The organism is Vibrio sp. 10N.261.54.A5, from assembly GCF_041471145.1.
In the GTDB taxonomy this organism is placed as follows: domain Bacteria; phylum Pseudomonadota; class Gammaproteobacteria; order Enterobacterales; family Vibrionaceae; genus Vibrio; species Vibrio crassostreae_C.
On sequence record NZ_JBFRNU010000016.1, the window covers coordinates 1 to 57,671 of the forward strand.

Genomic DNA, 57,671 nt, shown 5'->3' on the forward strand with positions numbered 1-57,671 from the left:
CCATTAGCACCAATGGTGAGGTTGCCGTTGGTGCCAGTAATCGAATCCGGTGTGAATGCGTTATCTGGGTTATCGACGTCGATACTGGTTAGGGTGCCTGAGGTTGTCACCGCTTTGTCAGTCTCGTCGATGGCGACGGTCGCACTGCTGACAGTAGCTTTATCATTGGTGCCATTGATCGTCACTTTTATGGTCGACGGTGTGCCATCGATGGATGACACCGTGAAGGTCTCTTCGATCTTGTCGCCGATATTTAACTGATTAAACGCACTGCCGGCGGTGAACACCCAATGCCCGTTGGCATCAATGGTTAAGCCGCCGTGGGTTCCTGTGAGCGAAACCGGAGTGAATGTGTTGTCAGGGTTATCCACGTCGGTGCTGGTCAACGTTCCTGAGGTAGTTATAGCTTTGTCAGTCTCATCGATGGCGACGGTCGCACTGCTGACAGTAGCGGTGTCGTTAGTACCGTTAATTGTCACCTTGATAGTGGACGGTGTGCCATCAACAGACGACACTGTGAAGGTTTCTTCGACCTTATCGCCAACGTTTAGTTGATTAAACGCACTGTTCGCGGTGAACACCCAATGACCATTAGCATCAATAGTCAGGTCACCGTTGGTGCCTGAAATAGAATCCGGCGTAAACGCATTATCTGGATTATCAACATCGGTGCTGGTTAGGGTTCCTGAGGTAGTTACTGCTTTGTCAGTCTCATCGATGGCGACGGTCGCACTGCTGACAGTAGCGGCGTCGTTAGTGCCATTAATCGTGACGTTGATGGTCGACGGTGTGCCATCAATAGACGAGACAGTGAAAGTCTCTTCGACTTTATCGCCGACGTTTAATTGGTTAAATGCGTTGTTCGCGGTGAACACCCAATGCCCATTAGCATCAATAGTCAGGTCGCCGTTAGATCCAACAATGGAGTCTGGCGTAAACGTGTTGTCTGGGTTGTCTACATCGGTACTAGTCAATGTTCCTGATGTCGTTACTGCTTTGTCAGTTTCATCGATGGCAACGGTCGCACTGCTGACAGTAGCGGTGTCATTAGTGCCGTTAATCGTGACTTTGATGGTCGACGGTGTGCCATCAATAGACGATACAGTGAAGGTCTCTTCGACCTTGTCGCCGACGTTTAGTTGATTAAACGCGCTGTTGGCGGTGAAGGTCCATTGGCCATTAGCACCAATGGTGAGGTTGCCGTTGGTGCCAGTAATGGAATCTGGAGTGAACGCATTATCCGGATTATCGACATCGGTGCTGGTTAATGTTCCTGAAGTCGTGACTGCTTTGTCGGTTTCATAGATGGCAACGGTTGCACTGCTGACAGTAGCTTTATCATTAGTGCCATTTACTGTGATAGTCACTTGGTGCGGTGTACCGTCAGCAGAATGAATAGTAATGGTGTCGGTAGCGGTTGCTCCTTTGCCCAACGCTTGAACGTTAGGATTTGAATTATCAAGATCGTACGTCCAAGAACCAGTATCGGTCAGATGAAGCGTACCAAACGAGCCTACGATATCGGTGTTGGAGAAGTGTGCTTCGCCAGTATCTACATCCGTTACCGCAAGTGTGCCCGAGGTCTGAAGTTGGGACTCTTCGGTTACCGCGCCGGCACTGGTTCCACTTATCACGGCTTTATCATTGGTGCCGTTAACGGTAATTGCAATTTGATGAGGAGTGCCGTCGGCGGAGTGGATGGTTATGATGTCTGTTGTTGCAGAGCCTTGACCAAGAGCCTGAACTTGTGGATTTTTATTATCTAGATCGTAGGTCCAATCGCCATTGTCTTTAAGGTGTAAAGTACCCAGTGTCCCCTTGAGGTCGGAATTAGAAAAATGCGCCTCTTTTGAGTCGATATCGGTGATGTTGAGTTGGCCTGAAACCGTTAGGTCTTTATCTTCAGTAACTTGGCTTGAGCCATTACTTGTCCCGATAGCGAAAAACGAACTTGGTGAATTTGCTGTACTACTCGTGATTACTGCATGGTCGTTGGTGCCATTGATCGTAACCATAACTTGATGCGCTGTACCATCAGCTGAGTGAACAGTGACGATGTCTGTCGCAGTGGAACCTTGGCCAAGTCTTTGAACTACTGGGTTATTGTTGTCTAAACTGTATGTCCACGCACCGTCTTTGGTGATGCTTAGCGTACCGAAATTACTAGTCACTTGTGAGGCTTGAAAGTGGTCCTCTCCAAGATCAGAGTCCGTTACCGAAAGCTGCCCTTGAACTTGTCTCGTTAAATCTTCAGTTAACGTGCCAGCATCCACACCCGTAATTACGGCATTGTCGTCGTTTCCGCCAATCGTCATATCGATCGTTTGCGGTGTGCCATCTTTGGTGTGAATTGTGAAACTTTCATGCAGTGAAGTGGCTGCGGTTAAAGCTTGAACATTAGAGAGCGAGTTATCAACTTGATACTGCCAATGTCCATCAGCATCGATAGTTAATGAACCATATTTACCTGAGATAACTTCCGGCGTAACCGAACTTTCATTTTGGTCAGGGTCTATGACATCGATTTTGCCGTTCGCATGTAACAAGCCTTGTGAATCAATATTGTGATCTTCTGTTACCACACCTGTTAAGTCTCCAGAAATATTTGGCGTGTCTTGCTTACCTGTTACCGGTATCTGAACAATGATGCTCGAGCCATTAGATAGATGTAACGCAAAATGATCAGTACCTGGTTGGTGCTGGTTTAACAGGATGTATTGAGGAGAATTTGGATTCAATACGAATGTGTATTGACCATTTGCATCAACATGAAGCTCTCCGTACGTACCTTTTATGACTTCTGGCATAAAGGTGACGGGTAAAGCGGGCGTCGTAGGCGCATTCGAATGAGTCGGCTGACCGTTACTCCCTGAGGAGATAGTCGGCATCGATACCGAAGGAATGTAATGGACTTGCGGGTGAGAAAGCGTCGACAAATGATGAGAAGGAACCAAGTGAGAGCTCGAACCATGGGCGGAATGACTTGCACTTAAGGTGGAGTTTACGTCGCTGTCACTCGTCTGAGCTTCTTGGAGAGCAACCGCTGATGAGTCCGCCTTGCTATGGTCATCGGTGACATCTTTTTCGGTCACGTTATTTGCGGTTACTTGATCTGCAGCGTCGCTGGAATTGTCTATACTTTCCGCAGCAGCGTGTTTAGCCAATGATGGCAAAATCATCATGAGTGACTGAAAAAGTGGGATATTCACTTTTAGATGTGAATGCAGTCTGCGCTTCTTTTTTCGTGTTGGTTTCTTTTGTTCTAGCTCGTTACTTTTCTTATTTTTGATTTCTGTATTTTTCTTGTTTGCTTTGACGTTCTTTTTGTTAGCCATTTTTATCATCCGTGAATCGTGGTTGCACTGTCTTAAGTAAAATACACAGATAGAGGTTTCGCTAGCTAATTGGATAATTTTTAAAGAAAAAACTGCAAAGTCGAAGAATTATCTCATTTTGATGAAAGAGAGGATGAATACTTTTTCAACGGTCAGGTAAATATCGGCGCAATGGCATTGACCTTACCCTAAGGGGAACGTTTATAGTTGCGATGTAAATTCAAAGGTAAACTATGACAAACACATTCCGAAAAACTTGGATTATTGTTTTCAGCATCATTGCGATGTTGATGTCTAGCTATGCCTCAAGCTCCTCAGCCTTGATGACTGAAGTAATGATGATGGAAATGGGGTCGAGCAAGTCGGCTTGTTACCACAGCGATACTTCGGTTAATGATTCAATGGCAGGGTGTCATGTGATGAGTGAAGAAGTACACGCTGAAGACTCTAACATGAGTGCCCATGCTTTGATGGCTCAATTCGATATGTCTTCAATGAGCGAAGACGGCAGTCCGATGATGGGTAACCATTGTTCGAGTGCCGATTGCTGTGCCTCAATGTGTTCTGCAAGTCCCTATCCAATTCAGGCTGTTCAAGCCGTTGATCAACTTTCCTTTTCATTAGCTCGTTTTCAATCGGTCACTATTGGCCAGAAAGTCGCACGCGCTCAATCTTTGCTACGCCCACCTTCCGCATAAATCTATATCTAAAAATACAGCTCTATCAGTTAGATAAACCTGATAAGCCATTCTTTTTTATGCGCTAATTAGCGCTAGATATGGACATTCATTGTGAATATGAAACCAACAACCTCTGTGTTTGTCACGAACACGAGCTTAATGGTTGCTGCTGCCTTGCCTATAGCCTTGTTTTCAAGTGCTACGCTCGCGGCTACCACGGCGTCAGCTTCAAATGCTCAACACATTTCAGCACATAACCAAGCAAGCTCGACGCAGCAACTCAATACACTGATTGAGATTGCTTTAAGCGAAGATGGAAATCGCAAGCAGTACTTTGCTCAGTCTCAAGCGATGCGAGAAACGGGCATTGCCAGCTCGACCTTAATGGACCCGAAATTGAAAGTTGGATTTGGCGGTTTGCCTGTCGATAGCTTTCAATTCGACGAAGACCCGATGACTAATATATCGGTAGGGTTGATTCAGCAGTTTGAGCGTGGCGATACGCTTAACCTTCAACAGAAAAAGGCAGGCCAACAGGCAGATGCTTTAGCTTTGCAGGTGCAAGCAAGAGAATTGACGGTTGCGAATAGCATGACGCAGCTTTGGCTTGAGTTAGGTTATCAGCAAAAGGCTGAGTCGGTGATTCGTCAAAATCGTCGCTTGTTGGTTGAACTTGAAAACTATGTACAAACCAATTACTCAATTGGTAAAAGTGAAGCGCAAGATCTGCTTAATGCTCAGCTTCAAGTGAGCAAGCTTGATGAGAAACTTCAGGCAAACCAGCAAGTTCAGCGCCGCTTAATCTCTCAGCTTTCTGAATGGTTGGGTTCTGATTGGCTAGGCTCTCAGGTTCTTGATTCTCAGGGCACACTGAATGCAACTAACCAAATCGATTGGTCGTTGTTGGAAAGCAAATTAGCGACCAATATCAATTCAACCAAGCACTATCAGCTACTGACTGACCATCCTTTGGTTAAGATCTCCGATGTCAGTATTTCCTCCAATCAAACTCAGGTTGAGTTAGCCGAGCAAGCTTATACCCCGCAGTTTGGGGTGGAAGTGATGTATGCACACCGTCAAGCCAATAACATGGCGGGTGAACCAGCTTCTGATCTGGTGAGTGCTTATCTGACAGTCGACATCCCGCTGTTTACGGGGAATCGACAAGATAAAAACTTATCGGCTGCTCAGTATCAAGTTGGTGCGGCTAAATCTCAAAAAGACACCTTACTTTCCCAAATGAACGCGCAAGTGAACGCATTGCTGGTGGACAGATCAAATCTGATCCAGCGATTAGATCGCTATCAAACGTCCTTGCTTCCTCAAACTGCAGCTCGAATCAGCGCGGTTGAAAGGGGCTATCAAAACAATACCGCTCAGTTCAACGATGTCATTTTAGCAACGACAGACGAGCTGGCGCTTAAGTTAGAGCAACAACGTTTGATCACCGATCTCAACATCGTTAACAGCAAACTGGCGGCGTTAGTCAGTGGCTTTGAATACCAAGTAAACCAACCACAACTCAGCTCAAGCGCAACTAAACACACAGCCAATCAATAAGGGAATAGACAATGAATACAGTAAAAGTAGCAACAATCGCTTTATTGGTCGGTGGTGCATTGGGTTTTGGTGTGAACCATTTTCTAATTAATCCAGCACACGACATGTCAGCAATGGCAACGAGTACAGACGCCGAAGTAAGTAAACAAACCAAGGATGAACCTCTGTATTGGGTTGCTCCGATGGACCCAAATTATCAGCGTGATAAGCCGGGCCAGTCACCAATGGGGATGGATCTTATCCCTGTGTATGCTGACGATGTGAACGGCGGAGCCAAAGATAAGCCCGGAACCGTGTTTATTGATTCGTCGGTAGAACATAATCTGGGTGTCAAAACAGCGAAAGTTAAGTTCGAAGCGCTGTCTCCTCGGATTGAAACCGTGGGTTATGTGGCGTTCGATGAAAGTACATTGTGGCAAACCAACGTAAGAGCAGCTGGTTGGGTTGAGAAGCTCTACATCAACTCAGTGGGTGAGAAGGTAAACAAAGGTGATGTGCTTTTCACACTCTATTCTCCAGAGCTTGTTAAAGCACAAGAAGAGTTGATCAGTGCTTATAAAACGGGTCGTAAAGGTTTGATCAAGGGCTCGACTGAACGCCTAATTACCTTGGGTGTTGATAAGACTCAAATCCGCGCTATTACGCGCAAAGGCAAAGCCTCGCAAACCATTGAAGTCAAAGCGCCAGCCGATGGTGTCATCGCAAGCCTGAATATCCGAGAAGGTGGTTATCTTTCACCTGCACAAGCGGTGATCAGTGCTGGCCCATTAGGCGAAGTATGGGTTGATGCTGAGGTGTTTGAGCGCCAAGCGCATTGGATCTCGTCAGGCAGCAATGCGGTGATGACGCTAGATGCCATTCCCGGCAAAGAGTGGTTGGGTAATGTCGATTACGTGTACCCAATCCTTGACCCAAAAACTCGAACCTTGCGCGTTCGTTTGAAGTTCTCCAATCCCCATGGCGAGCTTAAGCCAAATATGTTTGCCAATATTGCGCTGAAACCCATTAGTGATGAAGCGGTTCTTACTATCCCAAGATCTTCGGTGATTCACTCCGGTGGTATGACTCGAGTGGTGATGTCAGAAGGTTCTGGCAAGTATCGCTCTGCTCGTATTGAGGTTGGTCGTGAAGCTGGCGAAAAAATAGAGGTGCTTCAAGGGCTAGAGCAAGGTGAGAACATTGTCACTTCTGCGCACTTCATGTTGGATTCTGAATCGAGCCAATCTGCTGATCTGTCACGCATAAATGGTGTTGAGGAAGAAGCTGAAACCGTGTGGGCAAACGGTGAAATTTCCGACGTTATGCAAGGCAGCCGTATGGTGACGATTAACCATCAGCCTGTTCCTGAATGGGATTGGCCGGGTATGGTGATGAATTTCACCTTTGCGGAAGGCTTAGACATGAGTGACGTGAAACGTGGTAAGGCGATTGATTTTGAGATGAGAAAGACAGAGTCAGGGCAGTACGAGGTTGTTGATTACAAGGTCAACAAACACAAGATCGCCGGCGAAGTTTGGGTAACGGGTGACATCACCATGTTGATGGCAGATTTTGGCATGATCACTGTAAAACATCAGCCAGTCCCTGAGTGGAATTGGAAAGCGGGTGAAATGAATTTCCAAGCCAGTGATGACCTTGATTTATCTGAGTTTGCCGAGGGTCAAACCATTCGGTTTCTAGTGGCGAAGCAAGGTTCTGATTATGTGCTCAAATCTCTCGAACCGACGAATAGCACGGGTGAGGGCGAACTATGATCAATGCAATTATTCGCTGGTCTATTAGCAACCGTTTCTTAGTGCTGGTTGCCACTGTCGCCATCGTATTTGGCGGTTTATACAGCGTTAAAAATACACCTGTCGATGCCATTCCTGATTTGTCAGATGTTCAGGTAATCATCAAAACCAGTTATCCGGGTCAAGCCCCACAGGTGGTCGAGGATCAGGTGACTTATCCATTAACCACCGCCATGTTAGCTGTACCGGGTGCTGAAACGGTTCGTGGCTACTCGTTCTTTGGTGATTCCTATGTCTATATCATCTTCAATGACGATACTGATATGTACTGGGCACGTTCACGAGTGTTGGAGTACTTAAGCCAAGTTGCACCTAACTTGCCATCGAGTGCCAAGCCAACACTAGGGCCAGATGCAACCGGTGTGGGCTGGGTTTACAGCTACGTGTTGCAAGATAAAACTGGTCAGCATGACTTAGCGGAACTTCGCAGTTTGCAAGATTGGTTCTTGAAGTATGAATTGCAAACCGTAGAAGGCGTGTCTGAAGTTGCGACCGTTGGCGGCATGGTGAAGCAGTACCAAGTACAGATTGATCCTGCCAAGTTACGTGCATATGACCTGACGCTTCAGCAAGTCAACAAGGCAATCCAAGATGGTAATCAAGAAACAGGAGCGTCTGTTGTTGAGATTGCCGAAGCCGAACACATGGTTCGTACGACCGGTTACCTGACAAGCATTGAAGACATTCAATCTTTGCCGCTAAAAGTGACTGACAAAGGTACTCCTTTGTTATTGGGCGACATTGCCGATATTAACCTTGGCCCACAAATGCGTCGTGGTATCTCGGAACTCAATGGTGAGGGTGAGGCGGTTGGCGGCGTTATCGTGATGCGCTTTGGTGAAAATGCCAGTGAAGTGATCGACTCAGTGAAATCCAAGCTCGCTGAACTGCAAGCAGGCTTACCTGATGGTGTCGAGATTGTCGCGACTTATGACCGTTCTACTTTGATTGATTCAGCCGTTGAAAACCTTTGGAAGAAGCTGGCTGAAGAGTTCATCGTGGTCGCCGTCGTGTGTGCGCTGTTCTTGTTCCATATCCGATCATCACTGGTTATCGCGCTAAGTCTGCCTGTCGGTATCTTAGGCGCATTCATCGTTATGCATTGGCAGGGTATTAACGCCAACATTATGTCTCTTGGCGGGATCGCGATTGCGATTGGCGCCATGGTGGATGGTGCCATAGTGATGATTGAGAACGTTCATAAACACATTGAACGGACTCCGCTCACTGACAAAAACCGTTGGCAAGTGATTGGTAAGGCAGCAGAAGAAGTTGGCGCGCCGCTGTTCTTCTCTCTGATTATCATTACCTTGAGTTTTGTGCCTGTGTTCGCGCTAGAAGGGCAAGAGGGCAAGATGTTCTCGCCACTTGCGTTTACCAAGACGTATGCGATGGCGGCAGCGGCGGGTTTAGCTATCACGCTTGTGCCTGTGCTAATGGGTTACTTCATTCGTGGCAACGTGCTACCTGAACACAAAAACCCAGTAAACCGCAGCCTAGTGGCGATGTACAAGCCGCTTCTAAATCTCAGCCTAAAATATCCAAAGGTGATGATTGTTATCGCACTTGGCTTAATGGCGTCTGCTTATTACCCAACCAGTAAGCTTGGTAGTGAATTCATCCCTCCTTTGGACGAAGGGGATTTGATGTACATGCCAACCACGTATCCGGGTATCTCAATAGGTAAGGCTCGTGAGTTGTTGCAACAAACCAACAAGCTCATTAAAACCATTCCAGAAGTCGAAACCACGTGGGGCAAAATTGGCCGAGCAGAGACAGCAACCGATCCTGCGCCACTGACCATGATTGAAACCGTGATTCAGCTTAAACCGCGAGATGAGTGGCGTGACGGTGTCACTACTGAGTCTCTGCGTAAAGAGTTTGATGAACTGATTCAATTCCCCGGTTTGACTAACGCTTGGGTCATGCCAATCAAAACGCGTATTGACATGTTAGCGACCGGTATTAAAACGCCAATTGGTATCAAAATCGCAGGCCCAGATCTGAGCGTGATTGAGGATATTGGCTCTCAACTTGAACCCATCCTCAATAGCGTGAGTGGTACGGCTTCTGTCTACGCTGAGCGTGTTGCGGGTGGTCGTTATGTGACGATAGACATCAAACGTCGTTCTGCTGCGCGATATGGCTTGAGCATTAAAGAAGTGCAACAGGTTATTTCGACTGCGGTTGGTGGCATGAACGTGGGCGAAACCGTTGAGGGGCTAGAGCGTTACCCAATCAATGTCCGTTACCCACAAAGCTATCGTGATTCTGTCGTTAAGTTGCAGAACCTGCCGTTAGTGACACCAAATGGAGCGCGAATTGCTTTGTCTGATGTTGCAGATATTCGCTATGAAGATGGACCACCAATGATTAAGACGGAGAACGCGCGTCCTAATGGTTGGGTGTTCGTTGACATCGAAGGTCGCGACCTTGGTTCTTATGTTGCAGAGGCGCAAACAGTCGTTACAGATCAAATCGTCTTACCTGCTGGTTATTCATTGGCGTGGTCTGGTCAATACGAATACATGGAGCGTGCGAAGGAGCGTTTGAGTGTCGTTGTGCCAATCACCATCGCCATCATCATGTTGTTGCTCTACCTCAGCTTCCGCCGCGTCGGTGAGGTGATGATGATCATGCTGACATTGCCACTCGCAATGGTGGGTGGTTTATGGCTGATGCATATCCTCAATTACAACTTCTCCATTGCAGTGGGGGTGGGCTTCATCGCCCTTGCCGGGGTAGCTGTTGAGATAGGTGTGATCATGTTGGTCTACCTAAACCAAGCATGGCACTACAAAAAATTGGATGCGGAGCAGAACCAGCAAGCACTTCAGAGTGAAGACTTAACGGATGCGATTCGTGAGGGTGCAGGACTGCGTGTTCGCCCAGTGATGATGACAGTACTTACGGTGATCATTGGCCTCATTCCAATTATGTATGGCGAGGGAACGGGCTCTGAAGTGATGCAGCGAATTGCCACGCCGATGATAGGCGGAATGGCGTCGGCACTGTTGCTTACCCTACTGGTTTTGCCTGCAATCTTTAAGCTCTGGAAACAGCGAGAGATTACTCAGAGCCAAAACGAGACAAGTAAATAACGCACTGACTATAAAGCCCTTACTTGCGAGACCGGAGTAGGTAAGGGCGCACCACATGAATATGTGAAACTAACATAAAACAGAATTAATCTAAGGAACGACCATGAAAAAGACACTAATTGCTATCGCTCTAACACTGACCACTGCAACGGCTTTTGCTGAAATGGATCACTCAATGATGAAAAATGGAGAGATGGATCATTCAAAAATGGATCACAGCATGATGAAGGATGGAAAGATGGACCATTCGATGATGAATATGGAAGGCATGTCTGAAGTGGGTATGCCTGCGACAGGCGCAAAGCCGGATAAAGTGGTTCATGTTCTGCTAAGTGACGATATGAAAATCACATTTAAGAACAAGGTTGATATTGAGCCGAACGACGTGGTGCAGTTCGTTGTGATGAACACAGGCAAGATTGATCACGAATTTTCGATTGGTTCTGCTTCAGAGCAGCTAGAGCACCGTGAAATGATGAAAAACATGGGTAATCACGCTCATGACTCGGGCAGCACAGTTACAGTTAAGCCGGGTAAAGCGAAGCAATTGCTGTGGCATTTCCATGGTGATAATAACGTAGAGTTAGCGTGCAATATCCCTGGTCACGCTGAAGCGGGTATGGTGAAGTCGTTAACGCTTTAGACGTTAATCAATAGCGCTTTGTTGAATTAGAAATTCAATGAGGGCTAGAAAATTAAAGATAAGTCTTAACTTATACCTAAAGCGCTTTGCTGTGAGGGATTCGCTGAGGCTTATCTGTAGTTAGAATCACTGTAGCAAGATAGAAGTTTCAAGCAGGTGGTGTGCCTCGCCGCTCAGGTGCGGTAGCTCTGCCATGATCTTTTTAAACTTGTCGTCGATTGATTCTGCTTCATTCAGCGATCGAAAAGCCAGTACAGCCTGTTCAGGCTCGCTGTTCACATAACCTTTCAATGTATCTAGCTGAATTTTATTGGCATTTTCGACTTTTGCTAAAGCGACATTAATTGCTTCGATGTTAATTGTTAACTCATTGCTTTTAAACATTTTTATTATTTATGGGTTGTTGCTAATGCGCGCACATTAACACAACTGTTTTTTCGGATATTGACCAAGATTATTAAATTGGAACAATTTTGAAAATCATTAAAAGCTGAACTGCAATGTGTGATTTGGATAGGTGTCAGAAATACGAAGCAATTTAAGGAGTTAATAGCTCTGGTTAGTCAATTAGCGTTGATTCGTCAATCCAAGCTTAAACAAAATAAGTTTAATCAGTATAGATTTAATGACTATGGATTTAGCAAACGGAGAAAGTTTTTGAATAGGGTATTGCTGGAAGAAAGCACGTCATGGAGCGTAAGGATAAGTTGGAGCGTGCAGCGGGAATCGAACCCGCATCATCAGCTTGGAAGGCTGAGGTAATAGCCATTATACGATGCACGCACACTGTCTTATGAGTAAGACTGAGGCATCAAGAAGACTGGAGCGTACAGCGGGAATCGAACCCGCATCATCAGCTTGGAAGGCTGAGGTAATAGCCATTATACGATGTACGCACATCGTCTTAACGAGAGTGATAATGCCACATCTAACTGAAAACGAAACCTTTTTCTTTCATTTTTATTCTAAGTGCTCGCATAACCACCACTCCGCTAGTTTTTCCATCATGTTCGGCGCTTTCAGAGTGAATAAAACGTGACTAAAATCTCGTTAAAAGGAGGGCGAGAAATATTAGTAGATGTCATGCTGCTTTTTGCGATAAATCCGAGTCAATTTATAAACACGCTTTGGTGGTGCTTAGTTGTCATAAATCTCATGAAAATTAAGGAATTTGGAGTGTTAACATAAACTGATTTTTATTTGTGTTTTGGCGTCCACTAATAACAATCTGAATGCATAAATTTAACTTATCAGCCTGTCAAAACATCCAGTAAACTAATCCCAAATGAGTAGAGTTATAGGCACTTATAAGCCTTTGCAGAAAAAAGTAACGAGTTCAGTTGATAATTCACGCAAAAGTCTCGTCATTCTGTCTATCGTTTGGTACATTTGCCGCACATTTTGTCTCCCCTAAAATTCCCATGCCTTCTCAGTTCCGAATTAACAAAATTGTTGAAATTGGTGACACTCTTCACCGCAGTGGCTGTGCTCCTTACAAGCTAGAGAAATACACTCAATTCTATGCAAAAAAGCATGGTGTGGATGTGATGATCCAAGCAACGCCAACTGCGATTAACTATCAATTTCCAGACGATAACAACGCCGTTATTCTTAAGCGTCTAAAGCCTGCGTCAATTAACCTGAGTTTGTTGGCCAATACGATCATTCGTATTAACCAGCCAAGCAGTGAGCCTGTACCAGAACCTGTCGGTTACTCAAAATTTGTGACTGCACTTGCCAATATGGGTATTCCGCCTGCTTATTTGATGCTGGTGGGCAGTACGTTGGAAGCGGTGGGCTTTTCTGCGTTATTGGGTTTGATGGTGTGGGTATGTCAGCAAGTTCTTCATTCACGTCGTGCTATCGCGGTTGAGTTCATCTCGGCACTGCTAACCGGTATCTTCGTGGCGTTTCTGGCGAGCACAGGGTTGCCGATTCCGGTGTGGGCGTTGTGTATCGCCTCGATTGTCTTGTTTGTCCCCGGGTTATCCATAGCTAACGCATTAGAATGTTTGGCGTTTAATGACTTGGTTTCTGGTACCAGCTTGCTAGGGCAGAGCGCCTTAACCCTGATTAAGCTGTTTGTCGGGATTATCATGGGGCTCAACATCGGTGAAGCGATATGGGGACAAGCGGTCTCCATCGACTATACCAACGCGGTACCGATGTGGATGCACATATCTGGCTTGGTGCTGATCTCTGTGTCTATCGGTGTGATGTTCAATGCTCGCCCTAAAGACATCTTACTTGGTTTGCCAGTTGCCGTTCTCGGTATGTGGGGCCCATTCTATCTAGGTTTTGATAGTGGTTGGGTTGTCGGCACTTGGGTGACGACGGTTCTTATTACTTTGTACGGAACTTGGATTGCCAAGAAGATGGAGCTCACGGGTTCTATTTATATCGTGCAAGGGATCATCATCTTGGTTCCGGGTAGCCGAGTATTAGTGAGTGCCAGCCAGTCGGTGTTTGAACAATCGATTTTGCCTATCCCGAGTATTGGTTTATCGGCGTTATTCATGTTCTCGGCAATCGTGGCAGGGCAAATTACCGCTTACTCGATTTACTCACCAAAAGTCGAACGTTAAGCCGTTCCGCTTTTCAAACCTTTAAACAAACACAGCTTAGCGGCTGTGTTTGTTCGTTTTAGGTGCTGCTCTTTTTTGAAGACAATTAGCTCTCCGTAAAACTTGTTAGATTTATGCTCGCTAAGCCTGACAAGAGCCATTAAAATGGAACAAATTCTATTTAAATTAAGTATTAACGTATGTCTCTACCTCCTTGCCCGCAATGCCAATCTGAATATGTTTACCCAGACCAAAACAACCTAATCTGCCCTGAGTGCGCCTACGAATGGAACCCAGAAGAAGAGCGTTTAGAAAGAGAAGCCGCGCGTGTTAAGGACGTGAATGGCGTTGTATTGGAAAGTGGCGATAAAGTTACCTTCATTAAAGATCTAAAAATTAAAGGCAGTTCTAGCGTATTGAAAATTGGTACTAAAGCTGTGATTCGACGCATCAATGAAGGCAAAGATCACCAACTAGATTGCAAGCTGGATGGTGGCGGTGAAATGCTGGTTACGGCGAAGTACGTTAAGAAGCAGTAGTCGATAATAGGTCAAAATTGCGAGTCGCTCCTGAACTAAATAGCGTAGAAGCCGTTGGAGAATCAACATCATATGGACATGGTTAAAGCTGCTCTTTCACATTCAACGGCCTTTCATTACTATGTGAACGCTTGCGCTGAGGATGGGGTAGATATTTACACGGGGATTTCCGATGGCAGTGATGCCTATTTAGAAAGACGAATTGCTTATTCAAAAGGCGAGGGTTTGCCAGAAGGGTGGACGCCTGCTTCTACGTATTTTTGTATCGACTCTGGTCAAATCCTTGGTGTCATAAGAGTTCGTCATGGTACCAGTCCGCACATTCACGATGTTATTGGACATATCGGATATGAGACGCTGCCACAAGCCAGAGGGCGGGGTATCGCAAGTCATATGTTGTGTTGGGTTCAACGACACGTATTGACCGAAAGCGCTATTATTACGTGTGAGAGGGGCAATATTGCTTCGCAAAAGGTGATAGAGAAGTGCGGTGGACAATTCCTGAATACCTTTTATTCAGAGCAAGATAAACACGAAGTCTTACGTTACCAACTAGAACCAAAATGAACATTTAAGCGTGGCATTTTTGGTTGTGTCTGGGGCTCTGAATTCCGGCTTAAACGAAAATGAAACCATAGCCAATTATTGTTGGAGGTATTTTGAAGTATTCAACAAGACCGGCTCAGTCATCAGATTATGAATTTCTGTTTGAGCTCAAGAAAGCCGCTGAGTTTGAACCGATCAAAGCCGTATTTGGCTGGGATGAGCAAATTCAACGAGATATACACGCCGAAGAGTGGGCAGAAGAACGACCTGAAATCATTGAATATCAAGGCAAGGCGATTGGCAGTGTGTTGTTGCAAGACAAAGGCGAACACTTCTATTTTTGCCGATTCTTCTTACTGCATGATTATCATGGAAAGGGCATTGGTAGCCAAGTACTGAAAGATTGCTTAACTAAGGCTGACAGCCTCAATAAACCCGTCGAACTTTGTTACCTAAAAGGTAATCGAGTTGGGGAGTTGTACTTGAGGTTTGGCTTTGAAATCACCTCTCAGAACGAGCAGTTTGTCTATATGTGGCGTAAATAGACACTCATTCAAAATGATCACACCGTGTCGGTAACTTGATAGGCACCTGACACTTATCTAACGTAAAACCTTGTAAAGCTCCCTATGCTTGATGACTAAGCGATTACACTTAGAAAAGATCGAGCGTAAGGGAGTGTGCAATGAATTATTACCCGACTTCAAAAATCGTAGGTGAACAAAGGTTTGGCTTTGGGCCAAAACTAGGTCAAACAACCTATTATTCTCCTGTAGAACAGTTGGATAAAAAGCCATTCGTTCACCAAGCTATACAAGACTTACCGAGTACTGAATCTACTCTGATTAAAGTAGGAGAGAATCGTGTACAACGAATGAAGGCCAAGGGTGACGAACAACAGATGCAAGCCACGAAGAAAGAAGCGCAGTCTTTTCTTCGAACGCAGTATCGACAACAAGCTCAAGCTCGCCACCTACAAAGTGTTGAAACTCCTTATGGTTTTCAAGAGCGCATCATTCAGTTTTGGGGCAATCACTTCGCCATCTCGGTCGATAATCGAAAACTGATGCCCTTGGCCGCCAGCATTGAAAACGATGTGGTTCGCCAGCATTGGAATGGTAACTTTGGCGAGATGCTGATGGCTTCTTCTAAACATCCTGCGATGCTTCTGTATCTCGATAATCAACTCTCGATTGGTCCCAATTCAAAAGTCGGAAAGCGCCGTAATAAGGGGCTCAATGAGAACCTCGCTCGTGAGATCTTAGAACTCCACACTCTTGGCGTTGACGGTTCTTATACTCAGCAAGATGTTATTGCTTTAGCGAAAGGCATTTCAGGCTGGGGCATTAAATTCAAATCTCCTGATGCTGGTTTTCGATTTGCTAATAACCTGCATGAGCCAGGAAGTATCACACTGCTTGGAAAGGCTTATTCTCAATCCGGCGTCTCGCAAGGAGAGTCGTGTTTAAAAACCTTAGCGACCCACAAAGACACTGCTGCGTACTTGGTTGGTAAGCTGTGCCAGCATTTCATTGGCGACATACCTAAAGAACTCTCAGAGCAAATGGTTGCTGAATATCTGAGAGGCGAGGGGAATTTACTGCCTGTTTATCGCTTGTTATTGAACAGCGCTGAGGCGAGTAAACCTAACCCTAATCGTTTTAGACCGCCGAAGGAGTGGCTGTTTGCCGTTCTTCGTAGTGCCGATATTTCTTTAAACGAGAAACAGGCATTCAATGCACTCAACAATTTAGGGCAGCCTCCTTTTAAACCGGGTTCACCTGCAGGCTGGTCGGATCAAGACAGAGACTACAATAGCCCTTCGGCGTTGACTCAACGTATGCAAGTTGCGAATAGGCTTGCGTCTGCTGCAATAAAATCGGCTAAAGCGTCAGGAGTTAAGCCGAAAGCGGTAGTGGATAAAGTGATCGCGGGTTTATATGGCGATGCTATTGATGAACACACCCAAATTGTATTGAACAAAGCCGACAGCGCTGCAATGCAACTTTCCCTGTTGTGGCTAAGTCCGCAGTTTCAATATCGTTAGGAGTGGGTATGAAAAAGTCAGATTGTTCTCAGAATAAAGCGCCACATAGTATTAACCGCCGCCAGTTCATGGGTATTGCGGCGGCTGTTGGCGTCAGTGCGATGCTGCCATTTCCAAGCTTTGCCAAAACAGGTTCAGACAATATCTTCATTTGGGTATCACTGCGTGGCGCGATGGATGGTTTAAATGTTGTAGTGCCGCATGCCGATCCGGATTACTCTAATTTGAGACCCAACATCGGATTAAAACCTGAACAGCTAGTGAAGTTGGATGATTTCTTTGGGCTTCACCCATCCCTAAAGCAATGCCATCAATGGTATGAGAGTAACGAACTCAGCTTTGTACACGCTTGTTCAACCGCTTATCGCGAGCGCTCACATTTTGATGGACAGAAGATATTGGAGAATGGCACTTCCGACCCGTTTAACACCGTAGGGTGGATTAACCGTTTACTCACGTTGAGCTCAGAAAAATACGATGGAATAGCGATTGATTCGGGCTTACCACTCATCATGCAGGGCGAATCGACCGTTGCAAGTTGGTACCCAAACCGCTTAAAAACACGTGATAAACAAACGGAACTGCTGGAAGAGTTGTTTCAAAGTGACCAAATGCTGTCTTCAAACTTTGAAAGTGTCATGAAGATAGATCAACTGGTGGGCGACCAAGGTGTCGGCAAACAGTTTAAATCATTGATGGGTAAAACAGGCGACATATTGTCGGCTGATAACGGACCAAACATCGCAGCGTTAGAACTCGGTGGGTGGGACACTCACGCCAATCAAGGCAACGTAAATGGACGGTTGAGTAATCAGCTTAAAACTTTGGATGTTGGGTTAGCGGCTCTCAAAGCTTCACTAGGTGATCGTTGGCAGAAGACAGTGATCATCGCGGCCAGTGAATTTGGTCGAACAGCAAAAGAAAACGGCACCAAAGGCACCGACCACGGCACTGGCAACGTCATGTTTGTTGCAGGTGGCACGATGCCATCGTTGAAAGGAGCGGGTGGTAAGGTTATTGCCAATTGGCCGGGCTTGAGCCAAAGCCAACTATATGAAGGCCGAGATCTTAATCCAACGATTGATATGCGTTCGGTTATCAAGGGTGTGCTCAACCGACATTTATCGATAGAAGTGAAACAACTCAACGCTATCTTCCCTGATAGTGCCGATATTAGACCGATGAATCTTGTTTAGAGTTTTACCAAGACCCAGTTAGATGCGATTCAGTCGTTTGAATCGCTTTCTATTTCTGACTCGCTTGTTTACGATTTAATCGCCAACAGTGCTCCGAACGTCACTAAGCCAACCCCACACGCTTGATTGAGTCTTTTCTTGGCTCTCAATAAGTGCTTTTGTAACGTCTTCGAAGTGAAAAGCATGGCGACAACTCCAAACCATAATCCGTGAAGAAAAATCATATAAAGTCCATAGCCGAGTGCGACATGCTGGTTCTCTGCATCAGGTGAGATGACTTGAGTGAAGATGCTCAAGAAGAACAACATGGTTTTTGGGTTGAGCACGTTACACAAAAAGCCCTGGGCTAAATAGCGCCAAACACTGGTGCTTTGCTTCGTATCTTCCATCGGTGCAAGTTTGTTGTTTGCGCTCAGGATACCTTTTAGCCCTAGATAAATAAGGTAGGTTGCACCTGCGTATCTAATCATGTCAAACAGCTGCTCATTCTGTGAGATTAAGTAACTGTTCCCAAGCATTGAATAACTGATGTGAACACAAATCGCTAAACTCACACCGATTGCAGTCCAAATCCCTGCTTGTCTTCCTTGATTGACACTGTTTTTCAAAACTAAAACGAAATCAGCGCCTGGGCTGATAACAATCAATAGTCCCAATACTGCTAGGCTTAACCACTCCATAATGACTCCAACTCTTTATATTTGATGAGCCAGCATTGTATGGTTTTTTATTGCTGCCTATAATCGAAATGAATTCTACCTATCTGTGAGAAAAAATCACACATGAGGCATTTGAAAGCATTTCATATTTTCCACGTAGCAGCGCATTCGAGTAGTTACAGTGAAGCGGCGGATAAACTCAATATCACACATGGCGCGGTGAGTAAGCAGATCAAGGTATTGGAAAATCACTTATCCCAAGTTTTGTTCTACAAACAGGGCAGGAATGTGTGTCTCACCAAAGAAGGGGAATTACTCAAAGGTTACACAGAGCAAGCGTTCCAAGCCTTGGAGACTGGAGTCCATAAGCTTAATCAGCTGAATCATCAAGCGTTGGAAGTTTCATGCGAACCCACATTGACCATGCGTTGGTTAATGCCTCGACTCGGTGATTTCTATAACGAATCCGGAATTGATGTTCGATTGTCGACTGCTGGTGGGCCTGTGAACTTGAATGCGACAGGGCTCGATATGGCGATTCGCCGAGATGACTTTAAATTAACCGAGCGTTACGAACAGATACCGCTAGTTGAAGAGTGGGTAGGCCCTGTGTGTTCCCCGGGTTATTGGCAGCAGGTAAAAGATAACTTAGATGATGTGAAATTACTGCACAGCAGTACACGGCCAGATGCTTGGAGTCATTGGGGTGCTATCACTATAGATAAAGTTAATGGTGGAGAGTGGTCAAAAGCTCGAGCGAACCAAACATTTGCACACTTCTACTTTTGCTTTCAGGCGGCTGTCGATGGGTTAGGCATAGCGCTTGGGTCTTATCCACTTGTCGCCGACGATCTTGAAAGAGGTAACTTGATCGCGCCGTTTGGCTTCGTACCTTCTGGTCACCAGTACATATTGCTCACGCAAGATAGCAACCATGAAGAGCCAGAAAGCCCGTTTGTTGTTTGGCTGAAGAATGAGTTATCGCAGTGTGTTCCAACTTTATAGGAACGACATCCGACCTAGAAGTGTGCTTGTCTTATGTCAGGCTCTAGTTCGTTGTTGTGGAAATCACTCAATAGGCAAAGACAGCACGCCACCATTGAGTTCGACTTGTTTTAGCCATTCGGTTGGAATTTCGCCATCTCCTTCGTAGAAACACGCCGCTAATACCGCGCCAATTACAATCGCACGACCGCAGCTGTCACCACCACATAAGATGTTGTCGCGAATGCCTTGTTGATAACTCTGAGCACCTGCAATAATGCGAATCAGCAAGGGGAACGCGGCACTCAGTTCACAATGCAATCCAAACTTCTTCGCGGCATCTGTAATCGAAAGCTCAGGATCAGCCAGTGCTTCGTCGATTTGATCGTGTATGAACTTGCTACAAGTTTGTCGCACCATTTCTACCGATTGCAGTGGAGAGTTGCCTTGAATTGCCGCTTGAACCAATAAGGTGATGGCTTGTGCCCATTCCACGGCTTTGTCGTTGTTGTTGGTCACTCGTACCGCACTCTCTACCATTGCCGGTAAGGTGTGAGAGGTGTAAGTACACGCCACTAAAGGAATTAGCTTTGAAACAGCAGGTAGCTGGGTGTCATCAGCGCCACAGGCTGTGATTGGAGCTTCTGTTAGCTCTAGTTTATGTATGTTCAGCAAGCTCATACGAGTCGCTTTATCAATGTAACCTTGCCAACTGCCACCAAAATCAAACCAGAAACGGAAGTGCTTAATGTAACTCGCTTCGTCGTAGTGTTGATTATCGGCTAGGCTATCGACCATCGCCAATAACTGAGCACCGTATTGTGATTGGTCGCCAGCGGTTTTACCTTGGTGGGCGAAGTAGCCTTTGTCTTGATAATCGAACTGGTTTGGTGAGCGAAATTCTGGTTCAAAACCCGCCACGTGCAAGATCCTCTCTTGGTCATACAACCAATGCAGCCCCATGGAAGCGGCGTCTCCAACCAATGCGCCAACAACGGCGTAAAAAGCTCTTTCTTTATGATTGTCCATGTTGAGCGATGTCCTTGAGATGAATCAACGTAGTTCGATACGTTAAGTATAGTGATTAGCCGAGCATTTTGCTGTGTTTCTAAGAAGAAATATGAAGGAATAAATCCTGACTGATCAATAACTTAAACCAATCAGGTGAAATGGGTAAGGGTGATGAATAGCTGGGCGAGTCGGTACTTCTTATTAATGACGTTACTGATGGTTAAGGTAAGCACTAGAACGTTGCTCAATCACTTTGAACAGACGCGAAAGCACAAAGCATAAAGCAAAATATACGAAGCCTACAATCAGCCAGATCTCGAAGATCAAACCTGACGAGTTTGCCATTTCAGTACCAACGAAAGTCATCTCTTGGATAGAAATCAGAGACACAATCGACGTGTCTTTAACCAAAGAGATTGCTTGGCCAGCCAATGGCGGTGTGATGGCCGTTAATACTTGCGGGCCAACCACAAATCGATACTTAGACAATGCCGATAAGCCGAGTGAATCGGCCGCTTCCCATTGGCCTTTTGGAATACTTTCTAAGCCAGCTCGAATCACTTCTGCGATGTAAGCCGAAGAGAGCAAACCGATACAGATAACACCAGACGCCAAGTTTTCCCAAAGGTTAGCAGGACCAAACAGAAAGGCTTGAACAGCGTTAATATCGCCGTTGTGTTCACGCAAGATACTTTCTAAACCAAGTAATGGAATCAGTTGGTTTGAAACGAAAAAATAGAATATGAAGACAAACACCAGCGGCGGAATATTTCGAACCAACTGGATAAAAATCAGTGCAGGGGTACGAAAGAAAGTGATTTTAGAGTGCCTTGCAACGCCAAGTAATGTACCAAAAGAGAGTGCTAACACCATACTCCAAACACTCAAGCGCAGTGTCGCGATCAAGCCTTGGAAAAAGTAAGGAATATTGCCTTGAGAAGGCGGAATGAAAATCAGGGTAAACGCATCTTCCCAGCGCCACTGGTAGTTAATACCAACAGCGGAACGATAATAAAGCCAGCCTGCAAACACACAAATGACAGCGAGTAACACGCCATCCAAAAGGTTAAGGCGTTGATACCAAGGCTTCATATAAACGTTGGGCTTAGGTGTTGTTAATGCGCTAGTACTACTCACGTCATTCCTGTTTAAACAATAATAATTAGTAGGCTGTTTTGTTGAGTTTTAGATCATCAACAAAGCGAATCAAATTGCCGATGAGAAGGCAGTGCAGACAACGCACTGCCTAGATTCACTAGCAAAAGTTCTGATTACTGACCTTGAGCAATCTGGTCTTGCCAATCTAGAGTAGAGAACCAGTACTCGTAACGCTCTTTCAACCAACCATCTTCAGTACGTGCTTTGATCCATTCGTTGAAGAATTCTGCCTTGTCAGTTTCACCTAGGCGAACTGCAAATGCTTCGTTACCTTTTGATAGACGCTCTTCAAATGGAATAAATAGCGTGTCTGCGTTTTTGATCGTTTCGTGTTCTGGTTTCGGGCTAGACGCGATAACCGCGTGTGCGTTGCCGTTCAACACTTCTTGGAATGCTTGAGCATCGTCATCGAACTGTAGAACTTTCGCCTTAGGGAAGGTTTCACGAGCGACTTGAACCGTGAATGCTCCACGACGTGCTGCAATTTTTACACGGCGAGAATCAAAATCAGATATTTGAGTAAAACCTTCCGCTAGCTCTTTATTAGCAGCCAGTTGAACGCCAGAGTGCGAGTAAGGTTCAGTGAATAATACGCTTTTGGCACGAGCTTCAGTGATAGACATACCGCCGATGATCACATCAAATTTCTTCGACAATAGAGAAGGGATAATACCGTCCCATGCCGTAGGTACAAATTCGACTTTCCAACCAGAATCTTCGGCAAGGCGTTTCGCCACGTCGATTTCAAAGCCAACGAGATCGCCTTGTTTGTTACGCATCGCCCAAGGAACAAATGTCGACATACCAACGCGCAGTGAGCCACGTTCGTTGATTTTATCGAGGTTAGGCGTTTCAGAAGCAAGTGCAGGCAAACTTACGGCAAGCGCAAGTAGGGCTGTAATTGCGGTTTTAAATAGCTTCATGCTGATAAATCCTTATTGTGTTCGCCAGTTAGCCCCGAGCTTATGCTCAAGCCAAGCAGCAACGGCAGAAAGTGAAAGTGTAAGAGCAAGATAAATGATCGCCACCGAGAACCAAATCTCGAATGGCATCGCGGTTTCAGAAACAATGTTTCTGGCTTCAGTCGTCAGGTCAAAAATAGCCATGACACTCACAATTGAAGAGTTTTTAATAAGAGAGATCACTTCATTGGTCAAAGGTGGCAAGGTGCGTTGCACCACCTGAGGAAGAATCACATCCCAGTAAGTATAGGTCTTTGATAAGCCCAAGGATTGAGCTGCTTCAAATTGTCCTCTCGCAATACCATTTAAACCAGCACGAAATATCTCGGCGGTGTAAGCGCCTTGGAAAAGTGCCAAGGCTAAAACGGCAGTACTAAAGCGATCGAGCCCTAATACGGGGCCAAATACAAAATAGAGTAAATAAATTTGTACTAATAACGGCGTGTTACGAATCAACTCAACATAGCTGGTGGCTAAGGTGCGTCCAACTACAGAATTTGAGTTTCTCAATAGCGCCGTCGTTAAGCCGATGATCAGTGTCGCGACCAAAGAAATCAGAGAGATATTGATGGTAACCAGTAGCCCTTCAACTAACTCTGCAGGCCACCATTCGCCATCTTCATAGAAAGCAATATAGTCCGGCACGCGCTCCCATTGCCAGCTGTATCCCATGGTTTGTGCGCCAGAATCGAGAATCCAGACAACAGCGGCCACTAGTACAACAATTTGTATTAGAGCGGAAAGGGCTGGTTTAATAATTCGAATCAACATCAATAAGTCAGGATCTGATTTAGGAACGCTTGAGTACGTTCATGTTGAGGGTTTTCAAAGAGCGCTTGTGGGGTATTCGATTCCACAATTTGTCCTTCATCCATGAAGATAACGCGGTCGGCCACTTGTTTTGCAAAGCCCATTTCGTGGGTGACACACACCATGGTGATGCCTTCGCTCGCCAGTTCAACCATCACATCGAGTACTTCGTTGATCATCTCCGGATCAAGCGCTGAAGTCGGTTCATCAAAAAGCAGTAATTCAGGCTTCATGCACAGCGAACGGGCGATAGCTACACGTTGTTGCTGACCGCCAGAAAGTTGCACTGGGTATTTGTTGGCTTGTTCAGCGATGTGTACGCGATCGAGATAGTGCATTGCTATCTTCTCGGCTTCTTGTTTGCTTTTTTTAAGCGTACGAATCGGAGAAAGAGTAAGGTTTTCGAGCACGGTAAGATGGGGGAATAAATGAAAATGCTGAAACACCATTCCGACTTGGCCAGGTGTGTTGAATTTACTCGGAAGTACTTGTTCTAACACGCAAAGCTCGCCACTTTCGAAAGGTTCTAGCTGATTGATACAGCGGATTAAAGTTGACTTTCCCGAACCTGATGGCCCGCAAATCACCACTATTTCTCCCTGTTCAATATTTAAATCGATATCCTTTAGGGCATGAAAATCACCATACCACTTGTTAAGTGACTTAAACTTAACCATTTCCTTGAGATTGTTCAAATCGTTGTTCATACCTAGTAAAGAGACAGGTTTACCTTACCAATATAGAAATCTGAATGCACATAAAATTAAGGACTTATGAGAATTTAATAGCATCTTGTAGGGCAAATTAAAAAGCAGCGCCCAAAATGAACGCTGCTTTGTTTGTACGAAAGAAATAAGTAATGGGTTCAGTCAGATGTAAAAAATCATCTTTGTGTGACCATTGTCTTTGCTTTCTCTCTACTTTAGCAATTCTTAGTGAATCGCAGACTCTAAAATCTCACGCGTTTTCTCTGGCGTGATTGCTTGGTTTTCGCCAAGTTGCAGGTAACCGTGTGATTCAAGTTGAGCAACAACGTTGTCGATTGCTGCCGCTTTCGTTGCTTCGTAACCGTCGAACATGGTTGGAACGTCTAGGCTGTGGTAGAAGGCTTCGATTGCCGCGATTGTACGCTCGGCTAAATCAGCACCCGCTTCTAGGCCAAATACGTTGCGACCCATTTGCTCTAGCTTGCCACGCTTCGCTTCGATTTGATTACGAAGTAGTGAAGGTTGAACAATCGCAAGAGAACGTGCGTGGTCGACGTGCCATAGTGCAGTGAACTCATGGCCAATCATGTGTGTTGCCCAATCTTGAGGAACGCCAGTACCAATCAGGCCGTTAAGCGCTTGGTTTGCAGTCCACATTAGGTTTGCACGCCAAGCGTCGTTGTCACGCTCGTCGTATTGCTTACCCAGTACAAGTAGGTTCTTAAGCAGTGTTTCTGCGTAACCGTCTTGAACCATCGCGTCTGTTGGCATTGTGATGTATTGCTCACATACGTGAACCCACGCATCAACTAAGCCGTTGATCAGTTGGCGTTCAGGTAGAGACTTCATTACATCTGGATCCATAACCGCGAACTTAGGTTGTACTGCAGGGTTCATGAACGCCAGTTTCTCTTGAGTCTCTTTACGAGTGATTACAGCACCCATGTTAGATTCAGAACCTGTCGCAGGAAGAGTCAGTACCGCACCAATTGGTGTCGCTTCTGTTACTTGGTGTTTACCCGCTAGGATATCCCAACCGTCGCCGTCGTATTTAGCCGCTGCAGCAACGTACTTAGAACCGTCGATTACTGAACCACCGCCAACAGCGATAATGAACTCTACGTTTTCTTCTTTAACAAGAGCGACGGCTTTATCTAGCGTCTCTTTCGTTGGGTTAGCTTCAACACCCGCGAACTCAATCCAAGCGTGATCCTTTAGAGAAGCGACAACTTGGTCGTAAACACCGTTGCTTTTGATTGAACCGCCACCGTAGATGACTAGTACTTTCTTCGAAGTATCAACCGCTTGGCTGATAGCGTTGATTTGGCCTTGGCCGAAGTGGATAACTGTAGGGTTAACATAAGTGAATTGCATTAGAGATTCCTTGTGTAAAGCTCAATTTGTTATTTTATTTGATTGCTCAATTTCTATATTTGCATATTAGTACAGTAATCTAGGGTGATGAAGAGCTGATCCTCCAAATAAATTGCCTATTTCTACAAAATTGATATTCTTTCTCTGCTTTAGCTTACTTACTCTTAGCACTTGGAATGGAAAGTCGCCACTTATGAAAACACTCGCGCAGTTGTTACAGTCTTATGTAGAACACAAAGGTTGGGATGATCTCGAAGGGATCAGAGAAACTGAAATTGGCGGTGTGTGGTTGTATAGAAGCAGTGGCGGGAATCAGCGTCAGCCATTCACTTACCAGTCGGGTATTATCATGCTCGGGCAGGGCAAAAAGAACATCTACATTGGCGACAGACCCGTTACTTACGCTGCTGGTGATTATCTTGTGGTAGGCGTGCCAATGCCATTGGAGTGTGAAGCCTTGCCTGTAAATGGCGAACCATTGCTTGGTTTGTCGATAAGCATCGATTCTCAGCGCTTGCATAGCTTAGTCAAAAAGCTGGAAGACCAAGGCTTTCTAGAGAGCTACTGCAACAAGCACAAGCAGAATTCGAGCGGCTTAGAATCGGCGCCAATGGAAGAGCAAATGCTGGAGAGCTTTACTCGATTGGTCAAAACTCTACATTGTGACATTGAAGCCAACATATTGGGTGATGCCATGGTCAGCGAGATTGTCTACCGCGCATTAACAGGTTCAGAAGGGCGAGTGCTGTTTGATTTGGCCCATCATGACGGCCATTACGCACGTGTCGCCAAAGCGCTGTCTAAAGTGCATGAAGAGTACGACCAAACCATCACCGTTCAATCGCTTGCTGACGAAGCCAACATGAGCGTGTCTGCCTTCCACAATGCATTCCGTAATGTCACCTTTGAATCACCTCTTCAATACTTGAAAAAGGTTAGACTTAATAAAGCCAAAGAGCTGATTCAACTAGAAGGCCTTCGTATTAATGATGCTGCACGTCGAGTCGGTTACTCCAGCCCATCTCAATTTAGCCGCGAATTTAAGCGCCACTTCAATACTACTCCAAGAGCGGTTTAGTTCTTCTTTCAACGAAACTATGTGTTGAGAGCTATAATGCCAAAAGCTATGGTGACGATTGCTCATATTTGTTGAATTATATGAGTAAATGTATCTAATCATAGGCATTGTCAGATTGTAGGTATTTGATTCTCGAATATATTATTAACGTACTTATATAAAATAAGCTCTCGAAAATAATTAATTAAATAGTCTAAGAGTTTATGCACAGGTATAGGGGAGAAACTCACTAACTTAGCTATTAACGAAGTTTTAGTGTGAACAACCTATCAAATATTATCTAAAATTCTGGAATTACTCACCGTACTATCAGAGAGAGTATTCAGGATTATTGAATAGACTTAAAATTGAAGATAATTTAGCAGTTGATAAAGCCTAGTACGACGGATAATTAGTCGTTTGATGACTAATTATTCTGTAACTTGCTGATTTATAGTCAACTGAGAGTCTGATGGATATCACGTTTACCCTAAAATAATTCACTTAACATGGCGCTACTTTAATCATTCTTCCAAATACGATTGTTAAATATAAATACGTATACCTATTTTATTTAAAGGATAATACCGATGAGTAGCGATATCATTAAAATTTCAAGAAACACTGAAAACGCACCAATTAATTCTGTATCTACACAAACGGTCGCTTTTTCTCATTATAATAACTTTTCTGCTCAACTTCCGATTGACCCTAAAACGGGTGAAATAGTCATCGGTGATATTAAAGATCAAGCAGCACAATGTTTGAATAATATTAAAGCGATTGTTGAAAGCATCGACCATGTTATGGATGATGTCGTGAAGATTAATGTTTTCGTTAAGAATATTTCTGATATCGATGCTATTGATGAAGTTTACAAAAACTTCTTCCACAACAGCCTTCCAACACGCACTGTCGTGGGTGTCACTGCACTGCCAAGCAGCGATGCGCTGGTTCAAATGGATGCTCTCATTTCTAACGGTGAAGGCACTAAACCACAAGCACCTTGCGCACTAGTTAAGGTATCAAGGAATACGGATAATGCGCCTCAAAGTGCTGTGTCCACGCAGACTGCGGCTTTTTCTCACTACAACAATCTTTCAGCTCAGTTACCGATAGATGTAACCACAGGTGAGTTGGTTGATGGTGGTATCGAAGCGCAAACGGCCCAATGTCTATCAAACATTAAAGCTATTTTAGAAAGCATCGGACATGTCATGAATGATGTGGTTAAAACGACTATCTACGTAAAAAATATCGCAGATGCGGAAGTGGTAAATGAAATATGTGCTAAATTCTTCCCAAGCTACGTTCCTGCTCGTACCGTTGTTAACGCAGCTGAATTACCAATGGGCGCTTTAATTCAAATTGATACATCCGTTTCACATGGTGACGGTACACCGCCGCAATTACCAGAAGACACTCGCTTACTGGTTATTGAAACCAATAATACTGTTGCAGCACCATTCATGCCTTATTCGCATACTGTTGCTTTCTCTCACTACAATCATATTTCAGGACAATTGCCTTTAGACCCGAAAACAAATGAAATTGTTGCTGGTGGTGTAAAAGAGCAAGCGGAACAATGTTTAAAAAATATTAAGGCGATAATTGAAAGTGTTGACCATAGCATGGACGATACGGTGAAAATTAATATTCAACTTAAGGATATTTCAGATATTGATGCGGTAAACGAAATCTACACCGCATTCTTTAACACTGATTTACCGGCAAGAACGGTGGTTGGGGTTTCAGAGATCCCTATGAATGCTCTAATTCAAATTGATGCCGTCGTTTCTAACTGCGAAGGTACGCCACCACAAGACGTGGTTGCTTAAATTAATTGCACCCTTCTCGATAATAGCGATCAGATCCCAGCTTTAGCTCTTAAACATTGAGTCGAAACATAAGCCGGCGGTCTGATCTGCTAACTCGCCACAGATACTGCCAATCCCAAGCCTCGCTACACAACTTATTCGAAGCAATATAACCAAGCTTCGACCCGACATATGGTGATTATTAAGTCGAAGTGTTTTAATATGAAAAACAGACGCTTAACGAAAGAAAACCAGTTTATGCAATTTCGAATTATTTTACTGCTGTGCCTATCCCTTATGGGTTGTTCGTCTAATCAAAAGCTAATGCCTGATCCGACAACTATCACGCTTTTTTATGGTGATACATCCATCTCTGCAGGTGTTTTAGAGGATAAAACATTTAATTCGGTGCTAGCCAATAGAAAAGAGAGTGTTACTTTCTCGGGCTCAATATCAAAGCAAAACTCAGGCTACTTTGTCGATATGTTAGTGATTCGAGAAATGAAAGAGCCACGTTCAACACGACAGCTTAACACCTCGCTTCTAATGAAACCGGGAGAGTTAGTAGATGTTGGCGGCGTGAATAACGATGTGTTCAGGGTAATCCTCGAGTAACAAAAATAAAGTGTTCAATTAATCTGATTTTTTGCTTTACCTCAACCTAACTTCAAGTCTTAAGCTTCTCTTACTGATTAAGAAGGAGCTTATTATGCAAAATAACTACGTAAAAGAACTCGCCGTTAAAACTTACCAAGAAGACCTTCAAAAAGAGTACGTTAGATCTAAAGCTCAGCCATTCCACGCCCCAAGTTTTATCGGTGGGGTGCTGTTGTCAGTTGTGCTGGTAGGACTGTTTTAATTTATGCAGAATTTCTGATCCATTGCCAACTCTCAACATATCTATTTGCTGCACTTTAATGGCTACGGCACAATCTCTTAGGTTGAATTGTGACGCTAATGTCGAGAGGAAGTGAAGTATGGCAAGTCCAAGAGTATTAAAGTCACAGATTACTGATATTACCTGTGGCGAGAATGTCACTATCATCGAGCCAAGTAACGTTTATGGCTGTGAGCTTAAAGATGATGTGTTCGTTGGCCCCTTTGTTGAGATTCAAAAGAACACCGTGATAGGTGCGAGAAGCAAGATTCAATCTCACACCTTTATCTGTGAGTATGTGACCATTGGAAGTGACTGCTTTGTTGGTCACGGAGTCATGTTTGCCAACGACTTATTCAAAGAGGGCAAGCCAGATCCTAATCCTGAAAGTTGGGGGCGTACCTTGATAGCTGACAACGTCACGATCGGTTCTAACGCTACGGTTCTGTCTGTCAGCATTTGCGAAGGTGCAGTAATCGGCGCGGGCAGTGTGGTAACGAAAGACATTACTGAGAAAGGTATCTATGCAGGTAACCCAGCCAAGAAATTGAGAGGTTTACCGTAACCGTATTAATAAGCCGTGGTTCATGAATCATAAGGTGCGGCTTTTTAGGGAAACATTAGAGTATTTGTCATGGATGTATTTTTACACTTACTTCAACCGAATGACGCGAGTGCGCTTTTGGATTTTGAGGTCGAAAATCGAGAGTGGTTTGAGCAATTTATTCCAGTTAGGGGTGATAGCTTCTATTCAAATGCAGGTGTGACCGAGCAAATCACCAGCTTTCTAACTGAATACGAGAATGGTGAGATGATTCCTATGTTGATCAAAGATGCCAATGGCACTGTCTGTGGAAGAATCAACATCCGCGGTATCGACCAGATCGCCCATAGTGGAGAGCTAGGGTATCGAGTAGGTCGTTCCTTTGCTTCAAAAGGCATTGCGTCTAACGCAGTAAAGCAGTTTCTACTCTATTTGGAGGAACAGACCAACCTTAAATATGTTGATGCCTATGCGTTAGTGGGCAATATCGGTTCCAACAAAATCTTATCCAATACCGGTTTTGAATTGGTCGAGTATGTTGAGAGCTACGCGGTGTTTAAAGGAGAACATCAAGATGCTAATTATTATCGTAAGGTTTTAGCTGACTAGGTGACTATCAGTGCCTTATACATTAGAAGCTGGCAGCGTCCTTCTAGCCAGCTTCGAGTCTTTTTATTTAAAGGTTTAAGGTTACTTCTAGGTTTGGCCACTTCTAGATTTACGGTTACTTCTGAGGTTTGTTATGTTCGATTACGCTAATCGCGATAGCCAAAAACAGGATATCTTTCACTAGGAAGAAGTTAGTGACTAAGATGCCATCCGATACTTTCCAAGCGTTTGGCGTTGTAACCAGGAAGCTAAGTGTCACAACAAAGATAGCCGATGCAGCAATGCCTGAGTAGAAAGCTACTGTCGGCTTCTTAAATCCAACGATCAATCCAATAGCGACGATGATCTCCGCGCCACCCACCATGTTAGACACAGCTTGTACTGAGAACAGATTGTAAAGCCAGTTCATTGCAGGATGATTCGCGATTAGCGGTTCAATGAGCATCGCTTCAGTTGGCGTAAACTTATAAATTCCAATCCAAGCGAGCACTAATGCTACTCCAACCACTCCAAGGTTATATCCCACATTACTCTGTTTTAAATCATAGGTTTGAACATGCATAAAAGTACTCCATTTAATAAAATCCTTGAATATGACCGCAAGAGTTCAGATTAAATTTCGCATTGAGAATAATAATTAATATATTTATCTAAAAACTTAATAGGTAGCGACTTATTGTCTCGATAGGAACTCAAAGGCTAGTGATGTTGAGAACCAAAGCAATGGGTAGGCGATAGTGCTGTTCAAAAGGTAACGCGAGCTTTCTAATTTTTGTTTTCAATATTCATGATTTGGATTAGATTACGCTGATGTTCACCCTAATTATAAGAAGAGTATAACCAGTGAAAATTCATAGAATTAACCCGACCAAACGTTGGTCTGATGTAACTGTTTTTAACGGTATTGCAAGCTTTGTGGAAGTGGCAGAGACGGATACAACAGCAGGAATTAAGAGTCAGGTTCAGCAAATCTTCGAACAAGCCGAAGAAATGATGAGTTTGGTAGACAGCGACAAATCTCGCGTATTGTCAGTGACTATTTATCTCACGGATTTCGCTAACTTTGATGCACTCAATGAAGTTTGGGAAGCGTGGTTCCCTGAAGGCTGCGCGCCAAGCCGTGCATGCGTGAAAGCAGAACTTGCTAATCCTGAGCTACTGGTTGAGATGTCGTTTATGGTTGCTGCGGGTGAAAAGTTTCAATAAGCCGAACTATCGATTGAAATAAGCTTCGTAGATAGAAGTAACGAACAGATAAAACAAAGCCACTCAGGTGAATCACTTGAGTGGCTTTTTAGTGTTCTACGCTACCCGAAACTAAATCGGGTCAGGTATTAAGCGATACCTTGATCTCTTGCCATCTGCTTCGCGATCTTCGGCGCGTGCCATAGACACGGGAGCAAGATAAACGATACCGGAACCGCTGTGATTACAATGAACGACTGTAGAGCGGAGATGCCGCCTGAACCCATTGAGATAAGTGCGATCGCTACCGCACCCATGATGATACCCCAGAAAGTACGTACCGCTGCGTTTGGCTCTGTCGTACCCGTCATTACCACACTGATGGTGTAAGTCATTGAGTCACCTGTTGTCACGATGAACGTGGTCGTCAGGATCAGGAACAGAATTGCAATCAGAGTTGGGAACGGCAGTTGCGCGGTAATTGCTAGAAGAACCGCCGGAAGGTTGAAGCCTTCGAACGCACTAGAAATCACACCTGGGTTCTCTAATTCAAACGCTAGACCACTACCACCAACGATGCTGAACCAGAAACACGTTACAAGCGGTGCAACGATGCTAATAGAAACGATCATTTGGCGAATAGTACGGCCACGTGAGATACGAGCAATGAAGATCGCCATCATTGGGCCATAACCTAAGAACCAACCCCAGAAGAACACAGTCCAGCCACCTAGCCATGCTGTATCTTGGCGGTATAGCGCCATTGGGATGAAGTTATCAACCATTTCGCCCATACCTTGCAGGTAGCCATCAACGATGAAGCTCGTTGGGCCAACAAGAAGGATGTAGCCGATTAGACACACAGACAAGATGATGTTGTAACGGCTTACCAGTTGGATACCTTTGTTCACGCCGCTCAAAGCAGAAAGCGTGTACATTGCGATAGCAAAGATAATAACAACACTTTGAGTTGCAAAGCTGTCTGAAATGCCAAACAGTTCGCTCAGTGCGTAGCTGATTTGTAGGCCAAGGAAGCCGATAGGGCCGATAGTACCTGCGGCTACAGCCACGATGCTGCATGCGTCGACAACGTTACCAACCCAACTGTTAATCGCTTTGTCGCCAAGTACTGGGTAAAGCAGAGTGCGAGGCTTAAGAGGAAGGCCTTTGTCGTAATGCAAGTGCATTAACACGATGGAAGACAAACCACCTAAGATTGCCCATGCAAGGAAACCCCAGTGCATGAAAGATTGTGATAGAGCATTGAACGCCATCGCTTGAGGATCTGCGTTGCCATACAGTGGCGGAGCTGAAACAAAGTGAGCGATAGGCTCTGCGGCTGCCCAGAACACACCACCGCCGGCTAGCAGCGTACATAGGACGATAGACATCCATTTAAAGGTGGTCATTTCAGGTAGGGCAAGCGTTCCTAAGCGAACGTGGCCGGTGCGACCTAGTGCAAGCACTAAACCGATAATGAAGTTGAGAAGTAGTAGGACTTGCCAGAAAGCACCGAACCACTTAGTTGAATAACTAAAGCCGATGTTTACAAGTTCGGACAACACGGAGGTGTTGGTGAAGGCTAGGATGACAAAGAGGGTTAAAAAACTGCCACTAAGCCAAAAGACTGGGTTTCCGAGTTCCAGTTTTTCACCCAAAGATTGAGCTTTATTGAAATCGATAGAAGTAGATTCTGCGTTGATGTTTTCGTTGGCGACTTGCGTCAAGTTGGACATTATTTCTTCGCTATATTTGGCTCTTTCGAGCCTATGTATTTCTCCCACACTTGCATTGGAAATGTGAGGTTCGTCAAAAAAATCCGCGATACTACCACAATTGTTAAGAAAAAGTGGGCAAATTTAGAAAAGAAATCAGTTCTACGGCGAAATCAATCCCTTTTGGTTAGTTTTAAAACGAAATTTCAGAACGAACAAATAAAGCAGATATGAATAGAGTTTTGTAATTAAGGATACGAATTAGGCGATATTTTTTAGCGTACCGAAATAAATTTAATATTAGTTGTTCGTGCAAAATAAGTGTCGACTCATTGCATGCTATAAACAAATTAATGCGAGTCATTTTATAAATATCGAATATTTTAGGTGTTAAATTGGCACTGTTACCTACAGTTGTTTTGCGAAGAGATTTAAGTGATGAGAAATATGACACTTAAATTAAGCATCTTGAAACAATAACTTAAGGGACAGCTAACATGCACCTAAACCAAGGAAGAGTGGCCAAGAAGGTTTTTACACTCAGTACTCTCACCGCGTCATGCTTAATGGCGTTCAACAGCTACGCGGCTGTGGATTGTTCAACGTTAGAAGCGTGGGATTCCGCCACGGTGTACACCGGTGGTGATCAGGTTTCACATGACGGCAGCGCGTACTCAGCGAATTACTGGAATCAAAATAACAACCCGAGCCAATTTGAGGGTGACTATGCACAATGGAAAAAGATTGATGTGTGTAGTGGTGGCGGAGGTGGCGGTACGCCAAATGAAGTACCAACGGCTTCATTAACGGCACCCTCTGCTTCTGACGTGATTACTGAAGGCGATAATGTTGTATTGAGTGCAACAGCACTAGATTCTGATGGCAGTGTGGCTTCGGTTGAGTTCTTTGTTGATGGCGCATCTGTTGCGGTAGTCACAGCGGCACCTTTCGAAGCGACTTGGGCTGCAACGTCGGGTAATCATCAGGTTTCTGTTGTTGCAACGGATAATGAAGGCGCAGCAAGTGTTGCAAGTGCGGTTTCTGTTTCTGTTGATTCAGCACAACCAGGGAATGAAGCACCGACAGTTTCAGTTGCACTTTCAGTGACATCTGTTGATGTTGGTGGTGTAGTCACACTGACAGCAACGGCAGCAGATAGCGATGGCACGGTTGATAAGGTTGATTTCTACGTAGCGGGTGCTCTTGTGGGCACTGCTGCAACGAGCCCTTACACGTTAGATTACACAACAACTCAAGCGGGTTCTTTAGCGGTTTACGCGAAAGCAACAGACGACCAAGGTGCGACTGCAGATTCTGCGTTGGCATCTTTGACCGTGAACGGCGCTCCAACAGTGAGCACATGTCGCCCTGATGGCTTATATCAAACTCAAGGTGTCGATGTTCCTTACTGTACAATTTACGATGATGAAGGCCGTGAGAAAATGGGTGCAGACCATCCCCGTCGTGTCATTGGTTACTTCACAAGTTGGCGTGCAGGGGATGACCCACAAGCTGCTTACCTAGTAAATGATATTCCTTGGGAACAACTCACACACATTAACTACGCTTTCGTGAGCATCGGTTCAGATGGCAAAGTAAACGTCGGTGATGTAAACGATCCAAATAACGCAGCGGTTGGTAAAGAGTGGCCGGGTGTGGAAGTTGATCCGGCATTAGGCTTCAAAGGTCACTTCGGTGCATTAGCGACAGCGAAGAAAAAACACGGCGTGAAAACGTTAATCTCAATCGGTGGTTGGGCTGAAACAGGTGGTCACTTCGCGACTGATGGCAGCCGCGTGGCTGATGGTGGTTTCTACACCATGACGACCAATGCTGATGGTTCTATCAACCATCAAGGTATCGAAACATTCGCGACTTCAGCGGTCGAAATGCTGCGTAAGTACCAGTTCGATGGTCTAGATATCGATTACGAATACCCAACCTCAATGGCGGGTGCCGGTAATCCATACGACAAAGACTTCATGGAACCACGTCGTCAATACCTGTGGGCTTCGTACCAAGTGTTGATGAAAGTGCTACGTGAGAAGCTCGATGCGGCGTCTGCGCAAGATGGCAATCACTACATGTTAACGATCGCAGCGCCTTCTTCTGGTTACCTATTACGCGGTATGGAAACATTCGATGTAACCAAGTACCTCGATTACGTAAACATCATGTCTTACGACCTTCACGGTGCGTGGAACGATCACGTAGGTCATAACGCAGCCTTGTTTGATACGGGTAAAGATTCAGAGCTAGCGCAGTGGAACGTATACGACACGGCGGCTTACGGTGGTATTGGTTATCTGAACACGGATTGGGCTTACCATTACTTCCGTGGTTCTATGCCAGCAGGCCGTATTAACATCGGTGTGCCTTACTACACTCGTGGTTGGCAAGGCGTAACGGGTGGTGAGAATGGTCTTTGGGGCCGAGCAGCACTGCCAAACCAATCTGAATGTTCAGCGGGTACGGGTGAAGGCGAGAAAAACAACTGTGGCCATGGCGCTATTGGTATCGACAACATGTGGCACGATACCGATCCAAAAGGTAACGAAATGGGCGCGGGTTCTAACCCTATGTGGCACGCGAAGAACCTAGAGAAGGGTATTTGGGGCTCTTACGCTGAAGCTTACAAGCTTGATCCTGTGAATGATCCTTCAGATGTTCTAACGGGCACTTACACGAGAAACTACGACAGTGTGGCGGTTGCCCCTTGGTTGTGGAACGCAGAGAAGGGCGTATTCCTTTCAACAGAAGATAAACAGTCTATCGACGTGAAAGCGGACTACGTTATCGACAAAGAGATCGGCGGCATTATGTTCTGGGAACTAGCAGGGGATTATAACTGTTATGTTCTCGATGCGAATGGCAACCGAACGTCTATCGATACGACCGAACAAGCGTGTAACAGCGGTAACGGTGAGTTCCACATGGGTAACACCATGACGAAAGCTATCTACGATAAGTTTAAGTCTGCAACACCATATGGAAACAAAGTAGCGACGGGTGCTATTCCAACAGAAGCGCTAGATATCGCGGTATCGGTTGGTGGCTTCAAAGTCGGTGACCAAAACTACCCAATCAACCCTAAGATCACGTTCACGAACAACACAGGGCAAGCTCTTCCGGGTGGAACTGAGTTCCAATTCGATATCCCAGTATCTGCACCTGATAACGCGAAAGATCAATCGGGTGGTGGTTTGACCGTGATTGCTTCAGGTCATACTCGCGCGGATAACATCGGTGGACTAGATGGAACCATGCACCGAGTGGCGTTTACGTTGCCGACATGGGAAGAGCTTCCTGCTGGCGGTGTGTATGAGTTAGACATGGTGTATTACTTGCCAATTTCTGGCCCTGCTAACTACGCGGTGAATGTCGGTGGCGTTGATTACGCGTTTAGCTTCGAGCAGCCAGATCTACCATTAGGTGATATCAGTTCAGGTGGCGGTAACCCTGGCGATGGTGGCACCAATCCAGGTACATGTGATACGGCAGGTTTAGCGGTTTACCCAGACTTACCTCAGAAAGATTGGGCAGGTAATCCAAGCCATGCAAACACAGGTGACCAAGTGGTTCACAACGGCAGTATTTACCAAGCAAACTGGTGGACAAGTTCTGAACCGGGCAGTGATGGTAGCTGGACTCAGGTTTGTTCTTAATCTAACGCTAGATTATGTATTCATAGATAACGAATGAGAATGATTTTAAGTTTATTTATCAATACCTTAGTTTGATTTAAATACATGACTGAAGCGTAAAATTAAAACGCCGAACTGAATCCAGTTCGGCGTTTTTGCTATAAGTCACAGATTGCGTATAGAAACCTCTCAGAATATCGACACTCGTTCAGTAAAAAAGATAAGTATGATATAAAACAGTCTGCCTATAACAAAAAATAGCGTTACCTAATATTAGAAAGCTATGGGGTAATCTTGAAAGTCAGACGTAAATACATTCTTAGTTTCTCAATTGTGCTGGCCGTAGTTTCTCTGATCCTCTCTGCTGTTCAATTCAACCGGACGAAAGAATCATTATTAGATTCCAACCAATTCTTCTTTCGTACTATTGTGAACGCGAGTTACGACATCGTAGACACCACAGTCAACGAAGCGATCAAAACCTATCTAAAAGGTGTGACTGATACCGTCGCCTCTCACGCACTGCGTGTCTCTCCAGAACAAGAAGTTGAAGAAGTCATTCGAATTGCCAACGAATTGGTGATTGGAGAGTCTGGTTATATCTACCTGATGTCACCACAAGGTATTCATCTATATCACCCGTTTTTACAAGGGAAAAATCGCGCGCATTTAACCCATATTCAACAACAACTGAGCTTACAGTCTGGAATGACCCAATACTCGCACGCCAATCCACATGAAGTTGGCAAGCGTGCGAAGGTCGCATATTCAGTGAGGCTACCGAGTGGCAATACATTGGTGGCGACCACCTATAAAGATGAACTGATGTACCTGGTTGATCTCGAAGCACTTAAAGACAAATTGAGAAAGTACTCGTATGGCGATAGTGGCTATGTATATATCGTTGATTTACAAGGCACGTTAGTCCTTCAACCTAACTTTGAACACGAGCACTTAAAAACCTTGATTGATGACTCTTCAGAGTTGCTTATCGATAAAGTCGTCGATGAACCTGAAGGTCACTTTAGATACTCTATCTCTACGGCAGATGGCACGACGAGTAAAAACATCTTCTACAAGTTTTATCCGTATCTTAATTGGGTTATTTCTGCTGGTGTCTTAGAACAAGAGCTCAACAAGAACCACAGCTTATTGTTGGCAAGTTTGATGACGTTGGTTGTTAGTCTACTGAGTATCATTGTTGTTCTGGTGCTTTACCTGCGGCATCGTCATCTCAAAATATTGGATGTTGCGAGCCTCGATTACCTCACAGGCCTTCCTAGCCGACGGAGTTTTATCGAGCAGCTAAAACTGAAAATTACTCAAAGGTCGCCTTATCCGCTAACAAATGTCGGTGTCATTTTGCTGGATATTGACCATTTCAAGCGGGTGAACGATCAATATGGTCATGCTCAAGGCGATAGGGTTATCTGTGAGGTCGCAAAATCACTGAAGAGATTTGTTAACCGTCGTCGTTTGATTGCACGCTATGGCGGTGAAGAGTTTATTTTGGTGACGTTTGATTGTGATGAACATGAGTTATTCGAATTATCAGAGGCGTTACGGTTATGTGTTGAGCAACTTCAAGGCTTAGTGTCGCCAGTAACAATCAGCGCTGGTTGTTGCCATGCTCAAGCACTGACTGACATTGAAACCGCTATCGATAAAGCCGACAAAGCGCTTTATCAAGCAAAAGAGAGTGGACGTAACAACACTCAAGCGTATCGAGAGAACGAATATCACGTTGCTTACATGTGATCGGTTGAAAGCCTCATTGAATTGAAAAGTTTTGTTCACACAAATCGAGCTCTTGAGAACGACAAACACAAAAAAGCCCAAATAGATCGCTCTATTTGGGCTTTTTCAGAATTATTTGAAAGGCTAATCGTTAATTTAAGCTTTCGCTGCTTTCATCGCTTCCGTTTTTTTTTCCTTTTGCATTTTTGCAAGGAAGTAGATGTTTACACAAGCGATAAAGCCGTTGGTGGCTGCAACTGGCCATGCGTCAATCATGATGCCGTATGCTGTGAAGAGTGCACAGCCAATAAAGTTAAGGACACGCAGACGAACGATATCTTTCATTGTTAATGAAATTGCGACCATAATAGACGCAGCGTAACCTAAAATTTCAACCATATTGAATTCCATTGTTTGACCCTCTTAAATTTGCCGATACTTTGTCGGTACCAATTCTTCTCTTCATGAGATGATTGAGGAAGCTCCGTGCCTCGAATGGTCTGGTTTTGTTTAACGGGGAGAACTATACCAACTCTGTTTTTGTGATTAAACCCCCAAAACAGACAGAGGTGAAGGTTAGCGATTACGCAAACGTTTAATGACCTTTCTATTAACATAATTACTATTTATGTTGGAGGTTGAATTGATAGTTATTCTTATATAGGTAAGGAAGCCTCGAATGATAAAACGATCCATTTGTGCAACAAAAAGCATAAAAAAAGCAGCACTATTGGCTTTGATGGCTATTGGGCTGACCGCATGCTCTACGCAAGAAATACCACCCACACACAATTATGGTGTGGTCACTAGCGGTGACTTTGGTTTCATGAAACACGGCGTGATGACGTACTCCTGGCACCCTGAGTCAGAAAAGGTTTACCTTTCTCAAAAATACGATGAAACCGTGGTAACCGATTTAGTGCGTGATTCGATTCAAGAACAGCTCTCAAGTAAAGGTTATCAGTTAAAGCAGGATGGTGTCGGTGATGTTGTTGTAGGCTTTGGATTAGCGGAAGAATCGGAACTGAACGATGAGTCTATCTTCGATGCGATTAGGCTATCTACTGGTGTGCCATTTTACGATGGTGAAGGTAAAGTCGCGGAGAAAGGGTCGTTGTACATTGCGTTTTTCGTACCTAACTCAGAGGTCGTACAATGGCAAGCATTAGCACAGTCTGGCATCCAACCTGATTTAGAGCCAAGCGAGAGCAAACAGCGTATTACTGGCTTTGTTGAAATGTTATTTAGACGCATGCCTGAGCGATAGCATTAGGCGTTGAATGCATTCGTGGAGTAAATATTAGTTGTGGAAAATATGGTCAGATCGCAGATTATACTTTTTTATTTGTAACGAATGGTACAAATACGTAAAGCAACGTAAAGTTCGCGCTTCTTTTGCTAGCATTTGTCTATACTGCTCAAAACGTTAACTTAGGTTTGATTCAATGAAACTGTTTTCCAAATACTCTCTCCCTCTATTAAGTATATTCATTGTAAGTAACGCCGCGATGGTAAGTAATGCAGCTATCGCAGCACCTTCTATAGTACCAAGCCCACCTAGCCTAGGCGCAAAAGGGTATGTGTTAATTGATTTTAATTCTGGTGATGTGCTGGTAGAAAAAAACGCACATACGAAGTTAAACCCAGCAAGCTTGACCAAACTGATGACCAGTTATGTGGCAGGTCAAGAGATGAAGCGAGGCAACATCTCTGCTGATGATCAGGTACGAATCAGTGAGAACGCGTGGGCGAAGAACTTCCCAGACTCTTCAAAAATGTTCATCGAAGTAAACACCGATGTAGCAATGATGGATCTTTATCGTGGCTTGATTATTCAATCCGGTAATGATGCTAGCGTTGCGATTGCAGAGCATGTTGCAGGCTCACAAGATGCATTCGTTGACCTGATGAACTCTTGGGCTACCTCTCTGAAGCTAGAAAACACCCATTTTGCCAATGCACATGGTTTGGATGCAGACGACCTCTATTCGACTCCTTACGATATCGCGTTACTCGGTCGTGCCATTATTCGTGATTTACCGGATGTGTATGGCTTATACAGCGAACGCTCTTTCAGTTACAACGGCATCACTCAACATAACCGTAATGGCTTGTTGCGTGATAGAAGCTTAACCGTTGATGGCATGAAAACGGGCTACACCTCTGGTGCTGGCTACAGTTTGGCGAGTTCAGCGACACAAGGTGAGATGAGACTTATCGCGGTTGTGATGGGCGCATCAAGCGTTAAGAGCCGTGAATCAGACAGCAAACAGCTGTTGAGCTACGGTTTCCGTTTCTTCGATACACTAAACCCGCATAAAGGCGGCGATCAAGTGGCTGAAGAGAAGGTATGGTTTGGTGAGCAAGACACATTGAAATTAGGTGTGGCAGAAGACACGTTCATTACGTTGCCTAAGTCAGACAGTAAAAAGCTGACTGCATCTATCGAGCTTAACTCTGAACTGAAAGCGCCAATTGCAGAAGGTCAAACTCTAGGTGTGGTTCATTACACCGTTGATGGCGAAGATGTTCAAACTCAGCCTTTGATCGCGCTTGAAGCGGTTGAACAGGGCGGTTTGTTCAAACGTTTAATAGACTACGTTAAGCTGTTCTTCGCGAGCCTGTTCTAAATAGAGCCTGTGGCGATAAGCCGCGCTGAAAAGTCGAAATATTATGGGTGTTGTGAGTGAATCACAGCGCCCTTTGTTATTTCTACATCAATGAAAACGCCGCGCCGCACTATCTTTATTAGCCGTAGCGGGCGGTTTCGATTACTATACGCAAAATTTAGCAGTGTAGTCACTTATGACGATAGATATAAAGAACGTAACCGAACCCGAAGTAACCTGTGCAAATTGTCAGGCATGCTGTTGTCGTTTAGAGGTTATGATCATCACAGATACGGGCGTACCTGAAGAGCACATCGCTTATGATGAATGGGGCGGTGAAACCATGAAGCGCTTAGACGACGGCTGGTGTTCTGCGGTAGATAGAGAAACACTGATGTGTACTATCTACGAAAACCGACCATGGATCTGTCGCGAGTTCGAAATGGGCTCTTTCGAATGTGTTGACCAGCGCAAAGATGTGATGGGCTAGGCGTCTGCAGTATTGAACTCAGTAACTAAAGTACGCTAATGAACTGTGATAATCACATTAAAATTAAATATCAGGGTTCTATACCTTAAGCAGTTGTAGAACCTTGATGCGTTTTATGAGATCAAATATTGAGTGAGATAAGAGTCTTAGCTCGATAAGTTAGAGTTTAGAACTCGGAAGGCACTTCAAACTCCATCCATTCACCGGTTGTCGGGTGAATCAACTTTAAGTAGCCAGCGTGCAGGTGTAAGCGCTCGCGTTTGTATCCGTATAAGTCGTCACCACGAATAGGTACACCAAGCCCTAATGGATGAGCACAGTGCACTCGCAGCTGGTGGGTTCGCCCTGTTTTAGGGTACAAGTGAACCTTGGTTTTGCCATTGTGAGTGCTAACCACTTGCCAATGGGTCTCTGTATTTCGGCCGTGTTGGTGACAAACCAGTTGTCTTGGTCTGTCCGTGATGTCGCCGCGCAAAGGAAGGCTGATATTGCCAGATTCGCCCGTTATCTCGCCATCTAACAAAGCGGTGTAGCGTTTCTCTACGGTTCTATTAATGAACTGCTTCTGAATATGCTTGTTTGATTCCGCCGTGAGCGCCAAGATCAACAAACCTGACGTCGACATATCCAACCTATGGATAATCAAAGGACCAGTCGCATCCGGGTAACGCGCTTTTATGCGGGTATAAACTGAATCTTCGATGAACTTACCGGGAACCGACATGAACTCTTCAGGCTTATTGACGACTACGATTTCATCGTCTTCATAAACAATATTAAAAGACTTACCAACCGCAGGGTTCACGATAAGCGGGTTATCTTCTAGCTCTATGCCACTTAACTGGTGTTCGAGGATCTCAAAGCTTTTACTCTGACAAACAGGGTAGAGGTTTGCGTGTTGTCGAATGATGTCTGTAGGCGGTAATCCCCACCAAAACTCAGATAATGCTAACGGCTTGAACCCGTGTTCAAACGCAAAGTTAAGCAACTTAGGTAGGCAGCAGTCACCAGAGCCTTCAAGCGCGTCTTTACCATCGAGCAACTCGAGTAAATTCTTAGATTGCTTGGCTTGATTGATAAAGCGATAGTGAGAGAGGCGTTGAGTTTCCAACTGTTGTGAAACTGCTTGGTGATCTTGCTTACGGTTTTTCAGTTCGCTTTCAATCAAATCAATTTGTGATTGGCGCTCTGCGATCTTCTGTTTCCACTCAATACGAAGTGCTTTTAGGTCACGTTTCTCTTGGCTACTTTGATTGCCCAGTTGTTTGAGCAAATTCGCCGCTGACTCTAGATTCCCTAAGGCTTTTTCTTGATTGGCTTGTTCTCTGAGTTCGTTACGCTGAGCTTTGTTTGCGGCCATTGCTAACTGAAAGGCTTCGATAGCTTTTGCTGATTCGATTTTTAACCCTTCAAGCTCGGCCAATAATGTGTCTAGATTGTGCGACTGTTGCAGCTTTTCAATGTCGTCCGAGAGCTGCAATTGTCGAGCAAGGTTCGCACTGTTTTGAGATTGAAACTGTTTTGAATCGAAGGCTGGTGGAACAAAGTGAATGTTGTTTAACTGAGAGACCAAAGCCGGATCTAACTGCAAGCCTGAAAACGCAGAAAGGTAACCTAACCCTTGTGTGGTTGGATTCTGAACAAGAAGCACAGCGTAGAGATTACCTTGCGAGGTTTCATTCACACCACAGTCGACAAGTGATTGCTGAAGCTGCAGCATAGCGAATTCACACACAGGGTGCGGGGTATAGTAATACGGAAACGTAAAACGAGTCGGTAGCGCTAAATCGACATTCGTGTTTGCTAGGTGCAGAGGTGTGTATTGAGCGAGGTTTGTTGGCATTAAGATCAAACTCTATGGCTGTTCAGTTAGAGTTCGGTATTGTTGTCGAAATGAAGACAAATGAGAAGCCAAAGCAGAAGATAAATCGGCTTTGGCTTCATTTAGTTTCTTGTGTTTACTCTAGCAAGCACGTGTTTGAGTGAAACTCGATCAGTTCGAGTGTTCTAGCTCTACTTGCTCAGCTTTTTGGTAAGCAGGGTGGCTCTTTAAAAGTTCACCGTATTTAGCGATGTTAGGGTAAAGCGCAGTTGCACCAAAGTTACCCACGATTTCTACGATGAACGACATCATAAAATCTGCACCTGTTAGTGTGTCTGCAACCAAGTAGGTTTTACCTTCAAGTGCATTATTCACGTAAGTGAGGATCTTTTGGTTTTCGTCGTCTGCATAACCGCCTAGGAAGTTAGTTTCGCAGCCGTCTTTCATCACAAAGATCTTAAGTAACATTGGCAAAATACCTGAACTCTCAGCGAAGTGAAGCCATTGCGAATACTCAACGTAGTTTGCGGTGCCGCGTGTAGGTGCGAACTTACCCTGACCGTATTTGTCGATTAGGTATTCCGTGATAGCACCAGATTCAGTGATCACGACGCCATCGTCTTCAATGACAGGAGATTTACCCAATGGGTGAATGGATTTGAGTTCTGGTGGTGCAAGAAAAGTGACACTGTCTCGTTGGTAGGGTTTGATTTGGTAATCTACCCCAAGCTCTTCCAATAGCCAGATGATGCGCTTTGAGCGCGACTTATTCAGGTGATGCAAAGTAATCATGATTCTACCTAGTTAACGGGTTCAGTTTATTGAATTTATTTAGCTTAGTTCGTTTTGATAACAAGCTTACCGAAGTTCTGACCTTCCAATAGGCCCATGAATGCTTGTGGCGCATTTTTTAGACCTTCAACCAGGTGCTCACGATAGTGCATCTTGCCTTGAGACAACCATTCTGTCATTTGAACAGCAAATTCGTTGTAACGGTGTGCGTAGTCATCAAAGATGATGAAACCTTGCATCTTAATTCTTTTAACAAGCAGCATACCCATCAGGCTAGACATACGATCTGGTCCTTCAGGCAGTGAAGTCGCATTGTATTGAGAGATAAGGCCACACACAGGAATACGAGCACCTGTGTTAAGCAGAGGCATTACTGCATCGAATACCTTGCCGCCAACGTTTTCAAAGTAAACGTCGATGCCGTTGTCACACGCTTTAGCCAATTGCTCCGCGAAGTCGTCAGCTTTGTGGTCGATGCATTCATCAAAGCCAAGAATCTCTTTCGCGTACTGACACTTCTCTTGACCGCCTGCAACGCCGATAACACGACAGCCTTTTAGTTTGCCGATTTGTCCAACGGTTGCGCCTACAGCACCTGTTGCTGCTGCAACGACTAGCGTGTCGCCTTCTTTAGGTTGGCCGATATCAAGCAAGCCCATGTAAGCAGTAAAACCAGGCATACCCATGATGCCAAGCGCGTAAGAAGGGTGCGTTGGTTCTTTACCTAGTTTGATAAGGCCTTCACCGTTAGACACACCAAGATCTTGCCAACCTGTGTAAGCCAGTACCCACTCGCCAATTTCGTAATCAGCGTGGTTTGATTCTTCAACCTGACATACGGTTGCGCCTACCATCACTTCATCAATCGCAACGGGATCTGCGTAGGATTTAGCATCGCTCATACGACCACGCATGTATGGGTCTAGAGAAAGGTAAACTGAGCGAAGTAACATCTCGCCGTCTTTGATGCTTGGCGCAGCTATTGTCTCTAAACGGAAGTTGTCTTGAGTCGGTGCGCCAACTGGGCGAGAAGCCAATACGATTCGGCGATTGTCTTGTTGAGTCATTGGATGTCCTTAATTGTGTATTTTATACATTTAGAATTAGACCAGTCGTCTAGTCTTGTTGTCTAAAAATCCCGCCGTCATCAAATTGATAAGAGGGCGGGTGATTTTTTTAAGTTAAAGCCAATAAAGCGCGCTGCGCGTTATTAGCTTTCACCTTTTAAAATTCGTTCGGTAAGGCTCAAAGCTGACTGTAAGCTATGTGAGCTTTGGCTCAGCTTGCTCAATAAGCTGGCGCCTAACCACATTGAGTATAGGTTCTGAGCTGCTTCTTGGCTCTCTTCAACCTTTATGGAGCCATCTTCAATACCGCCGACAATGCACTGTTCGATGGTATTCGTCACTTTTTCTGCACCCTTTAATAGCGCTTGGCGCATAGGATCAGAAAGATCAGAAACTTCCGCGCTGAGTTTAACGACCAAGCATTTATGAGCATTGCAGGTGCCGTTTTCAATCTGTGACCATCGAGTGAAATAACTGACAATTCTCTGGTAATGGTTGCCTTCACCATGAACCAAAATAGTTTCAACTCTGCTGATGTAGGTCTCAAAATAGTGCTGGATCAGAGCCTCGCCAAATTGCTCTTTCGATTTAAAGTAGTGGTAAAACGACCCTTTCGGCACGTCCGCTTCTTTAAGCAATTGCGATAAGCCAACGCCGTTAAAGCCGTTGTTCACTATTAATTGGTAGCCAACATCTAAAACATGCAGGCGTGTGTCATTCGTTTTTTCGTTCATGGGCGGTACTATAAGTTAAATTAGACCAGTCGTCTAGTGGTCGGTTTTCGAGGGTATATTTGGTCGTTGTTACAGTAGCTAAATAGCTAAATAGCTCAATATCTAAAGAGGCTTCAAATGTTCAGATATAAAAAAGCCCCGACATAGCGCGTATGTTGGGGCTTAAATCAGTAACTTCGATTATTTGATAGAGATGAGTTCTACATCAAAAATCAGAGTCGATGATGGTGGGATAGGGCCTGAACCGCCTTTACCGTAAGCTAGAGTGCTTGGAATAAATAGACGAACTTTTTGGCCTTCAACCATGTAAGTCAAACCTTCTTGCCAGCCTTTAATTACTTGCTTAAGAGCAAATGAGATTGGCTCGCCGCGCTCAACAGAGCTGTCGAAAACAGTGCCGTCGATTAGCGTACCGTGGTAGTGAACCGTTACTTTGCTGTTCTTAGTTGGGTGCTCTGTGCCTGTACCTTCTTCAAGAACAAGGTATTGAAGACCGCTTTCAGTCGTAATCACGCCTTCTTTAGTGCCGTTTTCAATTAGAAATTGTTGGCCTTGTTCGAAGTTTTCTCCGCCAGACTTATGATTCGTCCAAGTACGGTAAATCATGAAACCCGCCAAAAGAAAGACAATGACCGGGATGACAAATTTAGACATAGTAAAACCTATTTATATTGAGTGCTGAATTTCGTAGTTAATACAAAATGTGTTAATCAGTTGACTAAAGCCGTGATTATGGTTGAGTCAAAAGGTAGTTGATCGTTTTTGCAATGCCAGCAACGTCTTGGTGACCTGCTGTTAGTACTTGGTATTTACCGTTGATGATAAAGGTTGGTACTGAGTTGATCTGACCTTTTACTGAGATCTCTTCTGCTTGCTTAACGTAGTCGAAAAGAGCGACTTGCTGTTCTTTATTCAGCTGGTATGGGCTAACCAAACCACGAGAAGTAAACGCTGTCTCTAGTGCTTGTTGACGCTGCTCAGGTGTTGCATCTGCACCCATTTGAACGGCACCAAATAGGTCGTCCATGAATGCGTGGTCAGGCGTCGCATCAAGCTGCATCACTGCTGTGTAGTAGATCATTGCGCTGATTTGAGCGCTTTCGTTGAACGTCACGTGCATCTTGCCAATAGTTTGGTCTGTTAGAGATTCAATCTCTGGAATGGCACTTTCCATTTGACGGCAGTGACCACAGTTAAGAGAGAAGATTTCAGTGATCGGAGACAAGTTAAATTCTGTTAGAGCAGTAGGAAGCGCTTCGTATTGAACGCCTTTTTGTGGCTCGTCTGTTTCACTACAACCCGCGATAATGAGTACGGCAGCGAGTGCTGTGATGAATTTAGTAAATGGTTTAAACATAATGTTTGCTCTAGCGTTGAGAAGTCGTGAGATTCTAACTATTTAGTACGAATTGGAAAACAATTATAAGGTAAATAAATGCAAACAGTTCGAACTAGCGGCTGAAGACAAGCTAGTAGACGGTTAACTGTGATCAACAGCACTTTTTTGGGTTCTGCTTTCTTTTCGTCTAAAGTTTTTCCCTCGGTGCCGATATAGACATTAGTGAATGGTTTATCTGCATGAGTGGTTGGTGAAGTAATGAGATATTTAGCGATAATGTTAAGCATAGCTTTGGCTGGGTGTGAAGCCACGTCACCAACTGACTTACTTGGCGGTGACATGCTAGAGACTGCACCACAAACCGATTACGACTTGATGCATCCTGAATGGGGTGTGGTTCAAACGACTCATGTAGCAAGCAATCGTGGGTACTCTATCCAGAGTAGCACTCATCAACACAGAACCATCACGACCAACTACGGACGTGGCGTTTCGACTAACGACCCACTGGAAGTCTTTTTAAGACAAAACCGCATCGATTTTGAAGTGTTGCCGGGTAACCATGTGATGGTAAAGCTTGAGCAGCACGTGAACTTTAAAACAGGTTCAGCATTCCCTGAGCCAGCGTATAATCAATGGCTAGATACGCTAGGCAGCTACCTTGCTCAACGCCAAGATATTGATGTGGTGATTGAAGGGCACACCGATAACACGGGCACAGATCGAATCAATGATCCGCTTTCAGAGCAGCGAGCAAAAGAAGTGAAGGCTCGATTAGAGAGTAACTACGTATCAAGTCGTTCCATCTATACTCGTGGCTTCGGTGAGTATGTTCCAGCTTGTACGAACGCTTCTGCGCAAGGCAAGGCGTGTAACCGCCGTGTTGAATTGATGCTGATTGTCACGAAGTAGTCGTTTGAACTTTCGCGCCCAATTTGAAGCGATTAACGCCAAATAACAGACATAAAAAATCCCTCACATTCGAGGGATTTTTTGTATCTGACTTTTGTTGCTTATGCAAACTGCTTTTCTAAGTAAGTCACGATATCTGAAGATTCGTACATCCACTCAGTTTTACCGTCTTTTTCGATACGTAGACAAGGCACTTTCACACGACCGCCGCCAGCTTCAAGCTCAGCACGGTGTTGCTCGTTGTTTTTTGCATCACGAAGTTCAAATTGAACCGACTGACGTTTCATCGCGCGGCGCACTTTCACACAAAATGGGCACGCTTCGAATTGGTATAACGTGTGCGTTTTTGCTTGCTCATTTACTTTGCTTTGTTCTTCTTGAGAACGCTTCACACCACGTGGGCTGAAAACAAAATTCAATAACAAGATGACACGACCTAAGAACCAACGGATAAACTTCATAACTCTCTCTACATATTTAAAATTAGCGTTACAATTTGCAGCATTATATACACAAGTTTTGTCAGATGCTCGCAACAAACCGCTAATATCTATTTTGTCCGTTCGATCGTATGAGACTTAGCCACATTTAGCCCTAAACGCTTAGACAGTCGAGTCAGATTTGCTCGGTCTGTTTTCAGAACTCGCCCTGCTTGTGCCCAGTTAAAGTTGGCATCTTCCAACACCTCAGTAATGATACTGCGTTGAAAATCGTCCGTTGCACCACGTAGCCCTGCAGAAAGGTCGATCGTTGGTGTCGATAATGGTGTGTTTTTCACCTGAGTCGTCGCAATTGGCTGATCTTGGTCTAGAGGACCACAATCTTCCTTGGTGATTGTCACCAGGTTTTTATTGGTGCTGCGCGCTAACGCTTTCAATGCGGAACGACTGATCACATGCTCAAGTTCACGCACGTTACCCGGCCAACCATAACGGTTTAGGAAAGAAAGAACGTCGGAGCGGAACTTAACTTGGTTGATACCAAGCTTACGACGCGCTTGTTCTAAGAAGAAACCCGCTAATAGGCTGATGTCGTCACCACGATCTTTCAGTGCTGGCACCGCGATAGGATACACACTCAATCGGTGGTACAAATCGGCTCTGAATCGACCGTCTTCAACTTCTTGTTTTAGATCTCGGTTTGTCGCTGCCAATACTCGCACATCAATGGTTTGAATGTTGTCTTGGCCAACCGGTTGGATTTCGTTGTTTTGCAGCGCACGTAGGAGCTTACTTTGAGCGGCCAAAGGCAATTCACCAATCTCATCAAGGAACAGTGTGCCACCATCGGCTAAAGCAAATTTACCTAAGCGGTTTTTGTCTGCGCCAGTGAACGCGCCACGAACGTGACCAAACAGTTCACTCTCTACTAAGTTTTCAGAAATCGCAGCACAGTTTACGTAGACGAGCGGGTTACGTTTACGTTGAGATTGGTGGTGCAGGGTGCGAGCCACAAGCTCTTTACCAACCCCGGTGTCACCATGAATCAAGATATTAAACTCAGATGGAGCTACAACAGCGATGTCGTTCTTAAGCGCGACCATGGTGTCACTGTTACCAATCAACTCACCGCCGTCACGTTCCCACGCTTCTACGTTCAATTCTTCGAGTAATTGCTTTGACTGTTTTGCTTGATGCTCAAGTTGCGAGAAGGTCAGTGCCATCTGCATGGTTGAGGCTGCAATAGCTGCCAGTACTTCAAGGTTACGCGCCGGAATATTCGCGAAGACATCAGGTTTCAAGCTGTCTAGAGTCAGAATACCTAAGAGCTTATCGCCAAATAGCAAAGGCAAGCCCATACAAGCATGCATTGGTAAATCGCCATCATGGTCAATAAGCAAACCATCGAAAGGATCGGGTAAGGAGCTGTCAGCATCGAAACGAACAGGAGAGCGAGACGCGCAGATCTCTTCAAACCGTGGGTGTTCTGAAATGATAAAGCGACGACCGAACGTATCTCGGCTGAGCCCTTGCATTGCGATAGGTACTAGCGTGTCGCCTTGAAGGCTTAAAAGCGCGACACAATCACACGTTATGGTTTTGCGAATGGCATCGATCAGGCGATTGAAACGATCTTGATCGTTGACACCACTTGCGAGGCCAATGGTCATTTCCATGAGGGTAGATGCGGAGATATCTTGCATAAAAAACTCTAACTGTGTGTGTTTATCTACACAATAGAGTCTTATTGACTTAAAAAAAAGGTCTTTTTGACATTTTTATAAGATGAGTTTTGAGAAGAAAACCAGTAATGACGGGGATTGATAAAGTTGGCACTGATTGTGCAGAAGATACAGAGAAGCCCAATTATAGCGCTGATTAAACAGACTATTCTTGATCTCAATCAATCAGGTTGCATTAATCAGGTTTCGCGATTTTTTGAAATGAAAACGAGTCAAAATAACTCAGTTTCTAAAAATAACTAAGGTTTCAGAAAATCGATAAGTCATTCTTAATTTTTAGTAGTCAAAATGACATATAGGTCATAAGGCTCAGTGTTCGGAGTAAATTCATGCTTAACAATGCACATATCGAAATCATCAAATCTACTATTCCTCTACTTGAGAGCGCAGGCCCAGCTTTAACTCAGCATTTTTATCAACGTATGTTCACGCATAACCCTGAGTTGAAAGATATCTTCAATATGACTCACCAAAGAACAGGTCGCCAAGGCGTAGCACTGTTTGAAGCTATCGCGGCATATGCAAAGAACATTGAAAATCTAGCAGCGTTAACAACTGCCGTTGAACGTATTGCTCAGAAACACACAAGCTTTAACATTCAACCAGAGCACTACCAAATTGTTGGTTTGCACCTGATTGAGACATTACGTGAACTAGCTGCTGACGCCTTTACTCCAGAAGTGGAAGAAGCATGGACAGCCGCTTACCTATTCTTGGCGCAAGTATTCATCGATCGTGAAGCTGAACTTTACCTACAGCGTAAGCAAGCTGTTGGTGGTTGGGAAGCAGCGCGTGCGTTTGTGATTGCAGACAAAATCGAAGAGTCAGCGCTAGTAACAAGCTTTATCCTTCAGCCAAAAGACGGCGGTGAAGTTCTGGATTACACACCAGGTCAATACATCGGTATCGAAGTGAAACCAGAAGGCTCTCAATACAGCGAGATTCGTCAATACTCACTGTCTGATAAGCCAAACGGCAAGCAATACCGTATTTCTGTTAAACGTGAAGGACAAGGCCAAGAGACACAAGGCGTTGTATCTAACCACCTACACGATACGGTTGCTGTTGGTGATGAGGTTAGCCTATACGCACCAGCGGGTGACTTCATGTATCAAGAGCGCAGCAAGCCAGTAACACTTATCTCTGCAGGTGTTGGTGTAACGCCAATGCAGTCTATGCTTGAGTTCCTAAACACGGAAGATAAAAACGAGCCAGTACTTTACCTTCACGCTTGTGAGAACGTAGGCCAACACTCTTTCACGACTCGTGTTAAAGATATTGTTGCCGACAAAGGTTGGGAAGCGAAAACGTGGTACATGAACAAAGATGAATCTGCATGTGAAAACACGCATCAAGGTCAAATGGATCTAGCGTCTATCTCTGATACTAAAGGCTTTGAAGAGAGCGATTTCTACATCTGTGGTCCTGTTGGTTTCATGAAGAACATCGTAGAGCAGCTAGATGCAATGAAAGTTGACCGTTCACGCGTTCACTACGAAGTATTCGGCCCTCACGCTAACTTCTAATAGGTCTCGGCATTTCTAGTAACACTAGCCTGAACTATTAATACCTTGCCTATTCAAAGGCCTCACAGTGTGAGGCCTTTTTGGGTTTGGTTGGTTTTGTCTGACATCATCGACTACTGCAGAACACGATGGTTCAGCTAAGATCTTTTCGCTTCTATCTAAGAACGTTTCATCTTCTTGGACATGTAGTCGGAATCGAAAAACTCAGGCCAGTACATTTTTACGTAACCACCGGCAACCCAAATCACTAGAATGGTGGCGATGGTTAGCTCAAAGAAACCAAACTTGTGTAGCCAATACCATTGTGGGTATTCCGCGCCGAAAAATGTAGTTAGACGATGCATGGCAATAGCGCTGATCACAGATGGGAAGGTGACGGCAGCAATCGAAGGTTGGAACTTCAAACGCATCAGGCGGATGTAACACAAGTAAATCAACAAAGTCATGGTGATGGCAATGCCCGCCAATGCACCTGTTAGAATCGGGTCTGGGTTGTCGAAGTTAACCAAGTAAGCGGCTAAAGATAAGTTAACCGGAGCTGCCATGATAGCGAGTGTTGGTCTTGCTCGGCGAGGAAGATTGCCTTCGAACACCAAGCGGTACAACACCACTGGCAACATAAGGAAATAGATACCAATACAAGTGACCGCAAGTGTTTCTGAAAATACGGTGTGCCCGAACTGTGTGCCAGCTAAGGAACTGCTGATCAAACCGACCGGATACAGAAACCAACTCGGTACAATGTTCGACATTTTGAAGTTGATGATCTGAAAACTGAAGAACAACACCATCATGGTAAAGTGAAGCAATAGCGCGCAGAACCAAACTGGGTAGGCGATAGCTGGCGATATCTCGGCTAAATAGTCGCACAGAATCAGTAAAGCCATGCTCATTGGTGCCATCAAGCTTCCGCTTAACGGGTGGCGAATATCATTAAGGAAGGTATTAAAGCTCGTTAAATAGCGCAGTAAAACAGGCAGCAATAATAGCGCGCCGAATGCAGCGAGGTAGGGACGAATTATCTCACCAATGCCCGGGATATATAACGCCCAAGCTTGTCCTAACCCAATAACGCCAAGTGCTAAAGACGCCTGAGATGGCGGCACATTTTTTACTTGGGTTAATCTTCTCCAGTTCAACGACTTGCTCCGACTTAGTTAATTACAGAATATTGGACTATTTGCCTTAGTTAGAGTGTGTAGGTCTTCCATCAATAGATTTTGAGGGCACTCAACTAATTTTGAGTGGATGATACCAAGTTTAACGTTTGCTTTTTTGATTTTGATACGGAATCGGGAGATTAAGCACGTTGAATGTGTGCTTTTGTTTCATGAGTCATTTGTAATTAACGTACTTCCTCTTGTTGAGGGAGATCTTGTTGTCTTAGTTTTTCGTTTTTCAGCGTACGGTTAAGCAGTTGACTGTAAATTGGCTGCCCACCTAACATTTGAGCAATGATTACCGCACCTAAGCAGGTGATGATCAACGGCAGGATCAGGTAGTAGTTATTGGTCATTTCGATAACCAACAGTATGCCAGTGATAGGCGCTCGCACGGTGGCGGCAAATAATGCTCCCATGCCAGCAATGGCAAACATACCCGGTTCAATATTCAGTTCGGGAAAGAATGCCGCTGCGATAAGCCCGAACGCATAACCAAAGAGTGTTCCTAGCGCAAGCATTGGTGCAAAGATACCGCCTGGCGCACCAGAGCCGAAACAAAGCAGAGTAGTGAGGACTCGGCCTAAGAAAATCAACAGCAACACATTGGCGCTGTAGCTGCCATTCGTGATGTTCGGGATGATACCAATACCACCACCAGTTAATTCAGGTATATAGAGCAGCAACAAGCCAAAGCAACCACCAAGTAGGGTACCTGTCATCAAGTAGCGTTTACGGTCATTCTTGTGGATCGCCACAAACAGGTCTTGGGAAAGCGTAATCAGCTTATTGAAAATTACACCAAACAGACCGAATAACACTCCTAACAATAAGAATAACCAAAGTGCGTCGAGTTCAGGCGGCTGGTACTGAGGCATTGTAATAACGGCAGATTGGCCATTGATAGAACGAAATACAATGTTGGCTGAAACTGCTGAGATGATGACGGCTTTGATTGATATGAGTGAGTAGCGAAACTGTGGTCTCATCTCCTCAACCACAAACATGATGCCAGCTAGCGGTGCATTGAATGCGGCGGCTAAGCCACCAGCGGCACCTGAAGCCAACAGTGAATGGCGAGTGTCATCATCTTTGACTCGAAAGATATCTGTGACCATACGACCGATACTGCCGCCCATTTGAACGGTTGGCCCTTCGCGGCCTAAAACCATACCAGAGCCTAACGCGCCCATGCCGCCAAAGAATTTTACGGGTAATACTCTCCACCATCGAACAGGGCGCATGCCGTCCATTGCACCTTCGATTTCAGGGATACCTGAACCAGCAGCTTCTGGAGCAAAGCGATGAACGAGGAAATAGCCAATAAAGGCGAATGCAGCACTAATAAGGAAAGCGGCCAACCAAAGGGGTAAATAGCTACCGATTTCATCTTTAAGCCAATCGGTACGAGTTTCTGTGATGAAATGAACCGCGACTTCGAAATAGGTACCCACTACGCCAGCAAGTACACCGACAATACAAGAAAGAAAGAGAACTGAAGCTGGGGTCTTATCTCTTGAGAGAAATTGATTAATAGCATCCCTTGGCATTTTTGCTAATAAGGACTGCTTAATTTTCTCTCTTCTGGTCATAGAAATAAGTTTCCTGAATGAGTTAAGGCGGGGTTGCATTAAATTATACGCTTCCTCCGCATATCCTATAGCAACAAAGATGAAAAGTTGAATTTCATTTATGGAATGTGCGTGTTACATAAATGGAATCTATGGGCAATTGTGGAATCGCCGTCACAATTTTGATCGATTCTCTGGTGGTGGCTTGAATATCCCCAAAAATGAACCATAGTTAAATTGTAAAGCAACATAACGAACCGCAAGGAGAAGTGAGGTTTTACACACAATTTGGATGGATTCAGAAACAAAGTTTTAGTTCCTCGTTAAATGTTCAGGTCGATATTTAAGGCTTCCTGATTCGCGAACTCACGATTGAGTAACGAGGGTGAGGCGTACTGAGTAAGTACGCCTTTAGTTCGTCTGGAGCATTCATTTCCTCATTCCGCTTCTACTGCTTTATCTCTTCTGATTATTTTCGCGCCAACCTCTATTAACGAATCTCAGTGTAAACAATCGATTGGGGTCAACTTTTTGGTGATTGAGTATATACTCCCTTAAAAAGGAGAACTGATATGACTAAAAAAGTTCCTACAAACATCATTACGGGTTTCTTGGGTGTTGGTAAAACGACAGCCATCTTAAACCTGCTAAAAAATAAACCTGAGAATGAAAACTGGGCTGTTCTGGTTAATGAGTTCGGGGAAATCGGTATTGACGGTGCATTAATGACAGATCAAGGCGCTTTGATTAAAGAAGTGCCGGGTGGATGCATGTGCTGTACTGCGGGCGTGCCTATGTCAGTGGGTATTAATGCCTTACTTCGCCAAAAGCCAGACCGTTTATTGATTGAGCCGACAGGGCTTGGTCACCCTAAACAGGTTATAGCGACACTGACTTCCGATCAGTACACACCATATGTCGATTTAAAAGCGACGCTTGGTTTGGTTGACCCACGAAATCTGTCTAATGAAAAGTACACCTCGAATCAGAATTTTAATGATCAACTAAATAGTGCAGATGTGATTCTTGGTACTAAGGTTGACCTTGTTCATTCTGAAGACATCGATGTGTTCAATGATTGGGTGACGGATCAAACGCCAGCAAAAGTCTTCCATAAGCTAATTCACGATGGTGAAGTGCCATTGGAAGTGTTAGACATTGAAAGAGTATACGGCAGTGCTTCATCTCATATTGAAGCGCATCATCACGATCACGCTGAACAAGAGCCTCAATTCCAACTTCCTCCTGGTGAAGCTTTCATCCGTAAAGAGAATAAAGGACAGGGCTATTTCAGTTGTGGTTGGTTGTTTGGCGCAGAGCATAAGTTCGACTTCGATGCGCTATTCTCTATGTTGTCAGATCTAACGGCCGAGCGTGTAAAAGCTGTCGTGAACACCGACCAAGGTTGCTACGCATTCAATGTGGCGAATCAAGTCGTGTCTGTGAACGAAATTACGCTTGATGGCTTTGAATCTCGACTGGAAGTGATCGACTCGCAGCTCATGCCATGGGGCGATCTCGAGCAGATTCTACTCAAGCTGTGTGGCATCAAATAGCCCTGTTTTTGCTGTTTGAACCAAGGATCTTGGTGTTTACCTCGTTGAAGGCGGGATAAACACCAGATTAAATGAGAAAGTTTGCGTTATATCACGATAAATGTGAGATAAATCACTCTAATTACTTTATAGTGCTCGGCTGAAATAAGAATGTAGGCTGTCTGCTTAAGGAACCCGTAACAATGTCATTTTCCTCTCAAGGTTTTGCTCCTGAATTAGTCAAAGCGTTGACTGAGTGTGGTTATGAAAAACTCACTCCAATTCAACAAAAAGCGATTCCAATGGCTCGTAAAGGCCATGATATTTTTGCTACTGCTCAAACCGGTACGGGTAAAACAGCGGCATTTTCATTGCCTGTTATCCAACACCTTTTGAACAGCGGTAAAAAGGCGTCTAGAGGAACGGCTCGCGGCCTTATTCTTGCTCCAACTCGTGAGCTTGCTGCGCAGATCGCTCAAAACATTAAAGACTACGTTAAATACACAGATCTAAGTGTTTCTGCGGTTTACGGTGGTAACAAGATGTCTTCACAAGTTCGTCAACTAGAACTGGGTGTGGATATTTTGGTTGCAACACCTGGCCGTTTAGAAGAGCACTTAGAAGCGGGTAACGTGTCTATTGCTAACCTAGAATTTCTAGTATTTGATGAAGCTGACCGTATCCTTGATATGGGCTTTATCAATGCCGTTCGTAAGATCATGTTGGATGTAGAAACATCACCGCAAATCATGATGTTCTCTGCAACGACTTCTACTCAGTTAAACCAACTGTCTGTTGATATTCTGCGTAAACCAAAACGTATTAGTGTTGAGCGCGAAAACTCAACGGCTGCTACTGTCGGCCACGTGGTTTACCCAGTGGATCAAGAGCGTAAAACAGAACTGCTTTCTGAGCTGATTGGTCGTAAAAACTGGCGCCAAGTGCTTGTTTTTGTTAACTACAAAGAAACAGCGAACGATGTAGTTAAAGAGCTTAAGCTAGACGGCATTAAAGCAGTATTGTGTCACGGTGATAAAGCGCAAAGTGCTCGTCGTCGTGCTCTAGACGATTTTAAAGA

General features: G+C 44.7%; 50 protein-coding genes and 2 tRNA genes (1 of these 52 running past the window's edge). 28 read left to right on the top strand and 24 right to left on the bottom strand.

The genetic code is table 11. The features are described from left to right. Positions 1-3,335: VCBS domain-containing protein (locus AB4329_RS04035; protein ID WP_372137681.1), on the bottom strand; the 3,335-nt coding region annotated here is incomplete at its 3' end. Positions 3,336-3,568: 233 nt separating this feature from the next. Here AB4329_RS04035 and AB4329_RS04040 point away from each other — a divergent pair. The 5 genes from AB4329_RS04040 to AB4329_RS04060 all read left to right on the top strand — a co-directional run bounded on the left by AB4329_RS04040 (position 3,569) and on the right by AB4329_RS04060 (position 11,112). Then, entirely contained in the window at positions 3,569-4,033 is a 465-nt protein-coding gene (locus AB4329_RS04040; RefSeq protein ID WP_017059270.1) for a hypothetical protein, read from the top strand. Between the two features lie 99 nt (positions 4,034-4,132). After that, positions 4,133-5,575 carry a TolC family protein gene (locus tag AB4329_RS04045; protein WP_372137709.1) on the top strand — a complete coding sequence of 481 codons (1,443 nt, stop codon included), beginning with the start codon at positions 4,133-4,135 and terminating at the stop codon, positions 5,573-5,575. A gap of 11 nt (positions 5,576-5,586) precedes the next feature. Further along, on the top strand, positions 5,587-7,329 hold the full coding sequence (locus tag AB4329_RS04050) for an efflux RND transporter periplasmic adaptor subunit (RefSeq protein WP_372137682.1): 1,743 nt from the start codon (positions 5,587-5,589) through the stop codon (positions 7,327-7,329). Beyond that, positions 7,326-10,469, top strand: a complete 3,144-nt coding sequence (locus AB4329_RS04055; RefSeq protein WP_372137683.1) for an efflux RND transporter permease subunit — start codon at positions 7,326-7,328, stop codon at positions 10,467-10,469. The genes AB4329_RS04050 and AB4329_RS04055 overlap by 4 nt, the downstream gene beginning before the upstream one ends. Positions 10,470-10,572: 103 nt before the next feature. Further along, positions 10,573-11,112, top strand: a complete 540-nt coding sequence (locus AB4329_RS04060) for a cupredoxin family protein (RefSeq protein ID WP_372137685.1) — start codon at positions 10,573-10,575, stop codon at positions 11,110-11,112. Between the two features lie 126 nt (positions 11,113-11,238). Here the strand turns inward: AB4329_RS04060 and AB4329_RS04065 are convergent, their stop codons facing one another. The 3 genes from AB4329_RS04065 to AB4329_RS04075 all read right to left on the bottom strand — a co-directional run bounded on the left by AB4329_RS04065 (position 11,239) and on the right by AB4329_RS04075 (position 12,008). After that, positions 11,239-11,496 (bottom strand): hypothetical protein, encoded by a 258-nt coding sequence (locus tag AB4329_RS04065; RefSeq protein ID WP_004731488.1) that lies wholly within the window; start codon positions 11,494-11,496, stop codon positions 11,239-11,241. A gap of 324 nt (positions 11,497-11,820) precedes the next feature. Beyond that, a tRNA-Gly gene (locus tag AB4329_RS04070) sits at positions 11,821-11,895 on the bottom strand. Between the two features lie 38 nt (positions 11,896-11,933). Continuing rightward, a tRNA-Gly gene (locus AB4329_RS04075) sits at positions 11,934-12,008 on the bottom strand. A 525-nt stretch (positions 12,009-12,533) separates the two neighbouring features. On the opposite strand from AB4329_RS04075, the gene AB4329_RS04080 reads away from it, so the two are divergent. From AB4329_RS04080 to AB4329_RS04105, 6 genes are all read left to right on the top strand, one after another. Continuing rightward, positions 12,534-13,697: a threonine/serine exporter family protein gene (locus AB4329_RS04080; protein ID WP_004731486.1), complete on the top strand. Its 1,164-nt coding sequence runs from the start codon at positions 12,534-12,536 to the stop codon at positions 13,695-13,697. Between the two features lie 179 nt (positions 13,698-13,876). Next, a complete protein-coding gene (locus AB4329_RS04085) occupies positions 13,877-14,215 on the top strand; it encodes a zinc ribbon domain-containing protein YjdM (protein ID WP_004731484.1) in 339 nt (112 codons plus the stop codon). Between the two features lie 72 nt (positions 14,216-14,287). Then, positions 14,288-14,782: a GNAT family N-acetyltransferase gene (locus AB4329_RS04090; protein WP_372137686.1), complete on the top strand. Its 495-nt coding sequence runs from the start codon at positions 14,288-14,290 to the stop codon at positions 14,780-14,782. Between the two features lie 92 nt (positions 14,783-14,874). After that, positions 14,875-15,306: a GNAT family N-acetyltransferase gene (locus tag AB4329_RS04095; RefSeq protein ID WP_372137688.1), complete on the top strand. Its 432-nt coding sequence runs from the start codon at positions 14,875-14,877 to the stop codon at positions 15,304-15,306. Positions 15,307-15,446: 140 nt separating this feature from the next. Then, positions 15,447-16,808 (top strand): DUF1800 family protein, encoded by a 1,362-nt coding sequence (locus tag AB4329_RS04100; RefSeq protein WP_372137690.1) that lies wholly within the window; start codon positions 15,447-15,449, stop codon positions 16,806-16,808. A gap of 8 nt (positions 16,809-16,816) precedes the next feature. Next, entirely contained in the window at positions 16,817-18,004 is a 1,188-nt protein-coding gene (locus AB4329_RS04105; protein ID WP_017062670.1) for a DUF1501 domain-containing protein, read from the top strand. A gap of 68 nt (positions 18,005-18,072) precedes the next feature. Here the strand turns inward: AB4329_RS04105 and AB4329_RS04110 are convergent, their stop codons facing one another. Then, on the bottom strand, positions 18,073-18,684 hold the full coding sequence (locus AB4329_RS04110) for a LysE family translocator (protein ID WP_372137691.1): 612 nt from the start codon (positions 18,682-18,684) through the stop codon (positions 18,073-18,075). 102 nt (positions 18,685-18,786) lie between these two features. Here AB4329_RS04110 and AB4329_RS04115 point away from each other — a divergent pair, with 102 nt between their 5' ends. After that, positions 18,787-19,668, top strand: coding sequence for a LysR family transcriptional regulator (locus AB4329_RS04115; protein ID WP_017064462.1), 882 nt, complete (start codon positions 18,787-18,789; stop codon positions 19,666-19,668). A gap of 63 nt (positions 19,669-19,731) precedes the next feature. Here AB4329_RS04115 and AB4329_RS04120 read toward each other — a convergent pair whose 3' ends face one another. From AB4329_RS04120 to AB4329_RS04145, 6 genes are all read right to left on the bottom strand, one after another. Beyond that, positions 19,732-20,676 (bottom strand): ADP-ribosylglycohydrolase family protein, encoded by a 945-nt coding sequence (locus AB4329_RS04120; RefSeq protein WP_102320749.1) that lies wholly within the window; start codon positions 20,674-20,676, stop codon positions 19,732-19,734. A 192-nt stretch (positions 20,677-20,868) separates the two neighbouring features. After that, the gene (locus AB4329_RS04125; protein WP_372137692.1) at positions 20,869-21,795 is read right to left on the bottom strand and encodes an amino acid ABC transporter permease; all 927 of its coding nucleotides are present in this window, start codon (positions 21,793-21,795) and stop codon (positions 20,869-20,871) included. Positions 21,796-21,929: 134 nt separating this feature from the next. After that, a complete protein-coding gene (locus AB4329_RS04130) occupies positions 21,930-22,739 on the bottom strand; it encodes a transporter substrate-binding domain-containing protein (protein ID WP_012600468.1) in 810 nt (269 codons plus the stop codon). A gap of 12 nt (positions 22,740-22,751) precedes the next feature. Beyond that, a complete protein-coding gene (locus tag AB4329_RS04135; protein ID WP_017062664.1) occupies positions 22,752-23,549 on the bottom strand; it encodes an amino acid ABC transporter permease in 798 nt (265 codons plus the stop codon). Continuing rightward, positions 23,549-24,295 carry an amino acid ABC transporter ATP-binding protein gene (locus tag AB4329_RS04140; protein WP_372137694.1) on the bottom strand — a complete coding sequence of 249 codons (747 nt, stop codon included), beginning with the start codon at positions 24,293-24,295 and terminating at the stop codon, positions 23,549-23,551. The genes AB4329_RS04135 and AB4329_RS04140 overlap by 1 nt, the downstream gene beginning before the upstream one ends. Positions 24,296-24,520: 225 nt before the next feature. Further along, positions 24,521-25,669, bottom strand: coding sequence for an iron-containing alcohol dehydrogenase (locus tag AB4329_RS04145; protein WP_004731461.1), 1,149 nt, complete (start codon positions 25,667-25,669; stop codon positions 24,521-24,523). Positions 25,670-25,862: 193 nt separating this feature from the next. On the opposite strand from AB4329_RS04145, the gene AB4329_RS04150 reads away from it, so the two are divergent. The 6 genes from AB4329_RS04150 (at position 25,863) to AB4329_RS04175 (ending at position 30,573) form a co-directional block, all read left to right on the top strand. Beyond that, complete coding sequence (locus tag AB4329_RS04150; RefSeq protein WP_372137696.1) at positions 25,863-26,747, top strand: AraC family transcriptional regulator N-terminal domain-containing protein; 885 nt, start codon at positions 25,863-25,865, stop codon at positions 26,745-26,747. 569 nt (positions 26,748-27,316) lie between these two features. Further along, entirely contained in the window at positions 27,317-28,564 is a 1,248-nt protein-coding gene (locus AB4329_RS04155) for a RidA family protein (protein WP_136981896.1), read from the top strand. Between the two features lie 237 nt (positions 28,565-28,801). Further along, positions 28,802-29,158 carry a hypothetical protein gene (locus tag AB4329_RS04160; protein ID WP_136981907.1) on the top strand — a complete coding sequence of 119 codons (357 nt, stop codon included), beginning with the start codon at positions 28,802-28,804 and terminating at the stop codon, positions 29,156-29,158. Positions 29,159-29,252: 94 nt separating this feature from the next. Then, positions 29,253-29,402 carry a hypothetical protein gene (locus AB4329_RS04165; RefSeq protein WP_017062658.1) on the top strand — a complete coding sequence of 50 codons (150 nt, stop codon included), beginning with the start codon at positions 29,253-29,255 and terminating at the stop codon, positions 29,400-29,402. A 118-nt stretch (positions 29,403-29,520) separates the two neighbouring features. Then, complete coding sequence (locus AB4329_RS04170; protein ID WP_017062657.1) at positions 29,521-29,985, top strand: acyltransferase; 465 nt, start codon at positions 29,521-29,523, stop codon at positions 29,983-29,985. 69 nt (positions 29,986-30,054) lie between these two features. Beyond that, positions 30,055-30,573, top strand: a complete 519-nt coding sequence (locus AB4329_RS04175; RefSeq protein ID WP_372137697.1) for a GNAT family N-acetyltransferase — start codon at positions 30,055-30,057, stop codon at positions 30,571-30,573. 115 nt (positions 30,574-30,688) lie between these two features. Here AB4329_RS04175 and AB4329_RS04180 read toward each other — a convergent pair whose 3' ends face one another. Next, positions 30,689-31,135 carry a DUF417 family protein gene (locus AB4329_RS04180; protein WP_017064470.1) on the bottom strand — a complete coding sequence of 149 codons (447 nt, stop codon included), beginning with the start codon at positions 31,133-31,135 and terminating at the stop codon, positions 30,689-30,691. A gap of 281 nt (positions 31,136-31,416) precedes the next feature. On the opposite strand from AB4329_RS04180, the gene AB4329_RS04185 reads away from it, so the two are divergent. After that, the gene (locus AB4329_RS04185; protein ID WP_017062654.1) at positions 31,417-31,779 is read left to right on the top strand and encodes a RidA family protein; all 363 of its coding nucleotides are present in this window, start codon (positions 31,417-31,419) and stop codon (positions 31,777-31,779) included. A 128-nt stretch (positions 31,780-31,907) separates the two neighbouring features. On the opposite strand, the gene AB4329_RS04190 is transcribed toward AB4329_RS04185, so the two are convergent. Then, positions 31,908-33,494, bottom strand: coding sequence for a BCCT family transporter (locus tag AB4329_RS04190; protein WP_017072212.1), 1,587 nt, complete (start codon positions 33,492-33,494; stop codon positions 31,908-31,910). A gap of 476 nt (positions 33,495-33,970) precedes the next feature. Between AB4329_RS04190 and AB4329_RS04195 the strand changes: the two genes are divergently transcribed. Then, positions 33,971-37,138 (top strand): chitinase C-terminal domain-containing protein, encoded by a 3,168-nt coding sequence (locus tag AB4329_RS04195; RefSeq protein ID WP_372082877.1) that lies wholly within the window; start codon positions 33,971-33,973, stop codon positions 37,136-37,138. 273 nt (positions 37,139-37,411) lie between these two features. Continuing rightward, positions 37,412-38,875 (top strand): diguanylate cyclase domain-containing protein, encoded by a 1,464-nt coding sequence (locus AB4329_RS04200; protein WP_372125421.1) that lies wholly within the window; start codon positions 37,412-37,414, stop codon positions 38,873-38,875. A 135-nt stretch (positions 38,876-39,010) separates the two neighbouring features. Here the strand turns inward: AB4329_RS04200 and AB4329_RS04205 are convergent, their stop codons facing one another. Further along, positions 39,011-39,265, bottom strand: a complete 255-nt coding sequence (locus AB4329_RS04205; RefSeq protein WP_017068159.1) for a YgjV family protein — start codon at positions 39,263-39,265, stop codon at positions 39,011-39,013. Positions 39,266-39,533: 268 nt separating this feature from the next. On the opposite strand from AB4329_RS04205, the gene AB4329_RS04210 reads away from it, so the two are divergent. The 3 genes from AB4329_RS04210 (at position 39,534) to AB4329_RS04220 (ending at position 41,953) form a co-directional block, all read left to right on the top strand. Beyond that, the gene (locus tag AB4329_RS04210) at positions 39,534-40,121 is read left to right on the top strand and encodes a DUF4136 domain-containing protein (RefSeq protein ID WP_136981894.1); all 588 of its coding nucleotides are present in this window, start codon (positions 39,534-39,536) and stop codon (positions 40,119-40,121) included. Positions 40,122-40,299: 178 nt separating this feature from the next. Continuing rightward, a complete protein-coding gene (locus AB4329_RS04215; protein ID WP_017064476.1) occupies positions 40,300-41,484 on the top strand; it encodes a D-alanyl-D-alanine carboxypeptidase family protein in 1,185 nt (394 codons plus the stop codon). 175 nt (positions 41,485-41,659) lie between these two features. After that, positions 41,660-41,953 carry a YkgJ family cysteine cluster protein gene (locus AB4329_RS04220; protein WP_080582263.1) on the top strand — a complete coding sequence of 98 codons (294 nt, stop codon included), beginning with the start codon at positions 41,660-41,662 and terminating at the stop codon, positions 41,951-41,953. A gap of 166 nt (positions 41,954-42,119) precedes the next feature. Here AB4329_RS04220 and AB4329_RS04225 read toward each other — a convergent pair whose 3' ends face one another. From AB4329_RS04225 to AB4329_RS04250, 6 genes are all read right to left on the bottom strand, one after another. Then, entirely contained in the window at positions 42,120-43,796 is a 1,677-nt protein-coding gene (locus AB4329_RS04225) for a pseudouridine synthase (RefSeq protein WP_372137698.1), read from the bottom strand. A gap of 150 nt (positions 43,797-43,946) precedes the next feature. After that, entirely contained in the window at positions 43,947-44,567 is a 621-nt protein-coding gene (locus AB4329_RS04230; RefSeq protein ID WP_017064479.1) for a glutathione S-transferase family protein, read from the bottom strand. A 44-nt stretch (positions 44,568-44,611) separates the two neighbouring features. After that, complete coding sequence (locus AB4329_RS04235; RefSeq protein ID WP_372137699.1) at positions 44,612-45,634, bottom strand: NADP-dependent oxidoreductase; 1,023 nt, start codon at positions 45,632-45,634, stop codon at positions 44,612-44,614. A 143-nt stretch (positions 45,635-45,777) separates the two neighbouring features. Next, on the bottom strand, positions 45,778-46,368 hold the full coding sequence (locus tag AB4329_RS04240) for a TetR/AcrR family transcriptional regulator (RefSeq protein WP_017062643.1): 591 nt from the start codon (positions 46,366-46,368) through the stop codon (positions 45,778-45,780). A gap of 180 nt (positions 46,369-46,548) precedes the next feature. Beyond that, the gene (locus AB4329_RS04245) at positions 46,549-47,022 is read right to left on the bottom strand and encodes an FKBP-type peptidyl-prolyl cis-trans isomerase (protein ID WP_017062642.1); all 474 of its coding nucleotides are present in this window, start codon (positions 47,020-47,022) and stop codon (positions 46,549-46,551) included. 76 nt (positions 47,023-47,098) lie between these two features. Then, positions 47,099-47,725, bottom strand: coding sequence for a thioredoxin domain-containing protein (locus AB4329_RS04250; RefSeq protein WP_017062641.1), 627 nt, complete (start codon positions 47,723-47,725; stop codon positions 47,099-47,101). 258 nt (positions 47,726-47,983) lie between these two features. Between AB4329_RS04250 and AB4329_RS04255 the strand changes: the two genes are divergently transcribed. Further along, positions 47,984-48,619: an OmpA family protein gene (locus AB4329_RS04255; protein ID WP_029235219.1), complete on the top strand. Its 636-nt coding sequence runs from the start codon at positions 47,984-47,986 to the stop codon at positions 48,617-48,619. A gap of 101 nt (positions 48,620-48,720) precedes the next feature. On the opposite strand, the gene AB4329_RS04260 is transcribed toward AB4329_RS04255, so the two are convergent. Then, complete coding sequence (locus AB4329_RS04260; RefSeq protein WP_017062638.1) at positions 48,721-49,080, bottom strand: glutaredoxin; 360 nt, start codon at positions 49,078-49,080, stop codon at positions 48,721-48,723. Positions 49,081-49,169: 89 nt separating this feature from the next. Continuing rightward, entirely contained in the window at positions 49,170-50,762 is a 1,593-nt protein-coding gene (norR, locus tag AB4329_RS04265; protein WP_017062637.1) for a nitric oxide reductase transcriptional regulator NorR, read from the bottom strand. A 368-nt stretch (positions 50,763-51,130) separates the two neighbouring features. On the opposite strand from norR, the gene hmpA reads away from it, so the two are divergent. Further along, positions 51,131-52,327 carry an NO-inducible flavohemoprotein gene (hmpA, locus tag AB4329_RS04270; RefSeq protein ID WP_017062636.1) on the top strand — a complete coding sequence of 399 codons (1,197 nt, stop codon included), beginning with the start codon at positions 51,131-51,133 and terminating at the stop codon, positions 52,325-52,327. A 158-nt stretch (positions 52,328-52,485) separates the two neighbouring features. Here the strand turns inward: hmpA and AB4329_RS04275 are convergent, their stop codons facing one another. Both AB4329_RS04275 and clcA read right to left on the bottom strand, forming a co-directional pair. Beyond that, on the bottom strand, positions 52,486-53,433 hold the full coding sequence (locus AB4329_RS04275; protein ID WP_017062635.1) for a TDT family transporter: 948 nt from the start codon (positions 53,431-53,433) through the stop codon (positions 52,486-52,488). 239 nt (positions 53,434-53,672) lie between these two features. Continuing rightward, the gene (gene clcA, locus AB4329_RS04280) at positions 53,673-55,079 is read right to left on the bottom strand and encodes a H(+)/Cl(-) exchange transporter ClcA (protein WP_102397989.1); all 1,407 of its coding nucleotides are present in this window, start codon (positions 55,077-55,079) and stop codon (positions 53,673-53,675) included. Positions 55,080-55,630: 551 nt separating this feature from the next. On the opposite strand from clcA, the gene AB4329_RS04285 reads away from it, so the two are divergent. Together AB4329_RS04285 and AB4329_RS04290 are read left to right on the top strand one after the other, a co-directional pair. Next, entirely contained in the window at positions 55,631-56,614 is a 984-nt protein-coding gene (locus tag AB4329_RS04285) for a GTP-binding protein (RefSeq protein ID WP_017069160.1), read from the top strand. Between the two features lie 182 nt (positions 56,615-56,796). Then, positions 56,797-57,671, top strand: the 5' portion of a protein-coding gene (locus AB4329_RS04290) for a DEAD/DEAH box helicase (protein WP_017062632.1). It continues 412 nt past the right edge of the window; the window shows 875 of its 1,287 coding nt (coding positions 1-875); its start codon is at positions 56,797-56,799; its stop codon lies beyond the right edge, outside the window.

Excerpts from the sequence above, each read along its gene's own strand:
- AB4329_RS04040 (WP_017059270.1), top strand. The coding sequence starts at position 3,569 with ATGACAAACACATTCCGAAAAACTTGGATTATTGTTTTCAGCATCATT.
- AB4329_RS04045 (WP_372137709.1), top strand. The coding sequence starts at position 4,133 with ATGAAACCAACAACCTCTGTGTTTGTCACGAACACGAGCTTAATGGTT.
- AB4329_RS04050 (WP_372137682.1), top strand. The coding sequence starts at position 5,587 with ATGAATACAGTAAAAGTAGCAACAATCGCTTTATTGGTCGGTGGTGCA.
- AB4329_RS04055 (WP_372137683.1), top strand. The coding sequence starts at position 7,326 with ATGATCAATGCAATTATTCGCTGGTCTATTAGCAACCGTTTCTTAGTG.
- AB4329_RS04060 (WP_372137685.1), top strand. The coding sequence starts at position 10,573 with ATGAAAAAGACACTAATTGCTATCGCTCTAACACTGACCACTGCAACG.
- AB4329_RS04065 (WP_004731488.1), bottom strand. The coding sequence starts at position 11,496 with ATGTTTAAAAGCAATGAGTTAACAATTAACATCGAAGCAATTAATGTC.
- AB4329_RS04080 (WP_004731486.1), top strand. The coding sequence starts at position 12,534 with ATGCCTTCTCAGTTCCGAATTAACAAAATTGTTGAAATTGGTGACACT.
- AB4329_RS04085 (WP_004731484.1), top strand. The coding sequence starts at position 13,877 with ATGTCTCTACCTCCTTGCCCGCAATGCCAATCTGAATATGTTTACCCA.
- AB4329_RS04090 (WP_372137686.1), top strand. The coding sequence starts at position 14,288 with ATGGACATGGTTAAAGCTGCTCTTTCACATTCAACGGCCTTTCATTAC.
- AB4329_RS04100 (WP_372137690.1), top strand. The coding sequence starts at position 15,447 with ATGAATTATTACCCGACTTCAAAAATCGTAGGTGAACAAAGGTTTGGC.
- AB4329_RS04105 (WP_017062670.1), top strand. The coding sequence starts at position 16,817 with ATGAAAAAGTCAGATTGTTCTCAGAATAAAGCGCCACATAGTATTAAC.
- AB4329_RS04110 (WP_372137691.1), bottom strand. The coding sequence starts at position 18,684 with ATGGAGTGGTTAAGCCTAGCAGTATTGGGACTATTGATTGTTATCAGC.
- AB4329_RS04115 (WP_017064462.1), top strand. The coding sequence starts at position 18,787 with ATGAGGCATTTGAAAGCATTTCATATTTTCCACGTAGCAGCGCATTCG.
- AB4329_RS04120 (WP_102320749.1), bottom strand. The coding sequence starts at position 20,676 with ATGGACAATCATAAAGAAAGAGCTTTTTACGCCGTTGTTGGCGCATTG.
- AB4329_RS04130 (WP_012600468.1), bottom strand. The coding sequence starts at position 22,739 with ATGAAGCTATTTAAAACCGCAATTACAGCCCTACTTGCGCTTGCCGTA.
- AB4329_RS04135 (WP_017062664.1), bottom strand. The coding sequence starts at position 23,549 with ATGTTGATTCGAATTATTAAACCAGCCCTTTCCGCTCTAATACAAATT.
- AB4329_RS04140 (WP_372137694.1), bottom strand. The coding sequence starts at position 24,295 with ATGAACAACGATTTGAACAATCTCAAGGAAATGGTTAAGTTTAAGTCA.
- AB4329_RS04145 (WP_004731461.1), bottom strand. The coding sequence starts at position 25,669 with ATGCAATTCACTTATGTTAACCCTACAGTTATCCACTTCGGCCAAGGC.
- AB4329_RS04150 (WP_372137696.1), top strand. The coding sequence starts at position 25,863 with ATGAAAACACTCGCGCAGTTGTTACAGTCTTATGTAGAACACAAAGGT.
- AB4329_RS04155 (WP_136981896.1), top strand. The coding sequence starts at position 27,317 with ATGAGTAGCGATATCATTAAAATTTCAAGAAACACTGAAAACGCACCA.
- AB4329_RS04160 (WP_136981907.1), top strand. The coding sequence starts at position 28,802 with ATGCAATTTCGAATTATTTTACTGCTGTGCCTATCCCTTATGGGTTGT.
- AB4329_RS04165 (WP_017062658.1), top strand. The coding sequence starts at position 29,253 with ATGCAAAATAACTACGTAAAAGAACTCGCCGTTAAAACTTACCAAGAA.
- AB4329_RS04170 (WP_017062657.1), top strand. The coding sequence starts at position 29,521 with ATGGCAAGTCCAAGAGTATTAAAGTCACAGATTACTGATATTACCTGT.
- AB4329_RS04175 (WP_372137697.1), top strand. The coding sequence starts at position 30,055 with ATGGATGTATTTTTACACTTACTTCAACCGAATGACGCGAGTGCGCTT.
- AB4329_RS04180 (WP_017064470.1), bottom strand. The coding sequence starts at position 31,135 with ATGCATGTTCAAACCTATGATTTAAAACAGAGTAATGTGGGATATAAC.
- AB4329_RS04190 (WP_017072212.1), bottom strand. The coding sequence starts at position 33,494 with ATGTCCAACTTGACGCAAGTCGCCAACGAAAACATCAACGCAGAATCT.
- AB4329_RS04195 (WP_372082877.1), top strand. The coding sequence starts at position 33,971 with ATGCACCTAAACCAAGGAAGAGTGGCCAAGAAGGTTTTTACACTCAGT.
- AB4329_RS04205 (WP_017068159.1), bottom strand. The coding sequence starts at position 39,265 with ATGGAATTCAATATGGTTGAAATTTTAGGTTACGCTGCGTCTATTATG.
- AB4329_RS04210 (WP_136981894.1), top strand. The coding sequence starts at position 39,534 with ATGATAAAACGATCCATTTGTGCAACAAAAAGCATAAAAAAAGCAGCA.
- AB4329_RS04215 (WP_017064476.1), top strand. The coding sequence starts at position 40,300 with ATGAAACTGTTTTCCAAATACTCTCTCCCTCTATTAAGTATATTCATT.
- AB4329_RS04220 (WP_080582263.1), top strand. The coding sequence starts at position 41,660 with ATGACGATAGATATAAAGAACGTAACCGAACCCGAAGTAACCTGTGCA.
- AB4329_RS04225 (WP_372137698.1), bottom strand. The coding sequence starts at position 43,796 with ATGCCAACAAACCTCGCTCAATACACACCTCTGCACCTAGCAAACACG.
- AB4329_RS04230 (WP_017064479.1), bottom strand. The coding sequence starts at position 44,567 with ATGATTACTTTGCATCACCTGAATAAGTCGCGCTCAAAGCGCATCATC.
- AB4329_RS04235 (WP_372137699.1), bottom strand. The coding sequence starts at position 45,634 with ATGACTCAACAAGACAATCGCCGAATCGTATTGGCTTCTCGCCCAGTT.
- AB4329_RS04240 (WP_017062643.1), bottom strand. The coding sequence starts at position 46,368 with ATGAACGAAAAAACGAATGACACACGCCTGCATGTTTTAGATGTTGGC.
- AB4329_RS04245 (WP_017062642.1), bottom strand. The coding sequence starts at position 47,022 with ATGTCTAAATTTGTCATCCCGGTCATTGTCTTTCTTTTGGCGGGTTTC.
- AB4329_RS04250 (WP_017062641.1), bottom strand. The coding sequence starts at position 47,725 with ATGTTTAAACCATTTACTAAATTCATCACAGCACTCGCTGCCGTACTC.
- AB4329_RS04255 (WP_029235219.1), top strand. The coding sequence starts at position 47,984 with ATGTTAAGCATAGCTTTGGCTGGGTGTGAAGCCACGTCACCAACTGAC.
- AB4329_RS04260 (WP_017062638.1), bottom strand. The coding sequence starts at position 49,080 with ATGAAGTTTATCCGTTGGTTCTTAGGTCGTGTCATCTTGTTATTGAAT.
- norR (WP_017062637.1), bottom strand. The coding sequence starts at position 50,762 with ATGCAAGATATCTCCGCATCTACCCTCATGGAAATGACCATTGGCCTC.
- hmpA (WP_017062636.1), top strand. The coding sequence starts at position 51,131 with ATGCTTAACAATGCACATATCGAAATCATCAAATCTACTATTCCTCTA.
- clcA (WP_102397989.1), bottom strand. The coding sequence starts at position 55,079 with ATGACCAGAAGAGAGAAAATTAAGCAGTCCTTATTAGCAAAAATGCCA.
- AB4329_RS04285 (WP_017069160.1), top strand. The coding sequence starts at position 55,631 with ATGACTAAAAAAGTTCCTACAAACATCATTACGGGTTTCTTGGGTGTT.